Origin of the sequence: Micromonospora sp. CPM1, from assembly GCF_023896895.1 — a bacterium.
GTDB lineage: Bacteria > Actinomycetota > Actinomycetes > Mycobacteriales > Micromonosporaceae > Micromonospora > Micromonospora tulbaghiae.
The window spans coordinates 167146-224525 of the sequence record NZ_JAMHIU010000005.1; the positions used below are offsets into that span (position 1 = coordinate 167146).

At 75.0% G+C, this 57380-nt stretch carries 48 protein-coding genes and 1 riboswitch (2 of these 49 only partly in view); of the genes, 19 read left to right on the forward strand and 29 right to left on the reverse strand.

What is annotated here, in order from left to right:
- On the reverse strand, positions 1 to 515 hold the 5' portion of the coding sequence (locus M8C11_RS08390) for a helix-turn-helix transcriptional regulator (RefSeq protein ID WP_252449139.1). Its footprint begins 229 nt before the window's first position; only the first 515 of its 744 coding nucleotides appear in the window; the start codon lies at positions 513 to 515; the stop codon falls past the left edge of the window.
- A gap of 125 nt (positions 516 to 640) precedes the next feature.
- Here M8C11_RS08390 and M8C11_RS08395 point away from each other — a divergent pair, with 125 nt between their 5' ends.
- Positions 641 to 2836 carry a family 43 glycosylhydrolase gene (locus M8C11_RS08395; RefSeq protein ID WP_252449140.1) on the forward strand — a complete coding sequence of 732 codons (2196 nt, stop codon included), beginning with the start codon at positions 641 to 643 and terminating at the stop codon, positions 2834 to 2836.
- A 38-nt stretch (positions 2837 to 2874) separates the two neighbouring features.
- Here the strand turns inward: M8C11_RS08395 and M8C11_RS08400 are convergent, their stop codons facing one another.
- From M8C11_RS08400 to M8C11_RS08410, 3 genes are read right to left on the reverse strand one after another with little or no spacing between them, the layout of a single operon-like run.
- Positions 2875 to 3408, reverse strand: a complete 534-nt coding sequence (locus M8C11_RS08400; RefSeq protein WP_252449141.1) for a 2'-5' RNA ligase family protein — start codon at positions 3406 to 3408, stop codon at positions 2875 to 2877.
- 44 nt (positions 3409 to 3452) lie between these two features.
- Positions 3453 to 4058, reverse strand: coding sequence for a response regulator transcription factor (locus M8C11_RS08405; RefSeq protein ID WP_091417915.1), 606 nt, complete (start codon positions 4056 to 4058; stop codon positions 3453 to 3455).
- The gene (locus M8C11_RS08410) at positions 4055 to 5200 is read right to left on the reverse strand and encodes a sensor histidine kinase (protein ID WP_252449142.1); all 1146 of its coding nucleotides are present in this window, start codon (positions 5198 to 5200) and stop codon (positions 4055 to 4057) included. The genes M8C11_RS08405 and M8C11_RS08410 overlap by 4 nt, the downstream gene beginning before the upstream one ends.
- A 132-nt stretch (positions 5201 to 5332) precedes the next feature.
- On the opposite strand from M8C11_RS08410, the gene M8C11_RS08415 reads away from it, so the two are divergent.
- Both M8C11_RS08415 and M8C11_RS08420 read left to right on the forward strand, forming a co-directional pair.
- Positions 5333 to 6160: a hypothetical protein gene (locus M8C11_RS08415; protein ID WP_252449143.1), complete on the forward strand. Its 828-nt coding sequence runs from the start codon at positions 5333 to 5335 to the stop codon at positions 6158 to 6160.
- Positions 6161 to 6278: 118 nt separating this feature from the next.
- Positions 6279 to 8036 (forward strand): DEAD/DEAH box helicase, encoded by a 1758-nt coding sequence (locus M8C11_RS08420; protein ID WP_252449144.1) that lies wholly within the window; start codon positions 6279 to 6281, stop codon positions 8034 to 8036.
- A gap of 73 nt (positions 8037 to 8109) precedes the next feature.
- Here M8C11_RS08420 and lon read toward each other — a convergent pair whose 3' ends face one another.
- Positions 8110 to 10446 carry an endopeptidase La gene (gene lon / locus M8C11_RS08425; RefSeq protein ID WP_252449145.1) on the reverse strand — a complete coding sequence of 779 codons (2337 nt, stop codon included), beginning with the start codon at positions 10444 to 10446 and terminating at the stop codon, positions 8110 to 8112.
- A gap of 234 nt (positions 10447 to 10680) precedes the next feature.
- Here lon and M8C11_RS08430 point away from each other — a divergent pair, with 234 nt between their 5' ends.
- On the forward strand, positions 10681 to 11028 hold the full coding sequence (locus M8C11_RS08430) for an Lsr2 family protein (protein WP_252449146.1): 348 nt from the start codon (positions 10681 to 10683) through the stop codon (positions 11026 to 11028).
- A gap of 206 nt (positions 11029 to 11234) precedes the next feature.
- Here the strand turns inward: M8C11_RS08430 and M8C11_RS08435 are convergent, their stop codons facing one another.
- Together M8C11_RS08435 and M8C11_RS08440 are read right to left on the reverse strand one after the other, a co-directional pair.
- The gene (locus M8C11_RS08435; protein ID WP_252449147.1) at positions 11235 to 12512 is read right to left on the reverse strand and encodes a hypothetical protein; all 1278 of its coding nucleotides are present in this window, start codon (positions 12510 to 12512) and stop codon (positions 11235 to 11237) included.
- A 254-nt stretch (positions 12513 to 12766) separates the two neighbouring features.
- A complete protein-coding gene (locus M8C11_RS08440) occupies positions 12767 to 13633 on the reverse strand; it encodes a DUF2726 domain-containing protein (RefSeq protein ID WP_252449148.1) in 867 nt (288 codons plus the stop codon).
- A gap of 106 nt (positions 13634 to 13739) precedes the next feature.
- Between M8C11_RS08440 and M8C11_RS08445 the strand changes: the two genes are divergently transcribed.
- The gene (locus M8C11_RS08445; protein ID WP_252449149.1) at positions 13740 to 14831 is read left to right on the forward strand and encodes a DICT sensory domain-containing protein; all 1092 of its coding nucleotides are present in this window, start codon (positions 13740 to 13742) and stop codon (positions 14829 to 14831) included.
- 32 nt (positions 14832 to 14863) lie between these two features.
- Positions 14864 to 15586, forward strand: coding sequence for a helical backbone metal receptor (locus M8C11_RS08450; protein WP_252449150.1), 723 nt, complete (start codon positions 14864 to 14866; stop codon positions 15584 to 15586).
- 24 nt (positions 15587 to 15610) lie between these two features.
- Here M8C11_RS08450 and M8C11_RS08455 read toward each other — a convergent pair whose 3' ends face one another.
- Positions 15611 to 16309, reverse strand: a complete 699-nt coding sequence (locus M8C11_RS08455) for a CBS domain-containing protein (RefSeq protein ID WP_120573754.1) — start codon at positions 16307 to 16309, stop codon at positions 15611 to 15613.
- A gap of 218 nt (positions 16310 to 16527) precedes the next feature.
- On the opposite strand from M8C11_RS08455, the gene M8C11_RS08460 reads away from it, so the two are divergent.
- Positions 16528 to 17109: a hypothetical protein gene (locus M8C11_RS08460; protein WP_374667520.1), complete on the forward strand. Its 582-nt coding sequence runs from the start codon at positions 16528 to 16530 to the stop codon at positions 17107 to 17109.
- A 154-nt stretch (positions 17110 to 17263) separates the two neighbouring features.
- Positions 17264 to 17632, forward strand: coding sequence for an FKBP-type peptidyl-prolyl cis-trans isomerase (locus M8C11_RS08465; protein ID WP_120569670.1), 369 nt, complete (start codon positions 17264 to 17266; stop codon positions 17630 to 17632).
- 171 nt (positions 17633 to 17803) lie between these two features.
- On the opposite strand, the gene M8C11_RS08470 is transcribed toward M8C11_RS08465, so the two are convergent.
- Complete coding sequence (locus tag M8C11_RS08470; RefSeq protein WP_252449151.1) at positions 17804 to 18202, reverse strand: STAS domain-containing protein; 399 nt, start codon at positions 18200 to 18202, stop codon at positions 17804 to 17806.
- A gap of 185 nt (positions 18203 to 18387) precedes the next feature.
- On the opposite strand from M8C11_RS08470, the gene M8C11_RS08475 reads away from it, so the two are divergent.
- Positions 18388 to 19407 carry an SMP-30/gluconolactonase/LRE family protein gene (locus M8C11_RS08475; RefSeq protein ID WP_252449152.1) on the forward strand — a complete coding sequence of 340 codons (1020 nt, stop codon included), beginning with the start codon at positions 18388 to 18390 and terminating at the stop codon, positions 19405 to 19407.
- A gap of 60 nt (positions 19408 to 19467) precedes the next feature.
- Here the strand turns inward: M8C11_RS08475 and M8C11_RS08480 are convergent, their stop codons facing one another.
- The 4 genes from M8C11_RS08480 to pdhA form a co-directional block, all read right to left on the reverse strand.
- Positions 19468 to 20739, reverse strand: a complete 1272-nt coding sequence (locus tag M8C11_RS08480) for an Ig-like domain-containing protein (protein WP_252449153.1) — start codon at positions 20737 to 20739, stop codon at positions 19468 to 19470.
- A 357-nt stretch (positions 20740 to 21096) separates the two neighbouring features.
- Complete coding sequence (locus M8C11_RS08485; RefSeq protein ID WP_252449154.1) at positions 21097 to 22608, reverse strand: dihydrolipoamide acetyltransferase family protein; 1512 nt, start codon at positions 22606 to 22608, stop codon at positions 21097 to 21099.
- Complete coding sequence (locus tag M8C11_RS08490) at positions 22605 to 23609, reverse strand: alpha-ketoacid dehydrogenase subunit beta (protein ID WP_091417870.1); 1005 nt, start codon at positions 23607 to 23609, stop codon at positions 22605 to 22607. Before M8C11_RS08490 ends, M8C11_RS08485 begins: the two co-directional genes overlap by 4 nt.
- Entirely contained in the window at positions 23609 to 24808 is a 1200-nt protein-coding gene (gene pdhA, locus M8C11_RS08495) for a pyruvate dehydrogenase (acetyl-transferring) E1 component subunit alpha (RefSeq protein WP_252449231.1), read from the reverse strand. The genes M8C11_RS08490 and pdhA overlap by 1 nt, the downstream gene beginning before the upstream one ends.
- A 72-nt stretch (positions 24809 to 24880) precedes the next feature.
- Between pdhA and M8C11_RS08500 the strand changes: the two genes are divergently transcribed.
- Positions 24881 to 25387, forward strand: a complete 507-nt coding sequence (locus tag M8C11_RS08500; protein ID WP_030499924.1) for an Lrp/AsnC family transcriptional regulator — start codon at positions 24881 to 24883, stop codon at positions 25385 to 25387.
- Positions 25388 to 25391: 4 nt separating this feature from the next.
- On the opposite strand, the gene M8C11_RS08505 is transcribed toward M8C11_RS08500, so the two are convergent.
- The 8 genes from M8C11_RS08505 to M8C11_RS08540 form a co-directional block, all read right to left on the reverse strand.
- Positions 25392 to 26372: a DNA polymerase domain-containing protein gene (locus M8C11_RS08505; RefSeq protein ID WP_252449155.1), complete on the reverse strand. Its 981-nt coding sequence runs from the start codon at positions 26370 to 26372 to the stop codon at positions 25392 to 25394.
- Between the two features lie 34 nt (positions 26373 to 26406).
- Positions 26407 to 28491 (reverse strand): SWIM zinc finger family protein, encoded by a 2085-nt coding sequence (locus M8C11_RS08510; RefSeq protein ID WP_252449156.1) that lies wholly within the window; start codon positions 28489 to 28491, stop codon positions 26407 to 26409.
- Positions 28492 to 28502: 11 nt separating this feature from the next.
- Positions 28503 to 29615, reverse strand: a complete 1113-nt coding sequence (locus M8C11_RS08515) for a VWA domain-containing protein (RefSeq protein WP_252449157.1) — start codon at positions 29613 to 29615, stop codon at positions 28503 to 28505.
- On the reverse strand, positions 29612 to 31912 hold the full coding sequence (locus tag M8C11_RS08520) for a DUF5682 family protein (protein ID WP_252449158.1): 2301 nt from the start codon (positions 31910 to 31912) through the stop codon (positions 29612 to 29614). The genes M8C11_RS08515 and M8C11_RS08520 overlap by 4 nt, the downstream gene beginning before the upstream one ends.
- Entirely contained in the window at positions 31909 to 33012 is a 1104-nt protein-coding gene (locus tag M8C11_RS08525; protein ID WP_120569660.1) for an AAA family ATPase, read from the reverse strand. The genes M8C11_RS08520 and M8C11_RS08525 overlap by 4 nt, the downstream gene beginning before the upstream one ends.
- Positions 33009 to 36722, reverse strand: coding sequence for a DUF4132 domain-containing protein (locus M8C11_RS08530; RefSeq protein WP_252449159.1), 3714 nt, complete (start codon positions 36720 to 36722; stop codon positions 33009 to 33011). Before M8C11_RS08530 ends, M8C11_RS08525 begins: the two co-directional genes overlap by 4 nt.
- A 74-nt stretch (positions 36723 to 36796) precedes the next feature.
- Positions 36797 to 39094 carry an FtsX-like permease family protein gene (locus M8C11_RS08535; protein WP_252449160.1) on the reverse strand — a complete coding sequence of 766 codons (2298 nt, stop codon included), beginning with the start codon at positions 39092 to 39094 and terminating at the stop codon, positions 36797 to 36799.
- Positions 39091 to 39765 carry an ABC transporter ATP-binding protein gene (locus M8C11_RS08540; RefSeq protein WP_252449161.1) on the reverse strand — a complete coding sequence of 225 codons (675 nt, stop codon included), beginning with the start codon at positions 39763 to 39765 and terminating at the stop codon, positions 39091 to 39093. The genes M8C11_RS08535 and M8C11_RS08540 overlap by 4 nt, the downstream gene beginning before the upstream one ends.
- A 187-nt stretch (positions 39766 to 39952) precedes the next feature.
- Between M8C11_RS08540 and M8C11_RS08545 the strand changes: the two genes are divergently transcribed.
- A complete protein-coding gene (locus M8C11_RS08545) occupies positions 39953 to 41215 on the forward strand; it encodes a sensor histidine kinase (protein WP_252449162.1) in 1263 nt (420 codons plus the stop codon).
- Positions 41212 to 41880 carry a response regulator transcription factor gene (locus M8C11_RS08550; RefSeq protein WP_120569655.1) on the forward strand — a complete coding sequence of 223 codons (669 nt, stop codon included), beginning with the start codon at positions 41212 to 41214 and terminating at the stop codon, positions 41878 to 41880. Before M8C11_RS08545 ends, M8C11_RS08550 begins: the two co-directional genes overlap by 4 nt.
- 27 nt (positions 41881 to 41907) lie before the next feature.
- Here M8C11_RS08550 and M8C11_RS08555 read toward each other — a convergent pair whose 3' ends face one another.
- Positions 41908 to 42237, reverse strand: coding sequence for a hypothetical protein (locus M8C11_RS08555; RefSeq protein ID WP_091043629.1), 330 nt, complete (start codon positions 42235 to 42237; stop codon positions 41908 to 41910).
- A gap of 133 nt (positions 42238 to 42370) precedes the next feature.
- Between M8C11_RS08555 and M8C11_RS08560 the strand changes: the two genes are divergently transcribed.
- The 4 genes from M8C11_RS08560 to M8C11_RS08575 all read left to right on the forward strand — a co-directional run bounded on the left by M8C11_RS08560 (position 42371) and on the right by M8C11_RS08575 (position 46189).
- Positions 42371 to 43102, forward strand: coding sequence for a histidine phosphatase family protein (locus M8C11_RS08560; RefSeq protein WP_252449163.1), 732 nt, complete (start codon positions 42371 to 42373; stop codon positions 43100 to 43102).
- Positions 43086 to 43949, forward strand: coding sequence for an NAD(P)H-hydrate dehydratase (locus M8C11_RS08565; protein WP_151500215.1), 864 nt, complete (start codon positions 43086 to 43088; stop codon positions 43947 to 43949). Before M8C11_RS08560 ends, M8C11_RS08565 begins: the two co-directional genes overlap by 17 nt.
- 147 nt (positions 43950 to 44096) lie before the next feature.
- Positions 44097 to 45581 carry a S8 family serine peptidase gene (locus tag M8C11_RS08570; protein WP_252449164.1) on the forward strand — a complete coding sequence of 495 codons (1485 nt, stop codon included), beginning with the start codon at positions 44097 to 44099 and terminating at the stop codon, positions 45579 to 45581.
- A 107-nt stretch (positions 45582 to 45688) separates the two neighbouring features.
- Positions 45689 to 46189 (forward strand): hemerythrin domain-containing protein, encoded by a 501-nt coding sequence (locus M8C11_RS08575; protein WP_120569651.1) that lies wholly within the window; start codon positions 45689 to 45691, stop codon positions 46187 to 46189.
- A gap of 64 nt (positions 46190 to 46253) precedes the next feature.
- On the opposite strand, the gene M8C11_RS08580 is transcribed toward M8C11_RS08575, so the two are convergent.
- The gene (locus M8C11_RS08580) at positions 46254 to 47060 is read right to left on the reverse strand and encodes an SDR family oxidoreductase (RefSeq protein ID WP_252449165.1); all 807 of its coding nucleotides are present in this window, start codon (positions 47058 to 47060) and stop codon (positions 46254 to 46256) included.
- Between the two features lie 105 nt (positions 47061 to 47165).
- Positions 47166 to 47255, forward strand: a riboswitch (ZMP/ZTP riboswitch).
- Between the two features lie 18 nt (positions 47256 to 47273).
- Between M8C11_RS08580 and M8C11_RS08585 the strand changes: the two genes are divergently transcribed.
- A complete protein-coding gene (locus tag M8C11_RS08585) occupies positions 47274 to 48710 on the forward strand; it encodes a glycine hydroxymethyltransferase (protein WP_013286616.1) in 1437 nt (478 codons plus the stop codon).
- Between the two features lie 58 nt (positions 48711 to 48768).
- On the opposite strand, the gene M8C11_RS08590 is transcribed toward M8C11_RS08585, so the two are convergent.
- The 6 genes from M8C11_RS08590 to M8C11_RS08615 form a co-directional block, all read right to left on the reverse strand.
- On the reverse strand, positions 48769 to 49020 hold the full coding sequence (locus M8C11_RS08590; RefSeq protein WP_013286617.1) for a hypothetical protein: 252 nt from the start codon (positions 49018 to 49020) through the stop codon (positions 48769 to 48771).
- Between the two features lie 27 nt (positions 49021 to 49047).
- Positions 49048 to 50391, reverse strand: a complete 1344-nt coding sequence (locus M8C11_RS08595; RefSeq protein WP_252449166.1) for a PLP-dependent aminotransferase family protein — start codon at positions 50389 to 50391, stop codon at positions 49048 to 49050.
- Position 50392: 1 nt separating this feature from the next.
- Positions 50393 to 51496 carry an alpha-hydroxy acid oxidase gene (locus M8C11_RS08600; RefSeq protein WP_252449167.1) on the reverse strand — a complete coding sequence of 368 codons (1104 nt, stop codon included), beginning with the start codon at positions 51494 to 51496 and terminating at the stop codon, positions 50393 to 50395.
- Positions 51489 to 52457, reverse strand: a complete 969-nt coding sequence (locus tag M8C11_RS08605) for an alpha/beta hydrolase (RefSeq protein ID WP_252449168.1) — start codon at positions 52455 to 52457, stop codon at positions 51489 to 51491. The genes M8C11_RS08600 and M8C11_RS08605 overlap by 8 nt, the downstream gene beginning before the upstream one ends.
- Entirely contained in the window at positions 52454 to 53677 is a 1224-nt protein-coding gene (locus tag M8C11_RS08610; protein ID WP_120569646.1) for a cytochrome P450, read from the reverse strand. Before M8C11_RS08610 ends, M8C11_RS08605 begins: the two co-directional genes overlap by 4 nt.
- Before the next feature lie 66 nt (positions 53678 to 53743).
- Positions 53744 to 55054, reverse strand: coding sequence for an SGNH/GDSL hydrolase family protein (locus M8C11_RS08615; protein ID WP_256485784.1), 1311 nt, complete (start codon positions 55052 to 55054; stop codon positions 53744 to 53746).
- Between the two features lie 285 nt (positions 55055 to 55339).
- Between M8C11_RS08615 and M8C11_RS08620 the strand changes: the two genes are divergently transcribed.
- Both M8C11_RS08620 and M8C11_RS08625 read left to right on the forward strand, forming a co-directional pair.
- On the forward strand, positions 55340 to 56902 hold the full coding sequence (locus tag M8C11_RS08620) for a class I adenylate-forming enzyme family protein (RefSeq protein ID WP_252449169.1): 1563 nt from the start codon (positions 55340 to 55342) through the stop codon (positions 56900 to 56902).
- On the forward strand, positions 56899 to 57380 hold the 5' portion of the coding sequence (locus M8C11_RS08625) for an MFS transporter (protein ID WP_252449170.1). 739 nt of this gene lie beyond the right edge of the window; the window shows 482 of its 1221 coding nt (coding positions 1-482); it begins with the start codon at positions 56899 to 56901; its stop codon lies beyond the right edge, outside the window. The genes M8C11_RS08620 and M8C11_RS08625 overlap by 4 nt, the downstream gene beginning before the upstream one ends.

Here is a 57380-nt window from a genome sequence, read left to right on the forward strand (position 1 = left end):
GGGCGCCGCGTCGCGCGCAGCGGTTCGACCGGTACGCCGAGACCGGCCAGCCAGGTCACGCCGTTGCCGGTCAGCGCCAGGCCGCCGGAGCGGTCGAGCACGCCGCGGTCGAGCAGGGCGTCGTACACCAGCACGCCGAGCCGTCCGGCCAGGTGGTCGTAGCAGGTGCGGGCGTACGCCAGGGCGACGCCGGCCGACACGGCGCGCAACGTGCGGGGCGGGGTGGCCGGTGCGGGCGCCCGCGCGGCCAGGTCCTCGACGAGTTGGGCGACGCCCGGGTCGGCGAGGCGGACGTACCGGTGGCGGCCCTGCCGCTCCTCGACGAGCAGGCCGCCGGCCACCAGCCGGGTGAGGTGGTCGCTCGCGGTGGACGCGGCGACCCCGGCGGCGCGGGCCAGTTCCCCGGCGGTCCAGGCGCGGCCGTCGAGCAGGGCGAGGCAGAAGCCGGCCCGGGTGGGGTCGGCGAGCAGCGCGGCGAACCCGGCGAGTCCGCGGCCGTCGGCGCCAGTGGTCATCGGCCCATGTTGACACGGGCACGGTTCGGGCCGCGCCGAACGGTCCCGGGGTTCTTTACAGCACTCTCTCCAACGTTGTAGAAACGGTGGCACCGCACCTCCGTCTACTCCCGAGGGCAGGCCCGATGGGACACCTCCGCCGCGGTGGCGCGCTCGCCGCCGTACTCACGCTTCTGCTCGCCGGCGCGGCCCCCGCGTCCGCCGCCGGGCCCGACCGCTACCGCAACCCGGTCTCCGCCGGGTTCGCCGACACCTTCGCCGACCCGGTCGTGGTGCGCGGCGACGACGGACTCTGGTACGCCTTCGGCACCTCCGACCCGCTGCGCGAGGGCGAGGGGCGCACGCACCGGGTGCCGATCGCCCGCTCCGCCGACCTGGTCGACTGGGCCTACGTCGGCGACGCGTTCGCCCCGGACCAGCGGCCCGCCTACGCCGCGCCCGGTGCCGCGTTCTGGGCGCCCGACGTGCGGCGGGTGGCGGGCCGGTGGGTGATGTACGTGACGGTCACCGACACCACCGTCTCCGACGACACGTTCGACACCGCCGTGGGCGTGGCCACCGCGCCGAGCCCGGCGGGCCCGTGGACGTTCGCCGACACGCCCGTGGTCGCGCCGCGCCCGGGCGCCGGCGGCGGTTACCTGTGGACGATCGACCCGAGCCAGCTCACCGGCGCCGACGGCCGCCACTGGCTCTACTACGGCAGCTACTACGGCGGCATCTCGGTCACCGAGCTGTCCCCGGACGGGCTGCGCGCGGCCGGCACGCCGACGGCGGTCGCGATCGACAACAAGTTCGAGGGCGCGTACGTGCTGCGCCGCGACGGCTGGTACTACCTGTTCGCCTCCACCGCGAACTGCTGCGCCGGCCCGGCCACCGGCTACTCCGTCCAGGTCGGCCGGTCCCGTGACCCGCGCGGCCCGTTCACCGACCGCGACGGGCAGCGCCTCGACGTGTCCCGGGCCGGCGGCACGCCGGTGCTCACCCAGAACGGCAACCGCTGGATCGGCACCGGGCACAACGCGGTGCTCACCGACCTGTCCGGTCAGGACTGGATCGCCTACCACGCGATCGACCGCGCCGACCCGTACCTGGACGAGCCGTTCGGCGTCAACGAGCGGCCGATGCTGCTCGACCGGCTCGACTGGATCGACGGGTGGCCCACAGTCAACGCGGGCGCCGGTCCCTCCGACAGCGTCCGGCCCGCGCCGGTCACCACCGGCCCGATCGACGCCCGTTTCGCCACCGCCGACCTGCGCGGCTGGCGGGCCGAGCACGGCCGGTGGCAGGCCGCCGGCGGGGTGCTGACCGGCAGCGGCACGCTCACCTCGCGTACCCGGATCGGCGGCGACCTGCGCGTGGAGACCGACCTGCGGCTGACCGGCGCGACCACCGCCGGGCTACGGGTGGACGGCGTGGACGTCCGCGTCGGGCGCGGCCGGCTCACGGCGGGCGCCGCGTCCACCGCGCTGCCCGCCGGCCTCGACCTGCGCGACCGGCACGATCTCGCGATCGAGGTACGCGGGCGGCAGCTCGTCGCCACGCTCAGCCCGTCCCGCCTCGGCGACCCGGTCGCCCGGGTGACGGTGCGGCTGCCCCGCCCCGCGACGGGTGAGGTGTCCGTGCGCGCCCAGGGCGGCCCGGCCGAGTTCGACAACGTCAGCGCCGTCCGGCTGTACCGCCCGGCGCGGCACACCGTCCCCGACCCGCGGGTCGGCCCGGTGCTGCGCAGCTTCTCCGACGAGTTCACCGCCCGCCTCGACCCGGCCTGGCAGTGGGTCCGCCAGGACCCGGCCGCCACCGTGAGCGGCGGCGCGCTGCGCTGGCCGGTGCAGGACGCCGACCTCTCCGGCACCGGCAACACCGCCGGGGTGCTGCTGCGCGACGCGCCGGCCGGCAACTATGTCGCCGAGACGAAGGTGACGCTCGACCTGGGCGAGGACAGCGTGCGCAACTACCAGCAGGCGGGCCTTGTCGCGTACGTCGACGACGACCGGTTCGCCCGGCTGACCCAGGTGGCGATCTGGAACACCCGGCAGGTCGAGTACGGCTACGAGCTGCCCTTCGCCGGGCAACCCGTGTACGGCGGCAGCATCGTCGGCACCCCCGGCACCACCACCTGGCTGCGGCTGGCCCACCGGGTCGACCCCGTCAACGGCGAGCACGAGTTCCGGGCCGGGTCCAGCCGCGACGGGAAGCACTGGACGTGGGGCGCGGTGTGGACGTTCCCGGCGGACACGACGCCGCGGATCGGGCTGGTGGCGCACGGCGGCGCGACACCGGCGGTGACCGCGGAGTTCGACTACCTGCGCTTCCACCGCTGACACTCGGGGCCGTCCCCTGTCGTGGGGGCGGCCCCGGCTCAGCCGCCGGACCGCGGGCAGGCGGTGGTCAGCTCGCTGATCGTGCGGGTGTCGCCGTCGTAGCTGCGCGCCGCCACGAACGCACCGGCCGGCGGATGCGCCCCGGCGACCGCCCGGGCCCGGCGCCGATCGGCCGCGCCGAACCGCAGCGCCAGGCTCAGGTGCGGCACCCACCGGCCGGGCTGGTGCCACGAGTGCCCGCCGGACGCCTCGGCGAGCACGTCCCAGACCGCGCCGTGCAGCGCGACCAGCTGCGGCGTCGCCCGGACCAGCCACACCAGCGGCGCGCTGCCGTCGAGGACCGCCACCCGGCCCAGCCGTACCGGCAGCGGCAGCGCCGCGTCACAGAGGTCGGCGAGGCGCTGCTCGGCGCCGGGCGGGAACTCCTCGACCGAGGCGAGCGTGAGGTGCGGCCGGTTCGTCGGGTGCGTGTTGCGGGCCAGGCTGGGCAGCCCGGCGGCGGCGAGCCGGTCCCAGGCAGCGCGAACCGCCGCTTCCAGTTCGGGCGAGCAGAGCAGTTCGACCGTCCGCACGTGATCAGGCTAGTCGGCGTCAGCCGCCCGCGACGTCCCGTACGTCAGAGCCAGCCGGCCTCCCGCGCCCGCCGTACCGCCTCCGCCCGGTCGGCGGCGCCGAGCTTCTGCACACATGCGCTCAGGTGGTTGCGGACCGTGCCGGCGGCCAGGTGGGTGCGCCGGGCGATCACCGCGACCGGGGTGCCCAGCTCGGCCAGCCGCAGCGTCTCCAGCTCACGCGGTGTGAGCGGGCACTCCGGCAGGGTCAGCGCCTCGGCCGCGAGCGCCGGATCGACGTAACGCGCGCCGGAGTGCACCCGGCGGATCACGTCGGCCAGCGCGCCACCGGGGGCGCCCTTGGCGAGGAACCCGCGCACCCCGGCGGTGAGCGCCGGCCGGAGCTGGGCGGGCCGGCCGTGTCCGGTGAGGATCACCGGGGCGCAGCCGGGCAGCGCCCGGGTCAGCTCGGCGGCGACCTCGACGCCGCCGGGCGGCGGCATCTCCAGGTCGAGCACGGCGACATCCGGGCGGTGGGCCAGCGCCGCGTCCAGGGCGCTGCGCCCGTCGTGGGCGTGCGCGACCACCTCGATGTCCGGTTCCAGGTCGAGCAGGGCGGCCAGGGCGAGCCGGATCAGCTCCTCGTCGTCGGCCAGCAGCACCCGGATCACGGCGTCACCGGCACCGTCGCCACCAGGCTGAACACGCCGTCGGCGGCCTCGGCCCGGACCCGTCCGCCGGCCGGTGCGAGCCGGTCGGCCAGGCCGCGCAGGCCGCCGCTGAGCCGGTCCGGTCCGCCGTCGTCGCGGACGCCGTCGTTGCGTACGGTCAGCGTCACCACGCCGCCCTCCCGGGTGATCTCGATCCGGCACCAGCCGGCCCGGCTGTGCCGCAGCACGTTCGTCCCGGCCTCGCGCAGCACGGCGGCCAGGTCGGCGGCGATCGGCGCGGGCACCTCACCGTCCGGCGGGACCACAGTCGTGCGTACCCCGCTGGACCGCAGCACCTCCCCCACCGCGGCGGCCTGCTCGGCCAGGTCGACGGCACGGTAGCCGTGCACCGCCGCCCGGACCCGGGTCAGCGCCGAGCCGGCCAGCCGCCGCGCCTCGGCCGCCTCCCGGGCGGCCCGGCCGGCGTCGCGCGGCGCCAGCCGCTCCGCCAGCTCGGCCTTGAGCGCGATCACTGTGAGGTCGTGGCCGAGCAGATCGTGTACGTCCCGGGCGAAGCGCAACCGTTCCTCGGCCGCGGCCAGCCGCGCCTGGGCGGCCTGCCCCTGCCGGGCCTCGACGAGCAGGTCCCAGAACCAGACCTGCACCCAGGTGAGCGCGGCGATCCCGGCTCCCACCACGCCGGTGACCAGCAGCGCCGTGGGCACCGGCCCGCCCGTCGACCAGGTGACGGCGGCGGACACCGCGAGGACGCCGGCCGCCGCCACCGCCGCGACGACGGGCCGGAACAGCAGCGGCACCATGCCGACCAGGGACGCGCCCAGCCACGCCCAGGTGGGCCAGGAGCCGGCCGCGACCGGGCCGAGCAGCGGCAGGCTGAGCAGCGCCGCCACTGTGAGCGCGGCGTGCCGGGTCCGGCGGGCCGGTACGGGCAGCCACGGCGTGACGGCGGCGTGCAGCACCGCGATCTGGGCCGCGGTGAACGCGAGCAGCCCGGCGGCGCCGAACGCGACGCGTACCGGGTCGGGTTCACGGGTCAGGCCGACGACGGGCAGCAGCACGGTGGTCCACACGTTGGTGGCCAGCGACAGCAGGGTGACCCGCCGGGCCCGGCGCAGCCGGTGGTCGGCGGAATCGACTGTCATGCCCGCCGATCCTAGGGCGTGCGCCGGCCCGCCCGCCCCTGCGAGATGTCACGGCCGGATCGTGCGTTCCGCACGGTTTCCCGGTGACTGATGCGCCTTCTCCGGTGCGCCCGGCGGCGGCAGGGTCGGGGCATGACGGAGATGACTGTGGTCGTACCCCGGCGGTGGGCCGGGTGGGCGCGGACCCGGCACCTGGCCGGGATGGTGGTGGCGATGGTGGCCGGGATGGTGCTGCTCGGGCCGCTGTGGCAGGTGGGCGGCCGGCTGCTGGGCGGCGCGGCGGTGCTGGCGCGGCCGGACGTGGGCGCGCTGGTGATGGCGACGAACATGGCGGCGGGCATGGCCGGCTGGATGTGGTACCGGGGGGACGGCCGGGCCGCCACCGCGGAGATGTCGGCGGCCATGTACGTGCCGTTCCTGCTGCTGCTCCCGCCCTGGTGGGCCGGGTGGGTCGGGGACGACATGCTGCTGCTCGGCGGTCATCTGCTGATGGTCCCGGCGATGCTGCTGGTGGCGCTGCGGCACCGGCACGCGCCCGCGGCGCCGCCGCGCCGGCACCCGGTCGCCGCGGCGGTGGCGCGGGGGTGGCCGGCCGGGCTGGGGCTGCTCATGACCGTGGACATGTGGTTCGCGCCGACCGTCTTCGCGCCCTGGACGCTGCTGGTCCTGCCGGCCGGCTACCTGCTGATCGGCACCTGGCGGCGGCAGTGGGGCGACCGGCGCGCGCTGGCCGCGCAGCTCGCCGGGGCGGCCGTGTGGGGCGGCCTGGCGGTCGTGGCGACGACCGCGTCCGCCGAGGTCGCCGGGGTGCTCGTCGGGGTGGGCTGGCTCGTGCACGCGGCGTGGGACGCCTGGTACCACCGCACCGGCGCGGTGGTGCCGCGCGGGTACGCGCTGTGGTGCGCGGTTTTCGACGTCGGGGTGGGTCTCACCACGCTGCTGGCCGTCCTGTCCCGGTGATCCGGCGGGGGCACGGGGCCACGCCGGATCACCCGGAGGGGACGGCACAGGGGTGGCGCGGCGAACGTTTGCCCCGGTCGCCGCGACCGCCGCGCGGCGGTGATGAAAAACTTGTCGCATGACCGCCGCACCGACCCCGACCGACCCCGCCGTTCCCGACGACGCCGAGGACGCCTTCGCCTTCGCCGATCTCGGGCTCCGCACCGAGTTGCTGGGCGCGCTGTCCGCGCTCGGGTACGAGGAACCGACGCCGATCCAGCGGGAGGCCATCCCTCCGTTGCTGGCCGGGCAGGATCTGCTGGGACAGGCGGCGACCGGTACCGGCAAGACCGCCGCGTTCGCGCTGCCGCTGTTGCAGCGGATGCCGGTCGGCCGGGCCGAGGGCGACCCGGTGTCGCTGGTGCTCGTGCCGACCCGTGAGCTGGCCGTGCAGGTCTCCGAGGCGTTCCACCGCTACGGCAAGGACCTGGGCGCCCGGGTGCTGCCGATCTACGGCGGGCAGCCGATCGGCCGGCAGTTGCGCGCGCTCGACCACGGCGTGGACGTGGTGGTGGCGACGCCGGGTCGAGCCCTGGACCACATCGCCCGGGGCACGCTTCGGCTCGGCGCGCTGAGCACGGTGGTGCTGGACGAGGCGGACGAGATGCTCGACATGGGCTTCGCCGAGGACATCGAGGCGATCCTGGAGCACGCCCCGGCCGGTCGGCAGACGGTGCTGTTCTCGGCCACCATGCCGGCCCGCATCGACGGGCTGGCCCGGCAGCACCTGACCGACCCGGTCCGCATCCGCATCGAGCGGGAGCGGCCGGTCGCCGGGGAGGCGCCCCGGGTGCGGCAGAGCGCGTACATCGTGGCCCGGGGGCACAAGCCGGCCGCGCTGGGCCGGGTCCTGGACGTGGAGTCGCCGACCGCGGCGATCGTGTTCTGCCGCAGCCGCGAGGAGGTGGACCGGCTCACCGAGACGATGAACGGCCGGGGCTACCGGGCCGAGGCGCTGCACGGCGGGATGAGCCAGGAGCAGCGGGACCGGGTGATGGGCCGGCTGCGCGCCGGCACGGCGGACCTGCTGGTCGCGACCGACGTGGCCGCCCGAGGGCTGGACGTCGAGCAGCTCACCCACGTGGTCAACTACGACGTCCCGTCCGCACCGGAGTCGTACGTGCACCGGATCGGGCGGGTCGGCCGGGCCGGCCGGGAGGGTGTGGCGATCACGCTCGCCGAGCCGCGCGAGCACCGGATGCTCAAGACCATCGAGCGGGTCACCGGGCAGCGGATCGCCATCGACAAGATCCCCACGGTGGCGGACATGCGCACCCGGCGGCTGGAGCTGACCCAGGGCGCGCTGCGGGAGAGCCTGCTGGAGGACGACCTCGACCCGTACCGGGCGATCGTGGAGTCGCTCACCGACGAGTTCGACCTGGTCGAGGTGGCGCTGGCGGCGGTGAAGCTGGCGCACGAGGCGACGTCGCCGGGCTCGGACGACGAGGAGGAGATCCCGCAGGTTCCGGTCCGCGGTCCGCGCGAGGGCCGGCCGGAGACCGGCGGGCGGGGCGAGCGCCGCGGCCCGGGGCGCCCGCGTACCGGCGGCACCACCCAGGTCTTCATCGGGCTGGGCCGCCGGGCCGGGGTACGGCCGCAGGACCTGGTGGGCGCGATCACCGGGGAGACCCGGATCAACGGCCGGGACATCGGCTCGATCGAGATCGCGGACCGGTTCTCACTGGTCGAGGTGCCGCAGGGGGTGGCCGACGAGATCATCGCCGGGCTGCGCGGCACCACCATCAAGGGGCGCAAGGCGACGGTGCGCCGGGACCGCGACGGCGACGGTACGGGCGAGCGCCGCGACCGGGGCTACGAGCGGCGCGACCGCCGCTGAGCCCGGCGCGACCCGCGGGCGGACACGACGGCGCCCCGGCCACAGTGGGTCTGTGGCCGGGGCGCATCGGTCGTCAGGCCGCGGCGAGCGCCGGACCGTCCAGCGACTCCGTGTCGATCTCGGCCGGTCGCAGCGCCAGCGCGAGCACGTCCGCCACGTCGGAGAGGGTGTGCACGGTCAGCGCCTCCCGCACCTCGGCCGGCAGGTCGTCCAGGTCCGGCTCGTTGCGCTTCGGGATGATCACCTCGGTGAGACCGGCCCGGTGCGCGGCGAGCAGCTTCTGCTTCACCCCGCCGATCGGCAGCACCCGGCCGGAGAGCGTCACCTCGCCGGTCATCCCGAACTCGGGCCGCACCGGCCGCCCGGTCACCAGGGACGCCAGCGCGGTCACCATGGTGATGCCGGCGCTCGGGCCGTCCTTGGGCACCGCGCCCGCCGGGACGTGCAGGTGGATCCGCCGCCCGGCCAGGGCGTTCGGGTCCAGGCCGTACCGCCGTCCGTTCGACCGCAGGTACGACCACGCGATGTGCGCGGACTCCTTCATCACGTCGCCGAGCTGGCCGGTGAGCGTCAGCCCCGGCTCGCCCTCCATCGTGGTGGCCTCGATGAACAGCACGTCGCCACCGGCGCCGGTGACGGCCAGGCCGGTCGCCACGCCGGGCACGGCGGTCCGCTCGGCCGACTCCGGGGTGAACTTCGGCCGGCCCAGGTAGCGGGCCAGGTTGCCGGCGTCGACGTGCACCGGTGCGGAGTCCGCGGCGAGCGCGACGGCGACCTTGCGCAGGATCTTCGCGAGGGCCCGTTCGAGCTGCCGGACGCCGGCCTCCCGGGTGTACTCGCCCGCGATCAGCGCCAGCGCCTCGTCGGCGACGTCGACCTCGTCGGCGGTCAGCCCGGCCCGGTCCCGCTGCCGGGGCAGCAGGTGGTCCCGGGCGATGGCGACCTTCTCGTCCTCGGTGTAGCCGTCCAGCGCGACGAGTTCCATCCGGTCCAGCAGCGGGCCGGGGATCGCCTCGACCACGTTGGCGGTGGCCAGGAACAGCACGTCGGACAGGTCGAGGTCGACCTCCAGGTAGTGGTCGCGGAACGTGTGGTTCTGCGCCGGGTCGAGCACCTCCAGCAGGGCCGCCGCCGGGTCACCGGAATAGCCGGCGGCCAGCTTGTCGACCTCGTCGAGCAGCACGACCGGGTTCATCGAGCCGGCCTCGCGCAGCGCCCGCACGATCCGGCCGGGCAGCGCGCCGACGTAGGTGCGCCGGTGGCCGCGGATCTCCGCCTCGTCCCGGACACCGCCGAGGGAGACGCGGACGAAGTTGCGGCCCAGAGCCCGGGCGACCGACTCGCCGAGGCTGGTCTTGCCGACACCGGGCGGGCCGGCCAGGGCCAGCACCGCGCCGGAGCCGCGCCCGCCGACCACGCCGAGGTTGCGCTCCGCGCGCCGGTTGCGCACCGCGAGGTACTCCAGGATGCGGTCCTTCACGTCGGCCAGGCCGGCGTGGTCGGCGTCGAGCACGGCCCGGGCCGCGGCCAGGTCCGTGTTGTCCTGGGTACGCGTGCTCCACGGCATCTCCAGGACGGTGTCCAGCCAAGTACGGATCCAGCCCGCCTCGGGTGAGGCGTCGCTTGCCCGCTCCAGCTTGCCGACCTCGCGCAGCGCCGCCTCGCGCACCTTCTCCGGCAGGTCGGCGGACTCCACCCGGGAGCGGTAGTCGGCGGAGCCGTCCGGCTCGTCCTCGCCGAGCTCCTTGCGGATCGCGGCGAGCTGCTGGCGGAGCAGGAACTCCCGCTGGGACTTCTCCAGCCCTTCGCGGACGTCGCTGTTGATCTGCTCGGTGACCTCCTGCTCGGCCAGGTGTTCCTTCACCCAGCCGACGAGCAGTTCCAGCCGGGCGGTGACGTCCGGCGCGGCGAGCAGTTCGGTCTTCTGCGTCAGGCTGAGCCAGGGCGCGTAACCGGCCGAGTCGGCCAGCTCGGACAGGTCGGTCATCCGCTCCATCGCGTCGATCACCTGCCAGGCGCCGCGCTGTTGCAGCACGGACGTCATGAGCGCGCGGTACTCGCGGGCGAGTTCCCGGGCGCGGCCCGCCGGTGCGGGCTCGTCGAGTGCGGTCGCCTCGACCCAGAGCGCGGCGCCGGGGCCGGGCACGCCGGAGCCGATACGGGCGCGGGCCAGGCCGCGGATGACCGCCGCCGGCTCGCCGCTGGGCAGCCGGCCCACCTTCTCGATCGTGGCGACCACGCCGACGGAGCCGTACTCGCCGTCGATGCGGGGTACGGCCAGGAGTTCCTTGTCGCCGGTGGCGCGCGCCGCGTCGACGGCGGCCTGGGTGGTCGGGTCGAGGGTCACCGGGATGACCATCCCGGGCAGCAGGACGGCGTCGGTCAGAGGAAGTACCGGAAGAGTTGCCATCGAACACCTGCCATCACGTTGGTTGAGCGTGTCTGGCTCAAGTAACAAAACGTGTCCCTTGTTCCGGGTTGTGACCCACGCCACTCCGGAGCGCCTCGTTCCCGCGCCGCGCACCCAATGGCGGCACCGTTTACCGCGACCCGCCGAATGGAAACAGCGGGCTATTGTTGCGGAATTACCGCACGGTAGGTCAAACTCTTAGCCACACCCCGCCCGACACAGGGAGTAATGGCGATGGCAAGGAAAGTAATCACCGTTCTGACCGACGACCTCGACGGCGGAAAGGCCGATCGGACCGTCGAGTTCAGCCTGGACGGCGTGGCGTACACGATCGACGTCTCCGACGAGAACGCGGGCGTCCTGCGCAAGGCGCTGGATCCGTACATCAGCGCTGGCAGGCGAATCGGCCGGGGAGCGACCGAGGTCACCCGCGGCGCCCGCCGCACCACCCGGCCGAGCACCTCGGGAATGGACCGCGAGCAGAACCGCGCCATCCGCGAATGGGCCGCCAAGAACGGGTTCGAGATTTCCGAGCGCGGGCGCATCCCGGTGTCGGTGGTCGAGGCGTACAAGAACCGCTGACCGTCACCGGTTCACCGTCGGGCATCCCGGGGTCACGCTGAGAAATCGGTGTGGCCCCGATCGGCTTTCTGTGGTCGGCGCTTTTCATCCGGCTGGATACCGCCGGCACGAGATTTCTTCCGGGATCACCTCCCACCGTGCCCGTACGCGGGAACGGCAGCGGCCGCCCGGAGGAGTCCCCCGGACGGCCACGGCCGTTCGCCGGCTCAGTTGACCCGGATGCGCACCACGTCGATGGCGGGGGTCTGGTTGGCCCGCTCCATCATCGGGATGCGGTGCGAGCCGTCACCGGCCCAGACCGCGCACTGCGCCACGCCCGACTGCGCCAGGCCCGGAATCTGGATCAGCACGTCGTCCGGCTGGTCACCGCCCCGCCCGTCCTCGGTGGCGACGAAGAAGGCCGGCACGTCCTGCGGGTTCGGAGGCTGCCGGGTGCTGCCGAGCATCCGGCAGGCGGTGTGGAAGTGACCGCGTACCAGGCCCTGACCGTTGAGCAGCGAGCTCTCCAGGTAGTAGCCACCCTGGCCGGCGGCGAGGAAGCGGTCGCGCACCAGGTTCTTGGTGGTGACCCGGAGCGTGAACGGCTGGTTGCGCCGCACCTGGTTCGGGAACTGCGTGATCAGCAGCGACGGGTTGTTCGCCGCGGCGCCCACCTCACCGAACGCGGTGCTCACGCACCGGTTGCCGTTCTGGAAACCGTCGTGCGCCTGGAGCTGGCTGCCGGAGCAGTCCTTGGCGAGCACGTTCAGGCCGTTGCCGCCGCCGTTGTTCTGGCCACCGCCGTTGTTGTTCCCGCCGCCGTTCTGGCCCCCGTTGTTGCCGCCGTTCTGGCCGCCGTTGTTGTTGCCGCCGTTCTGGCCGCCGCCGGTGCCGGGAGTGTCGGTCAGCGCGCACTGGGCGAGCTGGTCCAGGCCCTGCGGGCGCTGGGCGACCCGGCCGATGGCGGTGGCGATCCGGTTGAGCGCCGCGGTGCGCTTGTCCGCGAGCGGACGCAGGATCGCGTTGTTGATGAAGTCGCCGCCGTTGCGGCCGTCCGCGGCGAGCCGCCGGTTCGCGTCGGCGATCTGCGACTCCAGCAGCGCCAGGGTGCGGTCCACCTCGGCGCGCGCCCGGTCGGGCACCTGCGGCAGCCGGCCGCGGACGTCCGGGCAGGCCACGGTCGGGGTGCCGGCGCCGGCGCCGCCCGCGTTGGTCTGCTGACACTCGGCCGGTGACATCTGGCCGTCGCCCCAGTGGCTGCGGACCCAGCGGCCGTTCTGCCAGGTACGGGTGGTGCTGCCCTGGCCGTTCGGGGCGGTCGCCCCCGGGCTCGCGGGCACGCAGGACGCCGACGCGGCGCGGGTGGTCGTCCGCCGGTCCTGGGCGGACGAGATCTGGGTGACGGCGACGATGCCGCCGAAGACCGCGAGCGTGCCGACAACCGCCAGCAACCGCTTGCTCCGCGCGTTACCGGATGACCGGCGCGCCCGTGTGGACCTGCGCATCGAATTGCTCTCCTTCTCGATCCGGTAGTTGACTGGTGATCCCGGCGGACCGACGAATTCGGGGTGTGAGATCACTGCGACGCTCGGTCGCACGTCAATGGCCGACGATGCCCTTTCCGCACCGTCTCCGCGCCGTCCGGGCGCGGCGGGGAAGATCTGCGTCCATTCCCGATGAGGTACGGAGCGCCGTCGGCGAAGGTTCAACCGGAGATCGGAAAAAATCGAAAGTCGCCGTCGTCGCCGGCGAGGACGGTTCAGTCGGCGCAGAGGTGATCGAAGGCGAAGCCGCCGTCGAAGGAGTCCCGCCGCGCGGCCAGCGCACGTACCCGCCGGAGAAGCTCGTCACGGTCCAGCAGGGACGGCGCGGCGGCGTCGAGGTCACGCAGCCGCTCCCCCAGCGCCACCACGGCCAGGTCCTCGGCGAGCCGGCCCGGGTCGACGCCGCAGGAGAAGCCGCGCGCTGTCAGCCGGACCCGCTCCAGCAGGCAGCGGCCGGGCCGCACCTCGGCCCAGGCCCAGCCCTCCGCCGGGCCGCCGGTCCAGCGCACGTGCAGGCCGCGCACGATCGGGTCGGCGATCCGGCCCGCCACGTACGCCTCGACCGCCTCGACCCGGGCCAGCGCGCCCAGGTCGTTCACCGGTCCCTGCCGGCCGTCCGGCAACCGGCCGACGATGTCCCGGAAGCCGACCGCGTCGCCGCCGTCCGGGTCGGTGCCGTCGGCGTAGGCCCGCGCGTCCAGCACGTACTCGGCGAACCGGCGGGCCTGTTCCGCGCCGCCCAGCGCCGGCGACTCGACGCGCAGCAGCGGCAGGCCGACGGCGACGCAGACGGCGTCGGTCAGCCGTTCCTCCCGCCGCGCGGGCGATCCGTCGCCGGCGGGCGCGGTGAACCGCACCGCGAAGCGCGGCAGCCCGGTGTCGGCGGCGCAGACCACCAGGTCGAGCGACGCCCGCCCGGCGGTGCTCCACTGGCTGCCGGTGACCCCCGGCGGGCGGCCCTGCACCAGCTCACCGAGCCGTCGCCCGGCGTGGCCGAAGTGGCCGGCACGGACCAGGGACGGCGCGACACCGGGCGGGATCGGCCGCAGCCAGGAGGCGGTCACGCTGCCTGTGCTCGTCATCTCGCCCCGATCCCCCTCGTCCGGTCGACGCCCGAGTGTAGGCGGTGCGGCAGGACCGGTCCGGCCGACCGGTGCGCTACCGCGCCCGTCCCTCTAGGCTCTGCCCGTGCCCAGCGGACGGACCCCGGAACAGTTCACCAAACGCAGTCTCGTCGCCGTCTCCCATGCCATCGAACGCGCCGCGCTCGCCGAGGCCGAGGACGGCCCGCTCGTCGTGCTCGCGCTGTTCCAGCGGCTGCCGTACTTCGCCCGGGAGCGCGAGGTCTACCGGCGCATAGCCGGCCGCGCCGCCGTGACGGTGGTGGCGATGGTCGGCGGACCGCCGCCCGACCTGCCCGAGGGCGCCTACGGCGTGGCGCTGGACGAGGCGGAGGCGCTGGCCGGGGAGTGGACGGTGGTGGCCCTGAGCCCGCGTTTCGGCGCCACACTCGTCGCGCACGACCGGGCCGACGTGATGCCCGCGCCGACGCTGGAGTCCGGCCGCCTGTTCGAGGGGCGCTGGGGGTTCCGCCGCGACGAGGCGCTGCACGAGGCGATCCGGCTGCGCGAACAGCTCGCCGAGCGGCTGCCCGCCGCGGCGCGTACCGCGCTGGACGAGGCGATCGCCCGGGTACGGGACATCCCGGCCGGGCCGGGCGAACCGCGCGCCGAGGCGGCGCTGCGGCTGCTGGCCCGCCGCGGCGACCGGAACGACCAGCCGGTCGAGCCGGCCGAGGCGATGCTGGACGAACCCGGCCTGGCCCGGTGGTCCGGCGCGGACGGGGTGACCGCCTCCGGCACGCTGCCGGTGGCGCTCGTCGGCCTGCGGGTGGACGCGCCGCCCGGCTCGCCGGAACGCTTCGGCCGCCGCGGTGTCGCCCGCGAGGGGCACGCCGTGCTCACCGCGATCACCGCCGTGCTGCGGCCGGTCGACCGCGCGCTGCGCGTCACCGAGAACGAGTTCCAGCTCCTCCTGCCAGGGCTCGACGAGCCGGCGGCGCTGGACGTGGTACGCCGGCTGCACGACGCCATCGGCGCGCTGGCCCGGTCGTACCCGTTCATGGCGTACACCGTGCACGCGGCGGTCGGGGTGACCACCCGGCGGCCGCTGCCCACCGCGGACCTACGCGCGGCGGTCGACTGGGCGGTACGCAAGGGCGTGCCGGTGGCGGGCCTGCCGACGGAGACCGCCGACGCCGTGGCCGCGCCGGCCCACTGACCGGCCGGTCCGGCCCGAGGGGAGGAGACGCGGTGCGGGTGGTGTCGCTGGTGCCGTCGCTGACCGAGGCGGTCGCGGCCACCCGCCCGGAGGTGCTGGTCGGGGCCACCGACTGGTGCACCCATCCGGCCGGGCTGGACGTCGCCCGGGTCGGCGGGACGAAGTACCCCGACCTGGACCGGGTGCTCGCGCTGGAGCCGGATCTGGTGCTGCTCAACGAGGAGGAGAACCGGCTGGCCGACGCCGAGGCGCTGCGCGCGGCCGGGGTGCCGGTCCGGGTCACCTTCCCGCGTACCGTGCCGGAGGCCCTCGACCAGCTCGGTGAGCTGGTGGTCGCGCTCGGCGCGCCGGCCGAGCCGCCGTGGCTGCGCGAGGCCCGCCGCGCGTGGGCCGCGCTGCCGCCGCCGGGACGGGTCCGGACCGCCGTGGTGCCGGTGTGGCGGCGGCCGTGGGTGGTGCTGGGGCGGGACACGTTCGCCGGGGACGTGCTGGCCCGGCTCGGTGTGCGCAACGGCTGGGCCGACGACGCGGACCGCTATCCCCGGCCGGGCCTGGACGAGCTGCGCGCCCGGGCGCCGGACCTGGTGGTGCTGCCCGACGAGCCGTACCGGTTCACCGCCGACGACGGGCCGGAGGCGTTCCCCGGCGTGCCGGCGGCGCTGGTGTCCGGCCGGCACCTCACCTGGTACGGCCCGTCGCTGGCCGAGGCCCCGGCGCTGCTCGCCGCCCAGCTCGCCACCGAGGGCCCCACCTGACCGGTGGGGCCCGGGCGGCGGCGCTCAGGCCACCGGGGTGGCGTGCACCGGGTCCAGTTCCATCAGCGTGGTGTCGTCCACGTCGTACCCGATCGCGTTGTGCACCGCGACCACGCCCGCGACCTGGGCGGCGAGACGGCCGGCCAGGTCGACGGCGCTGCGCCGGTCCAACCGCCCGTCCATGGTGACCTCGCCGCCGCGGACCTGGACGGTGACCAGGCCGTCGCGCACCGACAGCACCCGGCGCAGCACCTCGTGCACGACCTCCTCGCGGATCTCCGCGTCGGTACGCAGGTGCACGCGCAGCAGGTCACCGCGGGTGACGATGCCGGCCAGGCGGCCCAGGTCGTCCAGCACCGGGAGCCGCTTCACCGCCTCCTGGTCCATCAGCCGGGCCGTCGCCGCGAGCGACGCCCGCTCGTGGGTGGTGACCGCCGGGGCGGTCATCAGGTCCCGGGCGACGAGCGCGCCCGCCTTCTCCCGCGCGGTACGGCGTCGCCGCCCCTCGAAGACCCGCCGCTCGTCCGGGTGGCCGGACCGCTCCACCTTGTGCAGCAGGTCCGCCTCGGAGATCACCCCGAGCACGCGGCGGAACGAGTCCACCACCGGCACACCGCTGATCCGCTGCCGGACCAGCACGTCGACCACCTCGCGGTACGGGGTCTCCTCCGTCACCGTCGCGACGTCCCTGGTCATCACGTCGGCCACCTGCCACGTCCTCATCACGACCTCCTCGTGCCGGGCCTCCACCTGCGACGGTAGGCGGCCGGCGGGCGCCCTGGTCAGGGGCGGCGGACCGGCCGCGACGGGCCGACCGGACCGGGTACGGACGGGACCAATGACCCGGTCACGAGGGCACCTCTCGGCCCTGCTCCCGGACGCCGCGCGGCGGTGGAATGAATGTGCCACCGGGAAGCGCGGTGCGAGGCACAGGAAGGGACGTGGAGACAATGACCGCGACAATCGAGCGGACCCCCGCCGTCAAGCGGACCCCCGCCGCCACCATCGCTCCGGCGGCGCACACCGAGACCACCCGCCAGAAGGCCACCCGGTACGTCTGGGCCGGTCTGCGGCTCGCCCTGGGCTGGGTGTTCCTCTGGGCCTTCCTCGACAAGATGTTCGGCCTCGGCCACGAGACCCCGGCGAAGAACGCCTGGATCAACGGCGGTAGCCCCACCAAGGGCTTCCTCGGCAACGCCGTCGAGGGACCGTTCGCGGGCTTCTACCAGAACCTGGCCGGCGCGGCCTGGGCGGACACGCTGTTCATGGTCGGCCTGCTCGGCATCGGTGTCGCCCTGATGCTCGGCATCGGCATCCGGGTCGCCGCGGTCGCGGGCGGTCTGCTCCTGGTCCTGATGTGGACGGCGGTGCTGCCCCCGGCGAACAACCCCTTCATGGACGACCACCTCATCTACGCGGGCCTGCTGGCCGGCCTGGCCCTGGTGGGCGCCGGCAACACCCTCGGCCTCGGCCGGGTCTGGGCGAGGCTCCCCCTGGTCCAGCGTCTCCCCTGGCTGAAGTGACCAGCTCGCCCCGGGGCGGGCGTCGCCGACAGGCGGCGCCCGCCCCCTTTCGTGTCCCCGCCACGCCGGTGTGCGGGGACCGGCGCGTATCGGCCGGTCGCGATCCGGCAGGATCGACAGTGACCACACCGTCAGCATCCGAGGAGACCCGCTCATGGACAAGCCCGAGGTCGGCCCGATCGAGGGCGCGCCGCCCGCCGATCTCGTCGTCGAGGACATCACCGTCGGCGACGGCCCGGAGGCCCGCCCGGGCCAACTGGTGAGCGTGCACTACGTGGGCGTGGCCCACTCGAACGGCCGCGAGTTCGACGCCTCGTGGAACCGGGGTGAGACGTTCGAGTTCCCGCTCGGCGGCGGCCAGGTCATCGCCGGCTGGGATCAGGGCGTCGTGGGCATGAAGGTGGGCGGCCGGCGCCGGCTCACCATCCCGCCGCACCTGGGCTACGGCGCCCGGGGCGCGGGTGGCGTCATCAAGCCGAACGAGACGCTCGTCTTCGTGGTGGACCTGCTCGGCGTGCGCTGAGCGCAGCGCCGTCCACGTCGGGCCGTCGGCACTCGCGCCGGCGGCCCGACGTGTGCCCGGCCGACGCGCGGCGGCCCGGTTCGTGCCCGGCCGACCTGCGGCGGCCCGGTTCGTGCTCGGGGCGCGCGGCGGCTCCGCTCGTGCTCCGGCCGCCCGGCGCCCCGCTCGGGCTCAGGCCGCGCAGGCCACCAGGTCGTGGGAGCGGCCGGGCAGGTCGTGGGCGCGGCCGGGCAGGGCTTGCGAGCGGTCGGAGCAGCGCACCGGGAGCACCCGGTGCAGGCCGGTCACCCGCAGCACCCGGGCCACCACCGGGTCGGGATCGGTGAGCACCAGCTCGCCACCGCGGGCCCGGACCCGCAGGTGGGTGGCGACCAGCGCGCGGACCCCGGCGGCGGAAAGCAGCCGCACACCGGACAGGTCGACCCGCAGCACCGGCCGGGCCGGCGCCGCCCAGAGCGCGGCCCGGAACGCCGTCACGGAGGCGATGTCGATCTCGCCGACCGGGCGCAGCTCGACCACGTGATCGTGCACGTCCATCGCCACGTGGAAGCGCTCAACGCTGTGTACCATGCGGCCAAACCTACCCGGCCCCACCGACATTTCCGGGCCTCGCGGCGGGGGTTCCGGGTACTGTCCGGGACCCGACCCCGAGCCGTCTCAGGGTCATCCCGCAGCCGCCACGCCACGCCGCGCGGGCCGCCGCGAAACGCCGTCGGGGACTGCCCAGCGCGACGCCGCCGGGCCACAATGAGCCGATGGCCGTCCCCCGCCCGCGTGCCCCCCTGCTGATCCGGCCGGTCCGCGAACCGGCCACGGTGCCGCCGCCGCTCACCGGCCCCTGGACGCCCGCTGACACCCGGCTCGACCGGGCCGACCTGCTGCCGCTGCCGGCCGGCGGGCACGGCCCGGAGGACGTGGTGGTCGACGGCGACGGCCGGGTGGTCAGCGGCGACGAGGACGGCCGGCTCTGGTGGTGGCCGGCCGACTCCCCGCCCGGCACCCCGCCCACGCTGCTGGCCGAGACCGGCGGGCGGCCGCTGGGCATCGAGCACGATCCGGTCGACGGCGGGTTGCTGGTCTGCGACGCGTACCGGGGACTGCTGCGGGTCGACCCGGCCGGCCGGGTGCACGAGCTGACCGGCACCGCGCCGCCGGTGCACCTGGCCGACAACGCGGCGGTGGCGCGCGACGGCACCGTCTACTTCACCGACTCGTCCGACCGGTTCCCGCTCTCGCACTGGAAGCGCGACCTGCTGGAGCACCGGCCCAACGGGCGGATCCTCGCGTACGACAGGGGCACCGGGCGCACCGACGTGGTCGCGGAGGGGCTCTACTTCCCCAACGGGCTCGCGCTGACCCCGGACGAGTCGGCGCTGATGCTCGCCGAGACCGCCACCCACCGGCTGCTCCGGGTGGACCTGCCGAGCGGGCGGGCCACGGTGCTCACCGATCTGCCCGCGTACCCGGACAACATCTCCGCGGTCGGCGACGGCACCTACTGGGTCGCGTTGCCCAGCCCCCGGCTGCGCGCCATGGAACGGCTGCTGCCACACCCCCGGGTGCGGCAGATCGTGGCCCTGCTGCCCGGCGCGGTGCAGCCGCAGCCGCGCCGCTACGGGCTGGTCGCGCTGGTCGACGGCACCGGCCGGGTGCTGCGCACGCTGCACGGCCCGAGCGGGGCGTACCCGATGGTCACCGGCGTGCGGCAGCACGGCCGCCACCTCTGGCTGGGCAGCCTGACCGCGACCGGGGTGGCCCGCGTCGGCCTGGACTGAGCACGACGGGGGCCGGCCCGCGCGGACGCGGGCCGGCCCCGTGGCCGTTCCTCCCCAGGTTCAGCCGCCGCTGTTGCTCCGCGAGGGGGCCGGGGCCGGTGACGACCCGCCGGCCACCGCGCCCGGGTGCGGCGTGGCGCTCTGCGTGGGCTTCAGCCCCGCCGGTACGGGCAGCGCGCTGCCCTTGGCGAACTCGTCCCAGCCGACGTTCCAGGCGGTGAAGCCGTTGCCCTGGTCGAGCTTCACCTCGGTGCCCTTGACCGTCACCAGGTCACCGACCTGCGTGAAGCCCATCAGCCAGTCCGCGGCGGTGGCCGAGACGTTGGTGCAGCCGTGCGAGACGTTCGTGCTCCCCTGGTCCCCCTCCGACCACGGCGCCGAGTGGATGAACTCGCCGCCCCAGGTCAGCCGCTGGGCGTCGTCCACGTCGACCACGTAGCCGCCGTTGGGCTCACCACGGGTGTCGAATGTGGTGTGCTCGTGCTTCTCCATGATCACCATGTTGCCGCTGGACGTCGGCGTGCTCGCCTTGCCCAGACTCACCGGGATCTTCTTGAGCACCTTGCCGTCCTGGTAGACGGTCATCTGCTTGGTCCCGTTGTCGATGTCGAGCGTCACCTGGCGGCCGACCTTGGCGCTCGCGACCCGGTCGGAGTCGCCGATCGCGTCCTTGCCGATGGGCAGCCCCTGCAACGCGCTGCGCACGCTGATCTTCGTGCCCGGCTTCCACCGGTCCGGCGCCCGGTACTCGGCCTGCTTGCCGTCGGCCACCCAGGACCAGGTGCCCGGCTGTGGCGGGTCGGTCTTCACGAACAGCCGGCGCTGGACGTCCGCGCGGGCCTCCTTCGGAATCGGCGGGTCGAATCCGAGCACGACCGGCATCGCCGTCCCGTACGTCTGATTCGGCCGGAAATACAATTCGCTGGTGACGGCCGGTTTGGTGGATTTGGCCATCGTCGTGAACGTCGTCTTCTGCGTGGCGGTCTTGCCGGAATCGCCGGTCGCGGTCACCTCCGCGGTGTACGTCCGGGAATTGGCGAGCGGCCGGTCCGGCACCCAGCCGGAGCCGTCCTCACGCGGCTGGGCCGGCACCGCGTTTCCCTTGTCGTCGGTCAGCTTGACGGCTGTCACCTTGCCGTTGCTGACCTTCGCCCCCACCTCCGCGCTGATCGGCACGTCCCGGGTACGGTCGGCCGGCGACACGGAGACCGACGGTGGTGCGGCCTCGGCCCGCTTCGCCACCGACTTCGGGCCGGCGGTACACGCGCCGACCGCCAGCGGCGCGGCTGCGACGGTCATCGCGAAAAGCGTCAGTCGGCGCCTCGCAAACATATTTCGCCCCCCATTTCCGAACCCTCTCGCCCACATTCTGTAGGCCCGGGATCGCGCCGTGGCACCTTCGGCGGAATTGCTCGGAAACAGCTGCGCGAATTGTGCCGGACAGGTAATTCCCGTCCCCGCTTGCGCCCCACGCCCCCTCCGCCCGGTTCCCCGCCGCTCGCACCCGCCGCTCGCGCCCACCCCGCCCACGCCACCGGACCACTGCCGCGATCTTGCGATTGCGGCCCTCCAGAAGGGGGCGAATAGGGCACGTCGGGGGCAGCGAGTGCAAGATCGCGGAGGGGCGGCGGGCGGGGACGGGTGCGGCCCCGGCCCTCTTGGTGAGGACCGGGGCCGGAGGAGGCCGGGTCAGACGTTGGCTACCAGCAGGGCGGGCTGCTCGACGCAGTCGGCGACGTGGCGCAGGAAGCCGCCGGCCACGCCACCGTCGCAGACCCGGTGGTCGAACGTGAGACTGATCTGGGTCACCTTGCGGACGGCGAGCTGCCCGTCCACCACCCACGGCTTGTCGACGATCCGGCCGACGCCGAGCAGCGCGGCCTCCGGGTGGTTGATGATCGGCGTGGAGCCGTCCACGCCGAACACGCCGTAGTTGTTGAGCGTGAACGTCCCGCCGGTCAGCCGTGCCGGTGGCAGCGTCCCGGCCCGGGCGGCCGTCGTGGTCTCGGCGAGCGCGGTGGCCAGTTCCCGGGTGGTGAGCCGCTGCGCGTCGCGTACCACGGGCACGACCAGGCCCCGGTCGGTCTGCGCCGCGATGCCCAGGTGCACGCCCGCGGACTGCACGATCCGCTGCCCCTCGGTGTCGACGTGCGCGTTGAGCTGCGGGTACCTCCGCAGGCCGCTGAGGCAGATCCGGGCCAGCAGCGCCAGGATGCTCACCGGCGCGTCAGGGGTGGCCGCGTTGATCGCGGCGCGCGTCTCCAGCAGGCCGGTGGCGTCCACGTCGACCCAGATGGTCACCTCGGGGATCTCCCGCCGGCTGCGGGAGAGCTTGTCGGCGATCACCTTGCGGATGCCGGTGAGCGGGATGACCGTGTCACCGTCGCCGGCCGGGGCGAGCCCGACGTGCGCGACCGGGGCGTCCGGCACCGCGGCGAGCCGGGCCGCCGGGGCGGGGGCGGCCACTGCCGCGTCCAGGTCCGCACGGCGGATCACGCCGCCCGGCCCGGTGCCGCGCAGCGACGCCAGGTCGATGCCGTGCTCCTTCGCGAGCCGCCGCACGATCGGCGAGATGACCAGCGGCGCCGCCGGTCCGCCGGTCGGTGCCGGCTCGGCCGTGCGGTCCGCCGACGCGGACACGCCGCCCAGGGCCGGCGAACCGGCTGGACCCGGACTCGCCGGGGCCGGAGAGCCCGCGTGCGCCGAACCCGCCGGGGCGGGAGAGCCCGCCGGAGTCGAAGCCGCCGGGGGCGGAGAGCCTGACGCGGACGCCGGACCGGGCACGGGGCCAGCCGCGTTCGGCGCGCCGGGGTCGGGAGCGAGCGCCAGCCGCGGACGGCGCCGCCGCCGGCCCGTGCCGCCGTGGCCGGTGCCGTAGCCGATCAGGACGTTGCCGGAACCGGCCCGCTCCTCCTCGCGGTAGGTGGCGTGCGGGTCGGGAGCGCCGTCGAGCGGGGCGATGGTGATCAGCGGCTGACCCACCGGGCGGACCTCACCGGCCGCGCCGTGCAGGGCCACGACCCGTCCGGCGTACGGGCACGGCACGTCGACCACGGCCTTCGCGGTCTCCACCTCGACCACGGTCTGGTCCACGGTGACCACGTCGCCGACGGCGACCCGCCACTCGACGATCTCCGCCTCGCTCAGCCCTTCCCCGAGGTCGGGCAGGAGGAAGTCGCGGGTTCCGATCGCCGCTGTCATGCCGCCACCCACCGCGTGTCGGGCTGGTCATCCCACTGAAGGCGGGCCACGGTGTCCAGCACCCGGTCGACCGAGGGCAGGTGGGTGTGCTCCAGCATCGGCGCCGGGTACGGGATGTCCAGCCCGGACACCCGCAGCACCGGGGCGTGCAGGGCGTGGAAGCAGCGCTCCTGCACCCGGGCGGCGATCTCCGCGCCGACACCGGCGAAGCCCTGCGCCTCCTGGATCACCACGCACCGGCCGGTACGGCGTACCGAGGCGGTCACGGTGGCGTCGTCGAACGGCACGATGCTGCGTACGTCGACGACCTCCAGATCCCAGCCCTCCTCGCGGGCGGCCTCGGCGGCGGCGAGCGCGACCGGCACCGCCGGGCCGTACGCGATCAGCGTGGCGTCGGTGCCGGGGCGGCGCACCACGGCGGTGCCGATCGGCGCGGTACGGGCCGGCAGCTCGGCCTCGGCGCTGGTGAAGTAGAGCTTCTTGGGCTCCAGGAACACCACCGGGTCGGGGTCGTCGATGGCGGCGCGCAGCAGCGAGTACGCGTCGTCCACCGTGGCCGGGGTGACCACCTTCAGGCCCGGCGTGTGCGCGTAGTACGCCTCGGACGAGTCGCAGTGGTGCTCCACGCCGCCGATGCCGCCGGCGTACGGCACCCGGATGACGATCGGCACGCTGAGTGCCCCGCGGGTGCGGTTGCGCAGCTTCGCCACGTGCGAGGCGATCTGCTCGAACGCCGGGTACGCGAACGCGTCGAACTGCATCTCGACCACCGGTCGCAGCCCGGACATGGCCAGGCCGACGGCGAACCCGACGATGCCGGCCTCGGCGAGGGGGGTGTCGAAGCAGCGCTTGTCGCCGAAGCGGGCCTGCAGCCCGTCGGTGATCCGGAAGACGCCGCCGAGCTGGCCGACGTCCTCACCGAAGACGAGCACCCGGTCGTCGTCGAGCATCGCGTCGGCGAGCGCGGCGTTGAGCGCCTTCGCCATGGTCATGGTGGCCATCAGGCGTCCCCCTCCGCGTCGGCGGCCAGCTCGGCCCGGACCATCTCGCGCTGCTCGGCCAGCTGCGGCGTCGGCTCGGCGTACACGTGGTCGAACAGGCTCAGCGGGTCCACAGTCGGCTGGGAGTCCATCCGGCGGCGCAGCGCCGCGGCGTACTCCTCGGCCTCCGCGGCGATCGCCGCGACGGCGTCGTCGTCGAGCACGCCCTTGGCCCGCAGGTACGCCTCGAGCCGGGCGATCGGGTCGCGGTCGCGCCACGCCTCGACCTCGTCGGCGTCGCGGTAGCGGGTCTGGTCGTCGGCGTTGGTGTGCGGCTCCATCCGGTAGGTGTGTGCCTCGATCAGGTAGGGGCCCTTGCCGGCGCGGGCGTGCGCCACGGCGCGCTCCAGCACCGCGAGGACGGCCACCGGGTCGTTGCCGTCGACCTGCTCGCTGGGTACGCCGTAGCCGACGCCCTTGTAGGCCAGGCTCGGCGCGGCGGTCTGCCGGGACAGCGGCACGCTGATCGCGTACTTGTTGTTCTGCACCAGGTAGACGACGGGCGCCTTGAACACGGCGGCGAAGTTGATGCCCTCGTGGAAGTCGCCCTCGCTGGTGGCGCCGTCGCCGATGAACGCCAGGGCCACCGTGTCGCGGCCCTGGTACGACTCGCCGTAGGCCAGCCCGGCGGCGTGCACGCACTGGGTGGCGAGCGGGGTGCACTGCGGCGCGGTGCGGGTGGCGGCCGGGTCGTACCCGCAGTGCCAGTCGCCGCGCAGCAGCGTGAGCACCTCGACCGGGTCGAGGCCGCGCGCGGTCAGCGCCATCGACTCGCGGTAGGTGGGGAACACCCAGTCGGTGTCGCGCAGCGCGAGGACGCCGCCGATCTGGCACGCCTCCTGGCCACGGGCGGACGGGTAGACGGCGAGGCGGCCCTGCTTGGTGAGCGCGGTGGCCTGGACGTCGAAGCGGCGGCCGACGACCATCCGCCGGTACATCTCGCGCAGCGTCTCGACCGGCGGCTCCGGGTAGTCGTCGCGGGCCGGCAGCGGGGTCCCGTCGGGTTCGAGCAGCCGGACCGGTTCCCGCTGCGGCATGAAGCCGGCCGACGGGTCGGGTGCGGCCGGGGTGGTCTTCCGGCGGGTGCGCGGGGATGCCCTGCGGACCGCCTGGGGTGTGGTCGTCACGGCGGGGACCTCCTGGACGTGTGGTGGCCCTATGCTCCCGGTCGTGGATGATTGACTCAACATGCGGGATGAACGCGGGACGAATGGCACGGGAGGGCGGCTGAGGTGAGCCAGGAGACCGGCACCACACCGGGCGCGGCGGGCGGAACGGGACGTTCGGCCGGGCCGCTCGACGAGGTGGACCGGCGGATCCTGCGTGAGCTGGTCCGCGACGCCCGGACGTCGATCCGTACGCTCGCCGAACGGGTGCACGTCTCCCGCACCAACGCGTACGCCCGGGTGGAGCGGCTGCTGCGCGACGGCGTGCTGACCGGGTTCACCGCGCGGGTCGCGCCGGAGCCGGCCGGGCTGGGCACGTCGGCGTACATCGCGCTGACCATCGAACAGAACACCTGGCGGGAGGTCTCCGCCGAGCTGGCCCGGGTGCGCTACATCGAGCACGCGGCGCTGCTCAGCGGCGAGCACGACGTCCTCGCGCTGGTCCGGGCGCCGGACAACGCGACGCTGCGGGACGTGGTGCTGGACCGGGTGCAGAGCATCGCCGGGGTGCTGTCCACCCGCACCTGGCTGGTGTTCGAGGAGTTCGACGGCACGCAGAGCCCCTGGGACTGACCGGTCAGCGTTCCGGCGGCGACTCCAGCCCTTCGGCGTCGGCCCGGTCCAGCAGCGGCTGGAGCGAGTACCGCCGCCCGTCCAGCCCGGCGTGCGGGTCACCGCGCCCGGCGAACCGCGCGGGCATGCTGACCACGTCGAAGTCCTCCGGCCGGGCGTCGTCCAGCTCGGACCAGTCCAGCGGCGCCGAGACCAGCGCCGCCGGCGTCGGACGGATCGAGTACGCCGAGGTCATCGTGTGGTCGCGGGCCATCTGGTTGTAGTCGACGAAGACCGGCCGGTCCCGCTGGTCACGCCACCAGGTGGTGGTGACCAGGCCGGGCAGTCGGCGCTGCATCTCCCGGCCGAGTGCCAGCACGGCCCGCCGGCACTCGCCGAAGCTCCAGCGCGGCTCGATCGAGACGTAGACGTGGATGCCGCGACCGCCGGTGGTCTTCGGGAAGCCCTCCAGGCCCAGCTCGGCCAGATACGCGCGTACCTCGTGCGCCACCGGCACCACCTGCGCGAAGTCCACGCCCGGCATCGGGTCGAGGTCGATGCGCAGCTGGTCGGGGCGTTCCACGTCGTCCCTGGACACCGGCCACGGGTGGAAACGCAGCGTGCCCAGGTTGGCCGCCCAGATCACCACGGCCAGCTCGCTCGGCGCCACCTCGTCGGCGGTACGGCCACTGGGGAACGTGATGTGCGCGGTGCGCACCCAGTCGGGCGCGCCGGCCGGAAGCCGTTTCTGGTAGAACGCGTCGCCCTTGTTGGTCTGCCGGGTGGCGACCTTGGCGCCCTCGAACACGCCGCGCGGCCAGCGTTCCAGCATGGTCGGCCGGTCCCGCAACGCGCGCAGGATGCCGTCGCCGACGGACAGGAAGTAGCGGACCACGTCCAGCTTGGTCAGCCCGCGCTCCGGGAAGTAGGGCTTGTCGGGGCTGGAGACACGGACCAGCCGCTCCCCCACCTGGATCTCCTGCGCCGCCGTGGTCGCCACCGTCACACCGTAGCGATCCTTCCCGGCCGTGGGGACCGGCTCACCGGGACTCCGCCGTCACCGACAGCCGGATCCAGGCGTCGACCCAGGCCCGGACCGCCGGTTCGCCCGGGTCGGCGCCGAGCGTCCCGGCCAGGCCGGACAGGGCCGCGCCACAGCGCTCCAGACCGACTCCGGCGAGACCGGCCGCCGTCGTGCGCAGCCGCTCGGGGAAGCCGGCCGCCAGGTGCCGCAGGCCGGTGTGCGCGGCCTGGGCGAGCAGCGCCGACGCCGTACCCAGCGCGGCCGCGACCGGGTCGGGCCGGACGTCGACCGCGCCGGCCAGCCGCCCGTCGCCCGCACCGGGCGCCAGATCGGGTACGACCACCGCGTCGGCGACCACCGCCAGCGGCTCGACGACGAGTCCGTCGGCGCCACGGCGGACCGTCCCGCTGACGTAGCGCGGCCGCCCGTGCGTGCCGTCGAGCGCCGCCGCGAGCGCGTCGAGCGCGCCCGGTGCGGCGGCGTGGTGGGTCGCGGTGACGGTAGCGGTGCCCCCGTCGGCCCCGGTCACTGTGGCGTCGAGGCGCTGCTCACCGGCCGCGTACCCGATGGCGCGCACCTCGCCGAGCGCGAGCACCCGCACCGCCTCGGCGGCGGTGCGGGGGCGCAGCAGCCGGGGTGGCCGCCCGGCCAGCTCGGCGGCGAGCGCGTCCGGGTCGCGGGCGAGCAGGCCGGGCGGCAGCCCGGACCACTCTCCGGCGCCGGGGGTGACTGTGGTGCGGGCCAGCCGGCCGGCGGCGAACCGGAGCCGGTGCGCGGCGCTGCGCACCGCCGACTCGGAGACCACGTTCCCGGCGGCGAGCGCGCCGAGCGTGGCTCCGGTGACCCGCCGCCCGGCCAGTTCGTGCCCCGTGGGCGTGCCGTCGTCGGTGACGGGGTAGGCGCGGCGCAGCACCAGCACCGAAACGGCCGCCGGGTGGGCGAGCACCACGTCCACGCCCACCTCCCCTCCGCTGCACCGGACCCGGGCGCCGAGACCGGTCAGCCGTACCCGCCGCAGCGGCGTCTCCGCCGGCTCGTGGGTGCCCAGCACCCGCTCCGGTGGCGTGGCGCCGGCGTTGACCACCGCGCGCCGCCGGGCGGGCAGCTCGGCGAGCAGGTCGGCGAACGTCTCCGGCCGGTACCGGGCGCCGCGCGCGGCGTACGCCTCCAGTTGCCCGGCCAGGTCGTCCACCGCCAGCAGCGGCCAGCGCAGACCGGCCGCGTCGAGGTCGCGCCGGACCGCCGCGAGCCGGGCGTCCACCCCGGAACCCAGGTGCGCGGCCCCGGTCAGCAGCACGTCGGCGGCCAGCGTCACCGCCGCGTCCAGCGCCGGACGGTCCACGACTGTTGCGGACCCGCCGACGCGTACCTGGGCCTCGGGGCGGTCCGGCTGCTCCCGGTCGGCCGTCCGGCACGCCCACACCGCGAGCGCGATCGCCTCGCCGCCGTCGTCGGCCGCGTCGCCGCGCGCGTACCCGACCTGGCGGGGCACCAGGAAGCGGACCGTGCCGGTGGGCAGCTCCACGCGCGGGACCGGGTCGGCGGCGTCCGGCCGGTGGACCACGGCGGTGTAGCCGCGCCGCCGGCGCCGCTGCGCGGCGGCAAGCGCGGGCGCGCCGATCGCGGCGGCCAGCTCGTCGTCGGTGACGTCCCCCGGCGACCACCGCCACGGCTCACCACCGGCCCCGGCGTCGTCGCGGCCCGGCTCGGCGTCCCGGCCCGGCTCGGCGTCGTGGCCCGACCCGGCGGCGTGGTCCGGTGCGGCCTGCCGGTCCGGCGCCGCGGGTCGGTCCGGTGCGGCCGCGTGGCTCGGCGTGGTGGCGGCGTGCGTGCGCTGGTAGGTCAGCACGACGGCGAGCAGGTGCCGGCACACGCCCGGCGCGGGGCAGGAGCAGCAGGCCGCCGCCAGGCCACCGCCGCCAGGCGGGAGCGTGACAGTCACCCCGTCCGGGTACGCCGCGCGCACCGCGCCGTCGGTGTCCTCGATGAGCGTGGGCCGCTCACCGGCGTCGACCCGCTTCGTGGCACGTTTCACCAGGCCCCTGTTGCTCAGCGCGGCGAGCACGTCCGGGGTGAGCGCGATCAGGTCGGCGCGGGTCATGCCTCGTCCCCCTACCGGCCGACGTGCTCGGCCACGAACGCGGCCAGCTCGCCCGGCGTCATCGCGCCGACCGCGACGCCCACGTCGGCCAGCCGCTGCGCGGTGGCCCGGTCGTACGCCGGGTCGGCCTCCTCGTCCAGCGCGGCCAGGGCCAGCACGTGCGTGCCCTGCTCCACGAGTTGCTTCACCGACCGGACGAGACGCCCGGCGTCGCCGCCCTCGTAGAAGTCGGACACCAACGCGACGATCGCGCGGCGAGGGTTCTCCACGAGCTGCGCGCCGTACGCGACCGCGCGGGCGATGTCGGTGCCACCGCCGAGCTGCACCTTCATCAGCAGCTCGACCGGGTCGTCCACGTCGGACGTCAGGTCGACGACCTCGGTGTCGAAGGCGACCAGGTGGGTCCGTACACCGGGCAGTCCCCACAGGCAGGCGGCGGTCACCGCGGCGTGGATCACCGAGCCGAGCATCGAACCGGACTGGTCCACCAGCAGGATCACCTGCCAGCGGTCCAGGTGGCGGCGGGTCCGGGAGAAGAAGTGCGGCTGCCGTACGTGCAGCCGGCGCTCGTCCGGCCGCCAGTGCGCCAGGTTCGCCCGGATGGTGCGCCGGACGTCGAAGTTGCGGGCCTGCCGGAACCGGCTGGGGCGTCGCGCCCGGGGCCCGGAGAACGACTGCCGGACGTCGGCGGCCAGCCGCTCGACCAGTTGCCGCACCACCGCCTCGACCAGCCTGCGGGCCAGCCGCAGCACCTCCGGGTCCATCAGGTGCTTGGTGCGCAGCACCGCGCGCAGCAGCGCCGGGTTCGGTTCGACCCGGGCCAGCACCGCCGGGTCGGTGACGACCTCGTGGATGCCGTACCGCTCGACCGCGTCGCGTTCCAGCCGCTGCACCGTCTCCTTCGGGAACAGCCGGGTGATCCCGTCCAGCCAGTCCACAGTGGTCAGCGCGGACGGGCCGGACCCGCCGCGCCGCACGTCTCGGCGGCCCAGTTCGGCGTCGCGGCCGTAGAGCCAGTCCAGCGCGGCGTCCCGGCCGGCCGCCTCGGCCGACAGTCCGCCCAGGCTGTCCTGCGCGGCGTCGCCGAGCACCAGCCGCCAGCGTTCCCGCATCGGGTCGCTCACGTCCCGTCCCCCTCCCACAGCCCTTCCCGGGTCAGCACCGCGTCGACCCGTTCCTCCACCGCGCGGGCGGCGGCCACCAGCAGCGGGTCGGCGTCCAGCCGCAGCAGGTCACCGGGCGGCGCGTCGCCGCCGTGCAGCGCCTGCACGTGCCGGGCCACCTCGGCCCGTTCCCGGGGCGGGAACCAGCCGAAAGCCTGCCGCAGCGCCGGCAGCGCCACCAGGAAGTCGTGCGCGCCCATCGAGGCGAGCAGTTCGTCCACCACCGTCAGCAGCGCCGCGTCGCCGCTGACCACCTCCTCCCGGGCCAGCGCGAACAGCCCGCCCAGCCAGTCGCCGAGCGTGTCCGGCGCGGCCACGGCCCGGACCGCGCGGGCGGCGTCCGGCACGTCGCCCAGCGACCAGGCCAGGCCCAGCGCCGCGCCGCGCAGGTCCGGCGGGGCCGCCGCGTCGCCCGCCACCCGCCCGGCCACTGCGAGCGCGCCGTCCCGGTCGAGCCCCAGCGCCGGACCGGCGTGGCGGACCGCGTCCCGGACCGCGACGAGCGCGGTGAGCCGCCCCGGGTCGGCCGGCGCGGCCACCGCGCGCACGCCCTCGACGAGCCAGAGCGCCCGGCGTACGGCGGCGGTGATCAGCGCGCCCAACGGGGCCGTTCCGGCGCTGCCGAGGAGCCGGTCGTGCCGCCACAGGGCCAGTGCCACGGCCAGCGCCCGGCCCAGCGCCCGCAGGTCGGTGACCCCGCCCGCGGCGCGGGCGATCGCGGTGAGCGTGCGGGTGGAGTGCTCGGGCAGCCCGGCCAGCGCGGTGTCGAACAGCGTCGTGGCGAGCGCGTCCACGTCCGCGCCGAGCAGCGTCACCCGCTCCTCGATCCGGGCGGTGACCGCGTCGAGGACGGTCGGGCCGTACCCGCCGGCCTCGATCACCCGGGCGAGCCGGTCCGCCGACGGCGCGGGCGACCAGCGTTCGGTGAGCAGCGCGTCAGCACCCACCCGCGGGCCGCTCTCGCGGGCATGGCCGGGTACGTCGAGCAGCCGCAGCCGGTGCAGCAGGCGGCTGCGGGCCAGGTCGTCCGCGTCGGTCAGGTCCAGCTCGACCGGTGCGCCCCCGTCGATGCGGTGCCGTGCCAGTTCGGCGTCGACGTCGTGCACCAGCGGCGGCAGCGGCGTGTCCGGGTGCAGGCGGCCCACCCGGTCGCCGCTGAGCGCGGCGACCATCTCCACCACCACCGGATGCGCGCCGGGTGCCAGGGTGCCCCGGGTCGCCCACGGCAGCGGCTGGTCGAGCGCGTCGGTGACCAGCGCGGACACCAGCCCGTCGAGCACGTCGACCCGGCCCGGGTGGGCGTGGCCGCGCAGCCGGGCCAGGCCGCCGGCCATGCTCCGGGCGGCGATCAGGTCCGCGGTGGAGACGGGCTGCCGCCGGGCCCGCAGCCGGGCCGCCACCGCCTCGGTGAGCGCCTCCGCGGCCCGGCGCGGACCGTCCTCCCAGACCCGCTGGTAGTACGCCGGGGAGGGCATGCCGGACTGGTAGCCGACGAACGCGTCGAGCCGCCGGAACGAGTACGGCACGAGGTAGCTGCCCGCCACCGCGTCCGGTGCGGGAGTGGGGACCTCCGGCCAGTCGTCGTCCGCCCCGTCACCGTCGGCGGTCAGCCGGACCAGGGCGGGGCGGTGGAAGCCGCCGGTCACCACCAGCACCGGACGGCCGGCGGCCCGGCGCCGGGCGGCGCGGACCCAGCGGGCCATGTACGCCTCGCGCGCGGTGTCGTCATCCCCCGCCGCCGACTCGCCGCGCAGCACGTCGAAGTACGTGTCGAGGCGCTCGGCCAGCCCGTCGTCCGGGCCGATCTCGAACAGGTGGTCCCAGAGCGCGTCCACGTTGTCCACTGCCAGCGTGGCGCAGAGCCGGCGTACCGCCTCGGCGTACCGCTGGTCGGCGTCGGCGTACCGGTTGGCGCGGTCGGACAGCGCGGGATGCCACGCGGGCAGGTCGATGAAGCGCAGCTGCGCGCCCGCCTCCCGGCCGGCGGTCAGCGCCACCCACTCCGGCGAGTACGCGCAGAACGGGCTCCAGGAGGCGTGCCGCCGCGTGCCGTCGCGGTGCGCGGTGAACACGGCGATCGGCAGCTCGTGGTCGAGCAGTAGCTCGTCCATCCGCCCGTTCAGGTCCGCCGGCCCTTCCACCAGCACGTACGCCGGACGCAGCCGGGCCACGGTGGCCGCCACCAGCCGGGCGCAGGCCGGACTGTGGTGCCGGACGCCGAGGAACGTGACGCCGTCGGGCGCCCCGGTGACGCTCACCCGGGCAGCAGGTGCCGGGCGTCGTGCACCGCCCGCCACTGCGCGCCGGAGCGGCGGGACACCTGCTGTTCCAGGTAGCGCCGCAGCCGGGCCAGGTCCTCCGCGTCGTCCTTCGCGGCGGTGCCGGCCAGGCAGGCGACCAGGTCGGCGGCGTCGCCGGGTTCGCCGCGCAGGAACCAGCCCCGCAGCCCGACCGCGTGCGCCACCGAGACCGCCTCCGCGGTGCTCATCACCGCCGACAGCCGCTCCATCGCGTCGCCGCGTTCGGTGACCCCGGTCCGCAGTTCCCGGAACGTGGTGACCAGCACCTCCAGCAGGTCGCGCCGGGGCGGCGGGGTCACGCCGGAACGGCGCAGCAACTCGCCCGCCTCGGCCTCGACCAGTTCCAGCTCGGTGCCGAGGTCGGGGATCGGGAAGACGGTCTCGAAGTTGAACCGCCGCTTGAGCGCGGCGCTCATCTCGTTGACGCCGCGATCACGGGTGTTCGCGGTGGCGATCACGTTGAACCCCTCACGGGCGAACACCATGGCGTCGGCGCCCGGCAGCTCCGGGATGGCGAGCACGCGGTCCGACAGCGGGGAGAGCAGGCAGTCCTGCACCTCCAGCGGGCAGCGGGTGATCTCCTCGAACCGGACCACCCGCCCCTCGGCCATGCCGCGCAGCAGCGGCGCCGGCACCAGCGCGCGCGGGGACGGGCCGTCGGCGACCAGCAGCGCGTAGTTCCACGAGTAGCGGATCTGGTCCTCGGTGGTGGCCGCGCCACCCTGGATGGTGAGCGTGGAGTCGCCGCTCACCGCGGCCGCGAGCAGCTCCGACAGCAGCGACTTGGCGGTGCCGGGCTCGCCGACGAGCATCAGCCCGCGGCTGGTCGCCAGCGCCACCAGCGCCCGGTCGATCAGGGACGGGTCGCCGACGAACTTGCGCCGGATCCCGGCCGCCGGGTCACCGAGGATGAACCGCCGCGCGGCACGCAGGCTCAGCCGCCAGCCCGGCGGGCGCGGGTCACCGTCGTCGGCGGCCAGCGCGGCCAGCTCGTCGGCGTACCGAACCTCGGCCGGCGGCCGCTGGGCTCGCTCGGCGGCCGGGTCGAGCGCGGTCACCGGGTCACCTCCGCCAGGTCGCGCAGCACCTCGGAGACGGTGACGTCGTCCAGGTCGCCGAGGCGGACCCTGCCGCCGCGCTGGAACCAGTCACCCTGCGGCACGTCGTTGACCCAGATCGCCTCGATCTTCTGGTCGGGGAACATGTCCACCACGCCGACCGCGATGCCGGGGTCGAGGTCGATCACCACGGCCCGGCCGCCGGGGACGTCACGTTCCAGCCAGCCCTGGATGCCGGCGTCCTGCGGGGTGCCGCGTCGCCAGCCCCGCCGTTCCAGGCTGAGCAGCCGCCCGGCCGGGACCGTGACGCCCATGTGCCGGTGCAGCAGCGCCTCACCGCGCTCGGCCGCGTCCAGCCGGTGCACCTCGCGCCCGAGCTGCGGGAAGGGCTGGAGGATCTCGTAGTCGGCGAAGACCTCCGCCCAGGCCGGCACCGCCGCGCCGAGGTGCAGCGGGTGCGCGATGGTGACGGTGGCGTCGTCGGGCAGCGCGTACGTCTCGTCGTCCACGTCGGCCAGCGTGCGGTCCTCGGCCACCCGGAACGCGGCGCCCACCGTCCCCGCGTCGTCCACCGTGGCCCAGACCAGTCGGCGGACGACGTGCCAGAGCAGCGGGTGGGACAGGAAGTAGCGGCGGAAGTCCGCGGCCGGCCAGCGCCGCCCGGTCACCATGGCCGCCTCGAAGCGGCGGATCTGGTCGGCGGCGAGCGTACGCACGTCCTTCTTCAGGCCGGCGAAGCGTTTGTGCGCGGCGGGCGCCAGCGTCGCGTCGTCCCGGGCGCCGGGCTTGGGCAGATCCTTGCGGCGGGCGCCGGTGCCGTCCACCACGTACGGCTTGAGCTGCTCGTCGAAGCCGACTGTGAACCGGCGCGGCCCGTAGTCGAGGACCAGGCTGCCGTCGGCGTCCAGGCCGAGGTCGGGCACCAGCCGGTCGCCGAGCTGCTCGGGCGTCAGGCCCAGCCCGTCGGCGACCTCGGTGACCTTGCGCGCCGCCTGCTCCCGCAGGCCCCGGAACTTCACCTTCTGCGAGATGCCGTAGAGGTGCATCAGCGCCACGTCGGTGCCGATCTGCGCCAGCACCTCCAGGCCGGTCACCGCCCGGGTGTGCTGGCTCTCACCGGGCCAGGCCCGGACCAGCGGCGCGAGCCGCCGCGCGGTCGAGTCGTCGCCGAGCAGGCCCAGCGCGGTGAACGCCCAGCCGTCCTTCGACGGCGCGCCGGCGCTCTGCCAGCTCTCGAACAGCGCCCAGGCGAACTCCGCCAGGGAGTCGGCGTCGCACGCCGCGCGGACGATCTCCACCCCCGGGTACGGCTCGCCGGGCGAGGAGATGGCGAGCATCGTGCAGAGGTGGCGTACCGCGTCGGCGGGCAGCGCCGCCGAGCGGTCCCGCAGCAGCACCTGCGGCAGCACCGCCGGGTCCAGCCAGGCCGGCAGGCTCGGCATCCGGGCCGGGAGCTGGGCCAGCGGGTCGGCGTCGAGCATCGCCGTGGCGGCGGCGAGCGCCTCCTCACCGTGCTCCCCGGCCACGCCCAGGAGCGCCTCGCGATGCTCCGCGGCGACCAGGCGCAACGCCCGCTCGGCGGCCCGGCGGCGCGGTCCGGGCGCGCCCAGGGCGGCCGGCAGCAGCGCCCGCGTGGCGTACTCCGGGTGCCGCCGCAGCCAGGCCCGGGCGGTCGGGCGGACCGTCTTGAGCCGGTCGAGCCAGTCGGCCATCAGGTCGGCGACCTCACCGTCGGCGTACGGCAGCAGCACCTCGCCGACGCTCTTCGGCGCGCTGCGGGCCAGGTGCAGCGCGGTGGGCAGCGCGTCCAGCTCGTACCGGCCGGCGAGGCGCAGCATCCACCGGTCGGCGCCCCAGGACTCGTCGGGCCGCCAGGACGGCAGCAGCGGCCGGGCCAGCTCCTCGGTGGCGCGGACGAAGAAGTGGATCGCCGCATACGACCCGGCCCGCCCGGCGGCGACCTCGGTGGCGAGCGCGCCCAGGTCGTTCCCGTTCCAGTGACCGGCCCAGCGGGGCACGATCGCGGCCCACCGTTCCCGCTCCCCCGGCAACCAGGCCATGGTGGACGCGGCGGGCCGTTCCAGCCCGTCCACCACCGGCGGGTTGGCTCGTGGGCGCCGGACCGACCAGGGCGGCGTCACCAGCACCGGCGGCAGCCGGTCCGGCACGGCGACCGGCAGCGCGGTCGCGTCGTCGCGGATCCGCTCGATCCGTTCCCGCCGCGCCGGGTCCAGCGCCGGCAGCGCGGCCTCGACGGCCGCCGGATTGGTCAGCACGTGCGCACGCAGCAGGGTGGCGGCCTCCCGCGCGGCCGGGCTGCGCCCCTGCGCGGCGGCGGAGAGCAGGCGCACGCCGCGCACCGGGAAGCGGCGCAGCATCTCCGTCACCGCGGGCGGGACGTACCTGCGGTCCAGCCGGTCGAGCAGCGCCGCCATCGGCTCGTCGCCGGGCAGTGCCGCCAGCAGCGACACCAGCCGCTGCCGCGCGTCCGCGCCGGCGTGCTCGTAGTCGAACCACGCGGTCAGCACCGGCGCGATCGGCGACCCGACCGCCGCGGTGGCGGTGACGACCGGCCCCTGGTCGTACATCAGGCGGTAGACCGCCAACTGCCCGTGGAGGGCGTGGATCGCGTCCACGTCGTCGACCGCGCAGAGCAGCAACTCGGCCAGCAGCGCGCCCCCGTCGCGCGCCACGTCGGCGACGTCCCGCGCCACCCACTCCCGCTCGGTGGGCAGCAGGAACGAGGTGACCGCCCGCGCCGCCAGCGCCCCGGACCGGTACGGGACCAGCGCGGCGCGGGCGGCGGCGTAGTCGGCGTCACCGGCCACCGCGAGATGCGCGCGAACCCGGTGCAGCACGGACTGACGCAGACCCCAGTGGCCGTAGTTGTGTGCCTTCTCCGCCTCGGTGCGGTCGCGCCGAAGCGGGGACGCCGACCCGGTGGCCGCCACGGTGATCTGCTCGGTCACGGCGACCGCCGCGCCGACCGGGCCGAGATCGGCGACCAGCAGGTCGGCGAGGGCCACCCCCTGCTGGTCGCGCGCGTGATAGCCGAGCGCCACCGCCGCCGCCGCCACCAGCGCGGCCCCGCCCAGCGGACCGGGCTCGCCGTCCAGGTAGCCGCGCAGCGCCGGGCCCAGCTCCGGATCGTCGGTGGCCCGCGCGGTGGCGGCCACCGGGACGGCCACCGCGTCCAGCACCTTCCGCCCGGCGGCACGGCCCTTCGCGGCGCTCGGCAGGGCCGTGCCCGGCGTGCCGCCCCGGCGCGGGACCAGCATCCGCCGCCAGCCGGCCGGAACCTCGAACGCGTCCTCGTCCGGCAGCTCGCCGGCGGGCGACGTGGCCGACTGCGCCCCGGCCGGGTCGCTACCGGCCGCACGAGCACCGGCCGAACCAGCACCGGCCGGATCGGCGCCGGTCGGATCGGTGCCGGTCGCTTCCGGATCGCGGCTCGGCGCGGCCGGCTCGGCGGCGGGCGCTCCGACCTGCCCGGTGAACGGCGCGGCTGTCGTCTCGGCGTACCCCTTGCGCAGTTTCTCCGCGATCAGCCGGTCGGCGTGCGCGGCGGCCTCGGCCGGCGAACCCAGTTCCTTGACCTGGGTGCGGCCCTGCGCGCCGATCGATCCATAGCGGACCGTCACCGTCGCGTCCCGCTGCCCGACCTCCCAGAACTTGGCCGAACCGCCGCCCACGAACTCGAATCTGCGCACACCGTCTCCTTGATCGCCCGCAGTGTGCCGGGACCATAACCGGCCCCACCGACACCCGTGGAACCGCCGGGGCGCTACTCGCTCCGCAGGGCCGTCGCGGTCCGGGTCCGGGCCGCCCACCCGGCCGGCAGCAGCGCTCCGAGCAGTGCCGTCAGCGGCCCGCCCAGCGCCAGCGCCGTCAGGAGGAGCGGCCCGTACACGTCGAGCAGCGCCTCCGGCAGGTGCAGTCCGCCGCTGGCGGCCATCGTCGGTACGACGAGCCGGTGCATCGCCACACCCGCGGGTACGCCGAGCAGCCCGCCGACCAGGCCGACACCGGCGACGGAGGCGACCACCATGGCGATCGTCTGGGCCGGCGTCATGCCGAGCGCCTTGTGCACGCCGAGATCGTGGACCCGGTCGCGCAGGTCGAGGACGAGCATGTTGAGCACACCCAGCGCGGCCACCGCGAGCAGCAGCAGGGTCAGCGTGGCGGTCAGCCCCTCCACGACCAGCAGGAGCGGGTCGGTCTCCGTGCCGCTCGACCGCGCCGTGAGGCCCCGGCCGGCGAGTGCGCCGGTCAGCGCCCGCGCGTAGGCGCCGGCGTCGGTGTCCGGGGCGAGCGCGACGCGGTACTCGGACGGATTCCGGCCGGTGGACGTGGCGGTACCGGTGAACACCGCCATGACGGACTCGAACACCTCGCCGACGATGCGCAGGCGTACCGGCGTGCCCTCGATCCGGACCGTGACGGTGTCACCGATCCGCGCTCCGGTGGCGGTCAGCAGGGGTCCACCGACGACGGCCTCGCCGGGTGCGGCGAACCAGCGTCCGGACACCATCTCGAAGCCGTCCCACGCCGCGTCGCCGGTGATCGTCGTGACGGAGACCGGATCGGCGATGCCCGCGACGGTGCCCGGTGCCTGCGTGCGGCCGTACCGGGCGCGGGTGCCCGGCTGCGCGTCGATCGCCGCCAGCACCGCGGCCGGATCGGCGGTGGGAGCGGCGACCGGTCCGGCGTCCGGGTCGCCGGTCACCGTGACGTCCGCGACGTCCTGGGTGAGCGCGGTCTGGATGCGCAGCAGCGACGCGGCGAGCCCGGTCGCGAACGTCATCGCCGCCGCGCCGGTCGCGACCGCCAGCAGGATCGCGACCGTGCGGGCCGGCCGGGCGAACGGGCGGGCCAGGCCGAGGCCGACCGGCCTGGCCACCGGCAGCCGCGCCGCCAGCCGCGACGCCCAGCGGCCCCGCGCCGGACCGGACGCCCGTCCGACAGCGATGGCGTCCACCGTACGGAGCCGGCCCGCTCTCAGCGCGGCCGTCCACGCGGTCAGCGTCACCACCGCCAGCACCCCGCCGGCGGCCAGGACGGTCACCCACCAGGCGATGGTGGTGTTCGCCGAACCGTAGATCTCCTCGGTCTCGGCCAGTACCGGCAGCGCGAGGAGGTTCCCGGTGACCGTTCCGGCGACGGCACCCACGGCGGCCGGGAGCACCGTCTGCGCGACGAACGCGCGGACGACACCCGCGGGGGTGCAGCCGAGCGCCTTGAGGATGCCGATCCGGCGGGTGGCGGCACCGACCGTCCCGGCGACGACAGTGCCGACCACCAGCAGCGCCATCACGATGCCGAGCAGCGCGAACGCGACGAGGAACGGCACGAAGACGGCCGCGTCCTCGACGGCCTGCTGCCGTACGTCGAGCCAGGATCGGGCGCCGGTGACCGCGCCGGCGGGCAACGTGGCGACCACGGCGTCCCGGCCGGCCGCGACCTCCGTCGCGGTGCGCGCGTCCGTGAACCGGTAGAGCATCTGGTACCCGTCCGCCGTGTCCGGCCCGTCGAGTACGCCGACGGCGGACGGCAGCACCCAGGCCCCGGCGGTGTCGCTGATCGACCGGGCCGTACCGACCACCGTGAACTCGGCGCCGCCGGGTGTGGCCAGGCGGGAGCCGGGCGGCACGCGGACGGCGCCGCCGCTCAGCACGATCTCGTCCGGACCGGCCGGCCACCGCCCGCCGGCCAGCTCGATCCGGTCGACCGGGCCGCCGGGATCGGCGCGGGCGACGACTGTCAGCGGCGGCGTCCGCATCCCGCCGCGCTCCGTGAAGGCGACCACCAGCACCCGGTACGGGCCGGCGGCGGCAACCACGCCCGGCGCCGAGGCCGACGCGGCGAGCTGCGGTTCCGTCACCGCACCGGAGTCCGCCCGCACGGTCAGGTGCGCTCCCCGCTGGGCGGCGAACGCGTCGTCGAAGGGCGCCTGCGACGCGACGAGCAGCCCGCCGCCGAGCACCGTGGCGGTCACGGCGGCGGCGGTGACCAGACCGACGACGACTGTCTGCACCCGGCGGCGCCGTACGCCGGACCGGACGACCCGGCCGAGCCCGCTCACCGCCGCACCTCGACCCGGCCGTCGCGCAGGCGGATCGTCCGGCCGGCGGACGCCTCGGCCAGCCGCAGGTCGTGGGTGACGAGCACGATCGTCTGGCCGCTGCGGTGCAGCTCGTCGAGCAGGCGCCGGACGTCCTCCCCGGAGGCGGTGTCCAGCGCGCCGGTCGGCTCGTCGGCCAGCAGCAGCGCGGGCCGGTTGATCAGGGCGCGGGCGACGGCGACGCGCTGGCGCTCACCGCCGGAGAGGCGTCCCGGGTACGCCTGCGCGTGCCGGGCGATGCCGAGCGAGTCCAGCAGGGAGGCCGCGTGTGCGCGCGACGCCCGGGCCGGGGCGCCGGCCAGCTGGGCGGGCAGCAGGACGTTGTCCAGCACGGTCAGGTCGTCGAGCAGGTTGAAGAACTGGAAGACCAGGCCCACGTGCGCGCGCCGGAACCGGGCCGACGCGGCCTCGCCGAGCCTCTCCAGCCGGGTGCCCGCGACGGTCACCGTGCCGGCGTCCGGCCGGTCCAGCGCGGCGAGCAGGTTGAGCAGCGTGGACTTTCCGCTGCCGGACGGGCCGAGCACTGCCACGCACTCGCCGGGCCGGACGGTCAGCGAGACGTCGTGCAGTGCGGGCGGCCCCTCACCGTAGCGGCGGGTCACCCCGCGTACGTCGATCACCGGATCGGTCATGTGTCGCCCCTTGTGGTCGGGCCGGTCGATTGGACGCCGTGACGTTAGGTGCCGGCCGCAGGTCGGGGCATCGGTCCGGCGACGCACCGCCGTACCGCCGGAGGTGGATCTTCGTCCGGGGTCATCCCTGCGATGTAGTCGCAGTGCACACCGTGGCCGATGCCCCGGCCGGCGTACGGCGGCGAGAATGTGGCTCGTGAGAGGCATCGTGGCGACCGGACCGCTGCCGAGGCCGGGCTGGCGGGCGCTGCTGCTCGACGCGGCGCTGGCGGGTGTGCTCGGGCTGGTGTGCTTCCAGGCCGCCACCGACGACGTCGGCGTCCCGCCCCCGCCGTTGCCGCCGCCACTGCCGCTGCCGCCGTTGGCGGTCCCGCCGGAGGTGCAACCGGCGCCGCCCGGTTCGACGCTCGGGGCGCTGCTGCTGGTCTTCGTCATGTGCGCGCCGCTGGTGCTGCGCCGCCGGTATCCGCTCGCGGTGCTCTGGGCGACGACGGCCGCCGCCTCACTGGTGCTGGTGACCGACGGGGACCGGCAACCAGCCCTGTTCCCGTGCGTGGTACTGACCTGCCTCGTCGCCGTCTACAGCGCGGCGGCGCACAGCCCGTACCGGCTGCCGGTGCTGGCGTCGGTCCCGGTGGTGGCGCTGCTCGCCCTGGGCCTGCGGGAGCTGATGGTGGTCACGGTGCCCGCGGACCGTCTTCCGTTCGTCGTGCTGGCTCCGCTGGTGGCCGCCGCGGGTGGCCACCACGTGTGGCGGCGACGGGCGGGCGAGGACCGGCAGCGGCTCACCGCCGAGGCCCGCGCCCACGAGCAGGCGCTGCGCGACGCGGTCGCCGGTGAGCGGGCCCGCATCGCCCGCGAACTGCACGACGTCGTGACGCATCACGTCAGCGTGATGGTCATCCAGGCCGGCGCCGCCCGGACGGTGCTCGCCGCCGCGCCGGATCAGGCACGGGAGGCGCTGCTCGCCGTCGAGTCGACCGGGCGGTCCGCGCTCACCGAGCTGCGGCACGTCATGGGCCTGCTGGCCGAGTCCGAACCGGACGACCCGGAGGACCCCCAGCCCGGCATCGACGACCTGCCCGGCCTGGTCGCACGCATGCGTGACGCCGGCGTGCCGGTGGGTCTGACCGTCTCGGGCGAGCGCCGGCCGGTCACCTCCGGTGTCGGGCTGACGGCCTACCGGGTGGTGCAGGAGGCGTTGACCAACATGGTCCGGCACGCGCCGGGCGCCGCCGGCACCGTCGTCGTCGAGTACGCGCCGGAGAGGCTGCGGATCGAGGTCGGCAACACCGAGCCCGGCGTACCGGCCGCGACCGGCGCGACGGGCGGGCGCGGCCTGATCGGGCTGCGGGAGCGGCTCGCCGTCTACGGTGGGACGTTGCGCGCCGGAGCGCGGCCGGGCGCCGGCTACCACGTCGAGGCCCTGATCCCGTGGGAGGCGACATGACGGTACGAGTGGTGGTCGCCGACGACCAGGCGCTGGTCCGTACCGGGTTCCGCATGATCCTCACGGCCGGCGGAGTGGACGTGGTGGCCGAGGCGGCGACCGGCGCGGAGGCGGTGGACGCGGTGCGCCGCACCAGGCCCGACGTGGTGCTCATGGACGTGCGCATGCCCGAGCTCGACGGTCTCGAGGCCACCCGCCGCATCCTCACCGGGGCCGTCGCGGCGCCGCGGGTCATCATCCTCACCACGTTCGACCTGGACCAGTACGTCTACGCCGCGCTCGCCGCCGGGGCGAGCGGCTTCCTGCTCAAGGACGTGACGCCGGAGCATTTGGTCGCGGCCGTACGCCTGGTCCAGGACGGGGACGCGCTGCTCGCGCCCGCGATCACCCGCCGCCTGGTGCGGCGTTTCGCCCGCCGTGACCCGCAGACGGCGGCGGTGCACCGCGACCTGGCCACGCTGACCCGGCGCGAGACGGAGGTCCTGCGCCTGCTGGCCGGCGGCCTGAGCAACGCCGAACTCGCGGACGCGCTGCACCTGTCCGAGGCGACGGTGAAGACCCACGTCGCCCGGATCCTCGCCAAACTCGGTCTGCGGGACCGGGTCCAGGCGGTGGTGGTCGCCTACGAGACGGGTCTCGTGAGTCCCGGTTCGCCGGAGGACTGACCGGTCCGGCGACGGCCGGCAACGTGCTCAGGTGATCAGCAGCGCCCCGACGACGATCAGCGGCACCGAGACGAACAGGAAGATGCCGACGCCGGTGAGCACCCGCCCGCCGCCGCCGTCCTCCCGCTCGGGCGCCAGGCCGAACGTGGACCGGGCCGGCAGCATGCCGATGCGGCTCAGCGTCAGGTCACCGGTCATCCCGATCACGGCACCGACGATCATGAACGCCACTCCCACCCGGTGCGTGAAGTCGCCGCCCCCGACGGCCACCCAGATGCCGACCGCCGCGGCGATCACCACCGCGGCGATCACGAAGAGCACCAGCGCCTCCCGCAGACCCCGCACCACCGTCGACATGTGCGCCCTCCCTCGGACCCGGGGGTCGTCCCGAGTCGTGGGACATTCTGCCGCGTCGATGCAACGGCGCGCAGCCCGTGTGTCGCCGGTCCGGCGCGGTTATCCCCGGCCGGGCCCGGGTACCGGGAGCCGCATGGCGGAGATGGGATCGCTCTGGATCGTCCGGCACGGCGAGAGCACGGCGAACGTCGCGGCCACGGCGGCCGAGACGTCCGGCGCCGAGCTGATCGACCTCACCCACCGCGACGCGGACGTGCCGCTGTCGGCTACCGGTGAGGAGCAGGCACAGGCGACCGGCCGCTGGCTGGCCGAGCTGCCGGACTCGCAACGGCCGGACGTGGCGGTGGTGTCGCCGTACCTGCGGGCGGTCCGGACGGCCGAGCTGGCGCTCGACGGCACCGGGATCCCGACGAGCGTCGACGAGCGGCTGCGCGACCGGGAGCTGGGCATCCTCGACGGGCTCACCGCCCACGGCGTGACCCGGCGCTACCCGGAGGAGGCGCAGCGGCGTACCCGGCTCGGCAAGTTCTACTACCGGCCGCCCGGCGGCGAGTCCTGGACCGACGTGGCGCTGCGGCTGCGGGCGCTGCTGGGCGACCTGCGCCGCGACCACGACGGGGGCCGGGTGCTGCTGTTCGGCCACGACGCGCTGGTCTTCCTGCTGCGCTACCTGGTGGAAGGGCTCACCGAGGCGGAGCTGATGGCGCTGACCCGCGAGCACGTGATCGCCAACTGCTCGGTCACCGGCTGGCACGCCGACGACTCCGGCCGGCTCGTGCCGGACGTGTTCAACGACGTCACCCACCTGCACCGCCAGGGGGCGACACCCACCAGGGAGGACGAGGTCCATGCCGAGCCGGTCTGACGTGATCACCCCCGCGCTGCTGCGGGACTGGGCGCTGCCGGTGCCCACCGGCGGCAAGGAGGCGCGCGGCACCGTGCTGGTGGTCGGCGGTTCCCGGTTCACCCCCGGCGCGGTGCTGCTGGCCGGGGTGGCCGCGCTGCGTGCCGGGGCCGGCGTGCTCCAGCTCGCCGCGGCCGAGTCGACGGCCCCGTCGCTGAGCATCCAGGTGCCCGAGGCGCTCGTGATCGGCCTGCCGGAGACCGACGACGGCGCGGTACGCGGCGACCCGGGCGACCTGCTCGGCGGGCTGGTCGCCGAGGCGGACGTGGTGGCCGTCGGCCCCGGCCTGAAGGACATCGACGCCACCGGGGAACTGCTGCGCCTGGTCCTGGACGCGGCCGGGCGGGAGACCGCGCTGGTGCTCGACGCGTACGCGCTCGGTGCGCTCAGCCACGCGCCGGATCTGCTGGTCGGGTCCGGCCGCAAGGTGGTGCTCACGCCCAACCTGACCGAGGCCCAGCACCTGCTGGGCCGCGATCCGGGCGACGACCTGGACGCCGAAGCGGTGGAGCTGGCCGGCCGGTACGACGCGGTCGTGTCGCTGTACGGGCACATCGCGACGCCGGACGGCCGGGCCTGGCGGGAGGAGAGCGGGGACGCCGGGCTGGGCACCTCGGGCAGCGGCGACGTGCGCTCCGGGCTGCTGGCGGGCCTGCTCTCCCGGGGTGCCGACCCGGCACAGGCGGCCTGCTGGGCGGCGTTCGCGCACGCGGTGAGCGGGCAGCGGCTGGTCCCCCGGTACGGGCGGATCGGCTTCCTCGCCCGGGAACTGCTGGACGAGATCCCCTACACGATCGCCACCGTCTGACGATCGACTTCACGGGCGCGCGGGACGTGTAACACCCGGGGGCGCGGCGGCGCTGGTCCGGGCGAGGCCGGTACTTCGCCGTGCCTCCGCCCGGACCGCAGCCCGTTCAGGGGTGCGGTCCACCCGCACGAACCCCTGGGAGTCTGTGTGAACAATCTCCGTCGCAAGACACTCGCCGCGGCGTCCGCGGTGACGCTCGGCGCCGGGCTCGCCCTCACCGGCGGCATGGCGCCGGCCGCGGCCGCCGGACCGGAGACCTCGTATCTGGTGCTCGCCCCGCAGGGCAACGGCACCGCCAAGGCCGCCGCCCGGGTGGCGGCCGCCGACGGCACCGTGGTGGCGGCGTACGACAAGATCGGCGTGCTGGTCGTGCGCTCGTCCGCCCCGGACTTCGTCACCCGGGTGGCGGGCGCCGGCGTCGAGTCGGTCGCCTCCACCGCCGGCCTGGGCACTGCCCTGGACGAGGGCGAGACGGTCGAGGTGCCGGCCGCCGCCGTCGCCGCGGCCACCGGCGACCCGACCGCCGAGCCGCTCTACAACCTTCAGTGGGACATGGACCAGATCCGCGTCCCGCAGGCGCACGCGGTGACCGGCGGCAGCCCGTCGGTCGTGGTGGGTGTGCTGGACAGCGGCATCTCCAGCAGCCACCCGGACCTGGCGACCCAGATCGCCAGGGACAAGAGCGCCTCCTGCGTCGGCGGTGTCCCGAACACCGCCGAGGCCTCGTGGAACCCCACCACCAGCGACCACGGCACCCACGTGGCGGGCACCATCGCCGCCGCCGTCAACGGCGCCGGGGTCACCGGCGTCGCGCCGGGTGTGAAGGTCGCCGCCGTCAAGGTGGTCAACGACGACGGCTACATCTTCCCGGAGGCCGCGGTCTGCGGGTTCATGTGGGCCGCCGAGCACGGCTTCCAGCTCACCAACAACAGCTACTACATCGACCCGTGGCAGCTGAACTGCCGCAACGACGCCCGCCAGCGCCCGGTGTGGAAGGCCGTGCAGCGGGCCCTGCGCTACTCGCAGTCCCAGGGCGTGCTGCACGTCTCGTCGGCCGGCAACTCGAACTGGGACCTGGCCCACAAGATCACCGACACCGGCAGCCCGAACAACGGCACGCCGGAGGACCGCGAGAACCTCACGAACGCCTGCCTGGTCCTACCGGCCGAGGCGCCGGGCGTGGTGACGGTCGCCGCGGTCGGCCCGACCGGTGAGAAGAGCTACTACTCCTCGTACGGCCAGGGCGTGATCGACGTGACCGCGCCGGGTGGCGACACCCGGTTCCGGACCCGGGGCGCGGTCTCGACGTCCGCCGACGGCATCCTGTCCACCACCTTCAACACCGCCACCCGCACCAACGGGTGGGGCTACAAGCAGGGCACCTCGATGTCCAGCCCGCACGCCACCGGCGTCGCGGCGCTGGCGCTGTCCGCGCACCCGGGCATGAACCCCGGCCAGCTGGCCTCGTTCCTGGAGCGCACGGCGGTGGCGAAGTCCTGCCCGTCGGGCGTCTACAACCCGGTGCCGCTGATCCCGGCGGGCCCGAACGCGTACGACGCGACCTGCTCCGGCGGGAACCGCAACGGGTTCTACGGCGCCGGCGTCGTGGACGCGTACAACGCGGTGAAGTAACCCCGACCCGCGTGGACCGGGCCCGGCGATCACGCCGGGCCCGGTTCCGTTTGTCCTGGTCGGGCACCGGGTAGGGGGGCACCGTCAGCCGACTTAGGAGGTAACCGGTGTCCACCGACGCGATCGTCCTGCTCAAGGAGGACCACAAGGAGATCCGCCGCCTGTTCAAGGCGTTTCAGGAGGCCGAGGAGGGGCCGGCGAGCAAGCGCGGGAAGATCGTCGGGCAGATCCTCGAAGCTCTGACGGTGCACACCTACCTGGAGAACGAGGTGATGTACCCGGAGGTCCGCAAGCTGGTGCCCGACGTCGAGGACGACATCCTGGAGTCGTACGAGGAGCACCACGTCGCGGACGTGCTCTGCTTCGAGCTGTTCACCATGGACGCCGACGACGAGCGCTTCAACGCCAAGACGACGGTGCTGATCGAGAACGTGCTGCACCACGTCGAGGAGGAGGAGCAGGAGTGGTTCCCGAAGGTGCGCGAGGCGCTCGGCCGTAACCAGCTCCAGGAGATCGGCCAGCGGATGCTCGACCTGCGGCCGAAGGCGCCGAAGACGCCGACCGCCCCGAAGGCGCTGAAGAAGTCGCTGGACGCCGTGGTCGCCTGACACCGGGCCCGGAACGCGAGCGGGACCGCCCCTTCCTTCGGGGCGGTCCCGCTCGCGTCGGTGCTCAGTCGCCCGAGCCGGGCTCGGCCATCTTCCGGTGCTGCTCGGCCTTCAGCCGGTCCGGGACGATCTTGCCGGCGGCCACCTGGATCTTGTTGACCAGCGAGCCGGCGGCGACCTTGTGCTCCCCCTTCATCAGCGCCTCGAACGCGTCCTCGGCCACCTTGCGGGGGTCGTCCTTGCGCCCCTGGCCGACCCGCGTGTCCTCCATGTCGGCCCGGTCGAAGAACTCGGTGTCGGTCGGGCCGGGCATCAGCGAGGTCACCGTGACGCCGCTGTCCTTCAGCTCGTTGCGCACCCCCTCGGCGAAGGACTGCACGAACGACTTCGAGGCGTTGTAGACCGCCTGGTACGCCCCGGGCATGGTGGCGGCGATGGACGAGGTGAACAGCACCCGCCCGGCGCCCCGGCGGACCATGTCCGGCAGCAGCAGCTTGGCCAGGTGCACCGTCGAGCGGACGTTCAGGTCGATCACTGTCAGCTCGTCGGCCAGGTCGGTGCCGCCGACGAAGTCCCCGCCCGCGCCCCGGCCGGCGTTGAGCGCCAGCGCGTCGACCGGGCGGCCCAGGCCGGTCACCTCCCCGGCCAGCCGCCGTACGCCCTCGGGCGTGGCCAGGTCCACCTGGACCGGGTACACCTCCGGGCCGCCGTCGCGCCGCAGGTCGCCCGCCGCGCGCTCGATCGCCGCGTCCTCGGCGGCGACCACCACGTCGTACCCGTGCTCGGCGAACTGGACCGCCAGCTCGTACCCGATGCCGCTGGACGCGCCGGTCACCACGGCGAGCGGCCGTCCGGTGCTCGGTGTGGTCATGGTCGTGCCTCCTCTCCCCCGGGCCGGGTCGGGGCCGGCCTCCCCCACGGTGTGCCCCGGGACGGGCGGCCCAACCCCGCAGGTCCCGGCCGGGCCGGTAGGATCGGCACGGGCCGTGACTGGCGCGTGGAGATGGAGCACCATCGGGGAGCGGCCTCGTCATGAGGACGCATGCCGAGCGCCTGGGCCTTCCGCACGTCACCTGGAGGTCGCATGTCGCGCAACGCCGAGTCCACCGCCTTCCGCAGCGCGTTGGAGGTCGTCCGCGGCGTCGAGCCGCGCGTGGCCGACGCCATCGCCGCGGAACTGGCCGACCAGCGCGAGTCGCTCAAGCTCATCGCCAGCGAGAACTACGCCTCCCCCGCGACGCTGCTGGCCATGGGCAACTGGTTCAGCGACAAGTACGCCGAGGGCACCGTCGGGCGCCGGTTCTACGCCGGCTGCCAGAACGTCGACACCGTCGAGGCGCTCGCCGCCGAGCACGCCCGGGAGCTGTTCGGCGCGTCCCACGCGTACGTGCAGCCGCACTCCGGCATCGACGCCAACCTGGTCGCGTTCTGGGCGATCCTGGCCGACCGGGTCGAGTCCCCCGCGCTGCGCAAGGCGCAGGCGCGGCAGGTCAACGACCTCACCGAGGCCGACTGGTTCGCGCTGCGCCGCGAGCTGGGCAACCAGCGGATGCTCGGCATGTCGCTGGACGCCGGCGGGCACCTCACCCACGGTTTCCGGCCGAACATCTCCGGCAAGATGTTCGACCAGCGCAGCTACGGCACCGACCCGGCCACCGGCCTGATCGACTACGACCGGGTGGCCGAGGCGGCCCGCGAGTTCAAGCCGCTGATCCTGGTCGCCGGTTACTCCGCGTACCCGCGGAAGGTCAACTTCCGGATCATGCGGGAGATCGCCGACTCGGTCGGTGCCACGTTCATGGTCGACATGGCGCACTTCGCCGGGCTGGTCGCCGGCAAGGTGTTCACCGGCGACTTCGACCCGGTGCCGCACGCGCACATCGTCACCACGACCACGCACAAGTCGCTGCGGGGCCCGCGCGGCGGCATGGTGCTCTGCGGCCCGGAGCTGGCCGACCAGGTCGACCGGGGCTGCCCGATGGTGCTCGGCGGGCCGCTGCCGCACGTGATGGCCGCCAAGGCGGTCGCGCTGGCCGAGGCGCGCCGCCCCGACTTCGCCGACTACGCCCAGCGGATCGTGGACAACGCGCAGGCGCTCGCCGACGGGCTGCTGCGCCGGGGCGCCACGCTGGTCACCGGCGGCACCGACAACCACCTGGTGCTCATCGACGTGTCCGGGTACGGCCTGACCGGCCGGCAGGCCGAGCAGGCGCTGCTGGACTCGGGCATCGTCACCAACCGCAACTCGGTGCCGCAGGACCCGAACGGCGCCTGGTACACCTCGGGCATCCGCATCGGCACCCCGGCGCTGACCACCCGAGGGCTCGGCGCCGCCGAGATGGACGCCACCGCCGAGCTGATCCACACCGTGCTCAGCCAGACCACGCCGGGCACCGGCCCGGACGGCGCGCCGTCGAAGGCGAAGTACGTGCTGGACCCGGCCGTCGCCGAGTCCGTCGGCAAGCAGGCCGCCGACCTGCTCACGCCGTTCCCGCTCTACCCCGCCGTGGACCTGGGCTGACAGTCGTGACGGCGGCGCCCCGGGAGAACGATCTCCCGGGGCGCCGGCGGTTACGGGGTCAGCGCAGCGGGCGCTTCAGGTGGTAGCGGTGGACCTCGGTGCTGCCCTGCACGTTGTTCACGTCCTCGGCGGCGGAGACCAGCTCCCACCCCTCCCGGCCGACCCGGTTGAGGTGCGCGATCGCGGTGTCGCCGTACGCGGTCACGTCGGTGCGTGACCCGTCCGGGCCGTACCACACGAACGAGACGTGGAAATTGCGACCCTGACCCTGATACCGACGAACGAGCAACGCGTACTCCCAGGCAACCATTCGTCCATTATCAACAGAGCGACGGCGTCAGGAAACACGCGCTGTGGCGGAACCCTGACACTCCGGCGTCACGCCGCCCGGCATGGTGTCCGTGACCAGCGCGGCCAGCCGGTCCAGGCCCAGATCGATGGACTCCGGTGTGACAGCGCTCACCGACAACCGCAACGCATTCACCGGTGTGCCCGCGTCGTAGAAGTGCGCCATCGGGGTCCAGAGCACGCCGTACTCGCGGGCCGAGCGGTGCAGCAGCGCGTCGTCGACGGCGAACGGCACGCTCACCACCACGAAGAACCCGCCCGCCGGGACGGTCCAGGAGACCGGACCGCCGGCCGGGAAGCGCCGGGCCAGGCCGTCGACCAGGTGGCGCAGGTTGCGGGCGTACGCGGCCCGCTCCCTGGTGTTCGCGGCCACCAGCGAGCAGTCGTGCGCGAGCAGCGCGCCGCCGATCACCGCCTGGCTGATCGGCGACGTGTTCACGGTGACCATGCTCTTGATCTTCGCAAGGTGGTCGGCGAACGGGACCACGGTGCCGTCGGCCTCCCCCACCCGCTGGTCGGCCACCACGTAGCCGACCCGCGCGCCCGGCAGCACGGTCTTGGCGAACGAGCCGAGGTAGACCACCCGGCGGGCGGTGTCCAGCGCCTTGAGCGTGGGCCGCCGCGCGGTGCCGTCGGCCGGGAACAGGCCGTACGGGTTGTCCTCGATCAGCAGCATGTCCTCCTCGGCGGCCAGGTCCAGCAGCCGCCGCCGGTGCGCGGTGTCCATGCTGACCCCGGACGGGTTGGCGAAGTCGGGCATCACGTAGCAGCCGCGGGGCCGCAGCCCTTCCGCCCGGGCCCGGCGCAGCCCGGCGCGCAGGTCGTCCAGGTCGACGCCGCCGGGCCCGCCGGCCACCGGGCGTACCGGCAGGTCGACCAGGCGGGCCGCGCCGGTGAGCCCGACGTACGTGGGCGCCACCGCGAACAGCACGTCGGCCGGGCCGGCCCGCAGCGCGCGCAGCACCAGGAACATCGCCTCCTGGCAGCCGACCGTCACCACTATCGACTCCGGGTCGACGGTGAGCCCCTCGTCCACGGCGAGGTGACGGGCGATCAGGTGGTGCACGACGCCCTTGGTGCGGCCGTACTGCAACAGCGTCCGGTCCACACCGGCCCGGTCCAGCCCGACCTCCTCGGCGAGGTGGCGGCGGAACCGGTCCAGGTGCGTGTGCAGCAGCGCCGAGTCGAAGAACTCCTCGTACGGCCGCCCGGCCGCCAGCGACACCGCGTCCGGGTAGTGCTGCGCCACCTCGTTGAGGAAGTTCATCGAGTTCAGCGCCGGGTCGCCGACACTGCCGTGCAGCGCCGTGACGGCCAGGTCGACGGGATCCACGTCAGCCTCCGATCCGGGTACGCAGCCGCCGGGCCGAGGCCGGGTCGGGGCAGCCGCTGAGGATGAGGGCGTCGCGCAGTTCCGCCGCGAGCAGCGCCAGCGCCGCCTCGGCACCGGCCCGGCCGCCCGCCGCGAGCGCCCAGAGAAGCGGCCGGCCCAGCAGCACGCCGTCCGCGCCGAGCGCCAGCGCGCGCAGCACGTCGACGCCGCTGCGGACGCCGCTGTCCAGCAGCACCGCGCACCGCTGGTCGACCGCCTCGACCACCTCCGGCAGCACGGCCGCGCTGGCCGGGGCCGCGTCGAGCTGCCGTCCGCCGTGGTTGGAGACCACCACGGCGTCGACGCCGGCGTCCGCCGCGCGGACCGCATCGCGCGGGTCCAGGATGCCCTTGACCAGCAACGGCACCCGGGTACGCTCGCGCAGCCACTCCAGGTCCGCCCAGCTCAGCGCCGGGGCGAACACCGCGCCGGTGTGCACCGCCACCGCCGAGACGCCCGGGGTGCCCTGGTGCGCCAGGTCGTCCCGGCCGCCGGGCAGGTTCGCCGCGGTGACGTGCGGCGGCAGCGCGAAACCGTTCCGGGCGTCGCGCAGACGCCGCCCGAGCACCGGCACGTCCACAGTCACCATCACCGCCGCGCAGCCGGCCGCCTCCGCCCGGTCGAGCAGGTCGGCCACCAGGGCCCGGTCGCGCAGCCAGTAGAGCTGGAACCACACCGTCGCTCCGGTCGCCGCGATCTCCTCGATCGGCGTGCTGGACAGCGTGCTCGCCACGTAGGGCACGCCCGCCGCGCGGGCCGCCGCCGCGAGCGCCGGCTCGCCGTCGGGGTGCAGCAGCCGCTGGTACGCCATCGGCGCCACGGCCACCGGCAACGCGGCCCGGCCGCCGGGCAGCGCCGCCTCGGTGGACGGGTCGTCCACCCCGGCCAGCATCCGGGGCAGCACCGCCACCCGGTCCAGCGCGGCCCGGTTCGCGGCCAGCGCGGTCTCGGTGCCGCTGCCACCGTCGACGAAGTCCCACACGTCGGCCGGGAGGACCGCCCGGGCCGGCGCGGCGAACTCGGCCAGGCTGGCCGGCGGCACGAAGCCGTCCGCCGCGTCACCCATGGTCGGCACCCGCCGCCGCGTGCGCCGGGTCGAGCCCGAATGCGCGGCGCAGGAAGGCGGCGGCCCGCTCCTGGGCCTGGCGGCCCGCGTCGAACACGCCGGGCATCGCGAAGAACCCGTGCACCATCCCCGGGTAGTGGGCCGTCTCGGTGGGCACGCCCGCCTCACGCAGCCGGGACGCGTACCGCTCGCCCTCGGCGCACAGCGGGTCGTACCCGGCGGTGACCACGAGCGCCGGAGGCAGGCCGGACAGGTCCTCGGCGAGCAGCGGCGACGCGAGCGGGTGGGCCGCGTCGCCGGGATCGGCCAGGTAGTGGCCGCGGTACCACCCCACCGAGTGCCTGTTGAACAGCATCGGGTCCTCGTCGTCGCCGGGCCGGTGCCCGGGCCGCTGGTCGGTGTTCGGGTAGACCAGCAGCTGGGCGGCGAGCCGGGGACCGCCGTCGGCGCGCGCCAGCAGCGTCACCGCGGCAGCCAGGTTCCCGCCCGCGCTGTCGCCGCCCACCGCCAGCCGGTCCGGGTCCACGCGGAACTCGGCGGCGTGCGCGGCGAGGTGCCGCAGCGCGGCGTGGCAGTCCTCCACCGCCGCCGGGAACGGATGCTCCGGGGCGAGCCGGTAGCCGACCGTCACGGTCTGGGCGCCGGTGAGGTTGACCAGCCGCCGGCAGATCCCGTCGGCCGTGTCGACGCTGCCGAGCGTCCAGCCGCCACCGAAGAAGTAGACGAGCGTGGGCAGCGGCCCGTCGCCGTCCGGCCGGTGGATCCGCACCGGCAGCGGCCCGCCCGGGCCGGGCACCGTCGTGTCGCGTACCTCGGCGACCGGCTCGACCGCGCCGGAGCCGGCGCGGATCGCGGCGAGGTCGGCGGCGCGGGCCTCGGCGAGGGTCTGGGTGTAGAGCGGCACGGTGCCGGCGGCGGCCCGCGCGGCCCGCCACGCGACCACCTGCGGATCGAGTGTCATCCGGCCTCCCCGGTGGTGACGAAGAGTTTGTCGATACCGCGCAGGAACAGGCTCCCGCTGTACGTGTAGGGCTGGGTGACGGCGAGCCGGGGGAAACGCGCGAACAGGCGCGGCAGCGCCAGGCGGCCCTCCAGCCGGGACACCGCCGACCCGAGGCAGAAGTGCAGCCCGACACCGAAGGCCAGCGACGGCGGGCCGTCGCGGCGCGGGTCGAAGCGGTCCGGGTCGGGGAACCGGGCCGGATCGCGGTTCGCGGCGGCGATCAGCAGCAGCACGTTGTCGTCGCGGTCGACCGGGACGCCGCCGAGGTCGACGCCGGCCGGCGCGGAGCGGGCCAGGAAGTGCACCGGGCTCTCCATCCGCAGCACCTCCTCCACGCAGCCGCGGGCCAGTTCGTCGTCGCCGGGCAGCGCGGCGGTCACGTCCGGGTGGTCCAGCAGCAGCGGCAGGCCGTTGCTGAACATGTAGACGGTGGTGACGAAGCTGGCGTTGAACAGCACGATCAGGTTGCTGATCAACTCTTCCTCGGTGAGGTCGACGCCGCCCGCGTCGAGCACCTCGACCAGGCCGCTGATCAGGTCGTGGCCGGGCGTGCGGCGCCGGTGGGCGATCAGGTCCCGGTAGTAGACGCGCAGCTCCTCGGCGGCCTGGTTGGCCCGGGCCAGCCGCTCCGGCGTCTTGCCGGACACGTCCATGTACTCGTCGATCCAGTCGACCCGCTGCCGGTACCAGGACAGGTCGGCCGCGGGCAGGCCGATGAACTCGGCCATCACCAGCGCCGGGACCGGGTACGCGAAGTCGGCCACGAAGTCCACCTCGTGACCGTCCGCACCCACCTCGGCCATGTGGTCCAGGCGTTCGGCGACGATCCGCTCGATCACCGGCTCCAGCGCGCCGAGGCGGCGCGGGGTGAACGTCCTGGCGAACACCGCACGCATCCGGGTGTGGTCCGGCGGGTTGACGAACATCATCGAGGTGAGGAACGTGCGCAGGATCTCCTGCTCCTCCCAGCCGGGCGGGAAGCCCTTGTACCAGCCGGGGTCGCGCAGGATCTGGTCCACGATGTCGTACCCGCCGGCCACCGCGCTCACGGTGCTGTGCTCGGCCCGGGCCGGTACGGCGTTGATCGGCCCGTGCTCGTGCAGGGCCGCGTAGAAGGGATACGGGTTCTGCCGGCCCTGCTCGCTGTAGAGCCCGGTCAGGATCTCACTGACGTCCACTGTCTCTTCCTCCCCAGGAAACGGCGGCGGGGGCGGCGTCGTGTCGACCGCCGCCCCCGCCCGGTGTCACAGTCCGAGCAGCTTCAGTGGCACGGCGTTCGCCATGGCCGCAGCGCCCGTGTCGTTCGGGTGGATGTGGTCACCCGAGTCGTACGCCGGCAGCAGCCGGCTCGGCTGGGCCGGATCGCGCATCACCGCGTCGAAGTCGACGACGCCGTCGAACTCGGCCCGCCCCGGCCCGCGCAGCCAGGTGTTGACGGCCTGCCGGGTGGCGTCCTTCTCCGGCGTCCACACACCCGGGCCGCCGTTGCCCTCGTACGGCATGAGCGTGCCGGCGATGCTGGTCAGGCCGCGCGCCTGGACCTGCCGGTTGAGCTGGCGCAGCGAGGCGATGATCGCCTCCGGGCTGTCGCCGTTCATCCAGATGTCGTTGATGCCCAGGTGGGTGATGACGGTACGCACCCCGGTCTGCGGGAACACGTCCTCGTTGAGCCGGGCCAGCGCGTTCGGGCCCAGCTCGTAGTAGCCGGGGAACCCGCCCGCGCCGGGCTCGGTGCCCTCGTGGTTGAGCCGGTTGCCGGCCAGGCTGAGGTTGAGCACACCCGGCGTACGCGGCTCCGGGCGGGCGTCGATCAGCCGCTCGGCCAGGAAGTCCGGCCAGCGGCGGTCGGCGTTGACGGTGCTGCCGTTGCCGTCGCCGATGGAGTCACCCAGCACCACCACGGAGCCGGGCGTGGCCTTGCGCTCCACGTCGATGCCGGACAGGAACATCCAGCAGCAGTTGGGCCGGATGGTGAAGCCCGCGCCGTCGGCCGCCGAGGTGAGGTCGGTGGCGCCGATGAAGTTGGTGACCTTGGACTGGCCGTGGAACGTCACCGGTCCGGTGAGCACCGGGAAGTACAGGGTGACCACCAGGTCCTCCTGCTCGGTCACCGGGAAGGCCACCGGGTCGCTGAGCAGCTCGGCGCCCTTGTTGATGGTGGCCGAGCCGGCGCCGGAGAACGTCAGCTGGCGGACGCTCGCCGGGACGATGTCGGACAGGTCGTCGGGGGTGGCGGTGTTCGGCCGGGCGATCGTGGCGCGGCCGACCTGGACGGCCTGCTGGCCGTACAGGTTGGTCAGCCGCACCCGCAGGCGCGGCCCGCCGACCGAGGTCTGCACGGTCATCCGGATGCTCTGGTTGTTCAGGCCGGTCTCGGTCAGGCCCACGTTGTTCCCGCGGGTCACCGCCGCGGCCCAGGTTCCGGCCCACTCGGCGCGCCCGTGCCCGGCGCGGTCGTTCCCGGTCGGGCCGGCGCTCGCGGTGACCGCCGGGGTGGCGGCGATCAGCAGCGTTACGGCGGAAGCTATGACGTGCCATCTCTTCGGGGTCGGCATCGATCCTCCATGGTCGGCAGCCCCGGGCGTGACGCGGTCGGCGGCACCGGCCCGGGCGATGGACCGGAAACTAGCTTCCGGCCGTGACGAGCGTCAATCAACCTGATCGACATGATCAAATGCCCGGGGGACGTGACGCAGCGACGATCGGCTCTGTCCGCCGTGGACCGCGGCTGCCTAGGCTCGGGGCTGGCGGCGGTGCGGTCGCCGACCCTGGCACCTGCCGTCTTGTCCCGGCCCTGACCTGGCCGGACGCCGCTCGCGGACCATGATGGGGGCTGCCCGATGACCGACCGGCCGAACTACGTGCACGAGGCGCTGGAGCTGTTCGCCGGGTTCGGCGACCGGGAGGCGCTCGTCGGCGGCGGACGCCGCCTCACCTACCCCCGGGTGGCCGCCGAAGTGCGCGGCCTGGCCGCCGCGTTGCGCCGTCACGGGGTACGCCCCGGCGCCGCGGTGCTGGTGATGCTCGGCAACACGATCGACGGTCCGCTGCTGCAACTGGCCCTGCACCTGCTCGGCTGCCGGAGCATGTGGGTCGCCCCGGTGACCTCCCGGCGGGAGGTCGACGAGTTCGTCGCGCTGTCCGCGCCGGAGGCGTTCGTGTACGACCCACGGGACGCGCAGGCGGTGCAGGTCGCGGCGGGCCTGTCCGGCGTACCGGTGCTCTGCCTCGGCCCCGGCGGCGCCGGACCGGACCTGACCGCCGAGGCCGCCGGGCCGGCCGTGGAACTGCCCGCCGAGGTGCCGGCGCCCGAGTCGTTCCTGCAGACCAGCGGCACCACCGGCACGCCGAAGCTGGTGCACCACCGGGAGAGCTTCTACCGGCAGGTGCTCGCGCTCGCCGCCGACTTCCGGGGCGCCGGGTTCCCGCTGCTGCGGCACCTGTCGCACTCCCCGATGTGGCTCGCCAGCGGCCAGATCACCACGTTGTTCAACCTGTTCACCGGCGGCGTGCTGTTCCTGCGCGAGCAGTGGGACCCGGCAGCGTTCATCGCCACCGTGGACTCCGAGCGGCTCACCTCCACGTTCGTCACCCCGCCGATGCTCTACGAGGTGCTCGACCACCCCGACCTGCCGGGCGCCGACTTCTCCGCCATGTTCATGTTCAACGTGGGCGCCGGGCCCGCCGCGCCGGCCCGGCTGCGCCAGGCCATCGCCCGCTTCGGCCCGTGCCTGCGCATCGTGTACGGGCTCAGCGAGGCGGTCGTCATCTGCGCGCTGCCCGGCCTCACCGAGGACCCGGAGCACCCGGAGCGGCTGCGTTCCTGCGGCCGCCCGTACGGGGACGTCTCGGTGCAGATCCGCGACGCCGACGGGCGGGTGCTGCCGGCCGGCGAGGACGGCGAGGTGTGGGTACGCACCAAGCTGAGCTTCGCCGGCTACCACGGTCAGCCGGAGCTGACCGCCGAGACGCTCGTCGACGGGTGGGTCCGCACCCGCGACATCGGCCACCTCGACGCCGACGGTTTCCTCTACCTGGTCGACCGGTTACAGGACCGGATCCTCACCCGGCAGCGCAGCTGGCCGATCTACTCGCGCCCGATCGAGGACGTGCTCGCCGGCCACCCCGAGGTACGCGCCGCCGCCGTGATCGGCGTACCGGACCCGGTGGCCGGGGAGCTGCCGCACGCGTACGTGGTGCCGTCGCCGGGCGCGTCGGTGACCGGCGAGGAGCTGATCGCGCTCGTGGTCCGGGAACTCAGCGAGACCTGGGCACCGGGCGCTGTGGAGTTCGTCGACGCGCTGCCGCTGAACCGGTCCGCGAAGGTCGACAAGCGGGCGTTGCGGGCCCGGTACGCCGCCGGACACCCGGCCGGCGCCGACCCGATCGGCAGTCCGGCGTGAACCCGCGCCGGGAGTTGTACACCCTGGTCGGCGCCGACCTGCTGTCCAACCTCGGCACCCGGATCTCGGTGGTCGCCATCCCCTGGCTCGTGATGGCGACCACCGGCAGCCCCACCAAGATGGGGCTCGTCGCGGCGGCGGAGACGCTTCCGTACATGCTCTCCAGCGCGCTGGCGACCCCCTGGGCGGACCGGTTCGGGGTACGCCGTACCTCGGTGTTCGTGGACGCGGCCAGCGCCGTCGCGATGGCCGTGGTGGCGCTGGCGCCCTGGCTCGGCTTCGGCACCCTGCTGGTGCTGGTGGCGGTCGCCGGCGGGCTGCGCGGCATCGGCGACCGGGTCAAGCACGTGCTGTTCAAGCCGGCCGCCGAGCGGGCCGGGGTGCCGCTGATCCGGCTCACCAGCGCCTACGACGGTCTGGCCCGCGGCATGACGCTGTTCGGCGCGGTGCTCGGCGGGCTGCTCATCGACTGGGTCGG

Excerpts from the sequence above, each read along its gene's own strand:
- M8C11_RS08615 (WP_256485784.1), bottom strand. The coding sequence starts at position 55,054 with ATGCCGACCCCGAAGAGATGGCACGTCATAGCTTCCGCCGTAACGCTG.
- M8C11_RS08545 (WP_252449162.1), top strand. The coding sequence starts at position 39,953 with ATGTGGCTCGTGAGAGGCATCGTGGCGACCGGACCGCTGCCGAGGCCG.
- M8C11_RS08490 (WP_091417870.1), bottom strand. The coding sequence starts at position 23,609 with ATGGCCACCATGACCATGGCGAAGGCGCTCAACGCCGCGCTCGCCGAC.
- M8C11_RS08600 (WP_252449167.1), bottom strand. The coding sequence starts at position 51,496 with ATGGGTGACGCGGCGGACGGCTTCGTGCCGCCGGCCAGCCTGGCCGAG.
- M8C11_RS08455 (WP_120573754.1), bottom strand. The coding sequence starts at position 16,309 with ATGAGGACGTGGCAGGTGGCCGACGTGATGACCAGGGACGTCGCGACG.
- M8C11_RS08470 (WP_252449151.1), bottom strand. The coding sequence starts at position 18,202 with ATGGTACACAGCGTTGAGCGCTTCCACGTGGCGATGGACGTGCACGAT.
- M8C11_RS08510 (WP_252449156.1), bottom strand. The coding sequence starts at position 28,491 with ATGACCCGCGCCGACCTGATCGCGCTCACCCCGGACGTGCTCGCCGCG.
- M8C11_RS08580 (WP_252449165.1), bottom strand. The coding sequence starts at position 47,060 with ATGACCACACCGAGCACCGGACGGCCGCTCGCCGTGGTGACCGGCGCG.
- M8C11_RS08605 (WP_252449168.1), bottom strand. The coding sequence starts at position 52,457 with ATGACACTCGATCCGCAGGTGGTCGCGTGGCGGGCCGCGCGGGCCGCC.
- M8C11_RS08540 (WP_252449161.1), bottom strand. The coding sequence starts at position 39,765 with ATGACCGATCCGGTGATCGACGTACGCGGGGTGACCCGCCGCTACGGT.
- M8C11_RS08480 (WP_252449153.1), bottom strand. The coding sequence starts at position 20,739 with ATGTTTGCGAGGCGCCGACTGACGCTTTTCGCGATGACCGTCGCAGCC.
- M8C11_RS08420 (WP_252449144.1), top strand. The coding sequence starts at position 6,279 with ATGACCGCCGCACCGACCCCGACCGACCCCGCCGTTCCCGACGACGCC.
- M8C11_RS08620 (WP_252449169.1), top strand. The coding sequence starts at position 55,340 with ATGACCGACCGGCCGAACTACGTGCACGAGGCGCTGGAGCTGTTCGCC.
- M8C11_RS08410 (WP_252449142.1), bottom strand. The coding sequence starts at position 5,200 with ATGACAGTCGATTCCGCCGACCACCGGCTGCGCCGGGCCCGGCGGGTC.
- M8C11_RS08555 (WP_091043629.1), bottom strand. The coding sequence starts at position 42,237 with ATGTCGACGGTGGTGCGGGGTCTGCGGGAGGCGCTGGTGCTCTTCGTG.
- M8C11_RS08415 (WP_252449143.1), top strand. The coding sequence starts at position 5,333 with ATGACGGAGATGACTGTGGTCGTACCCCGGCGGTGGGCCGGGTGGGCG.
- M8C11_RS08430 (WP_252449146.1), top strand. The coding sequence starts at position 10,681 with ATGGCAAGGAAAGTAATCACCGTTCTGACCGACGACCTCGACGGCGGA.
- M8C11_RS08475 (WP_252449152.1), top strand. The coding sequence starts at position 18,388 with ATGGCCGTCCCCCGCCCGCGTGCCCCCCTGCTGATCCGGCCGGTCCGC.
- M8C11_RS08585 (WP_013286616.1), top strand. The coding sequence starts at position 47,274 with ATGTCGCGCAACGCCGAGTCCACCGCCTTCCGCAGCGCGTTGGAGGTC.
- M8C11_RS08435 (WP_252449147.1), bottom strand. The coding sequence starts at position 12,512 with ATGCGCAGGTCCACACGGGCGCGCCGGTCATCCGGTAACGCGCGGAGC.
- M8C11_RS08485 (WP_252449154.1), bottom strand. The coding sequence starts at position 22,608 with ATGACAGCGGCGATCGGAACCCGCGACTTCCTCCTGCCCGACCTCGGG.
- M8C11_RS08550 (WP_120569655.1), top strand. The coding sequence starts at position 41,212 with ATGACGGTACGAGTGGTGGTCGCCGACGACCAGGCGCTGGTCCGTACC.
- M8C11_RS08395 (WP_252449140.1), top strand. The coding sequence starts at position 641 with ATGGGACACCTCCGCCGCGGTGGCGCGCTCGCCGCCGTACTCACGCTT.
- M8C11_RS08565 (WP_151500215.1), top strand. The coding sequence starts at position 43,086 with ATGCCGAGCCGGTCTGACGTGATCACCCCCGCGCTGCTGCGGGACTGG.
- M8C11_RS08465 (WP_120569670.1), top strand. The coding sequence starts at position 17,264 with ATGGACAAGCCCGAGGTCGGCCCGATCGAGGGCGCGCCGCCCGCCGAT.
- M8C11_RS08590 (WP_013286617.1), bottom strand. The coding sequence starts at position 49,020 with ATGGTTGCCTGGGAGTACGCGTTGCTCGTTCGTCGGTATCAGGGTCAG.
- M8C11_RS08440 (WP_252449148.1), bottom strand. The coding sequence starts at position 13,633 with ATGACGAGCACAGGCAGCGTGACCGCCTCCTGGCTGCGGCCGATCCCG.
- M8C11_RS08560 (WP_252449163.1), top strand. The coding sequence starts at position 42,371 with ATGGCGGAGATGGGATCGCTCTGGATCGTCCGGCACGGCGAGAGCACG.
- lon (WP_252449145.1), bottom strand. The coding sequence starts at position 10,446 with ATGGCAACTCTTCCGGTACTTCCTCTGACCGACGCCGTCCTGCTGCCC.